Source organism: Limnovirga soli (assembly GCF_013106755.1).
Lineage (GTDB): Bacteria > Bacteroidota > Bacteroidia > Chitinophagales > Chitinophagaceae > Limnovirga > Limnovirga soli.
This window is the reverse complement of the sequence record NZ_WHPF01000015.1, coordinates 57,672-115,342: the sequence shown is the minus strand read 5'-3', so window position 1 is coordinate 115,342 and position 57,671 is coordinate 57,672. Positions and strand designations below refer to the sequence as shown.

General features: G+C 38.6%; 46 protein-coding genes (2 of these 46 cut by a window edge). 33 read left to right on the top strand and 13 right to left on the bottom strand.

Annotated elements, in window-relative coordinates:
- Window positions 1–229 carry the 5' portion of a L,D-transpeptidase family protein gene (locus GD597_RS18675; protein ID WP_171609430.1) on the bottom strand. 293 nt of this gene lie to the left of the window's left edge, so only the first 229 of its 522 coding nucleotides appear in the window; the start codon lies at window positions 227–229; the stop codon falls past the left edge of the window.
- 176 nt (window positions 230–405) lie between these two features.
- On the opposite strand from GD597_RS18675, the gene GD597_RS18670 reads away from it, so the two are divergent.
- Window positions 406–1,392: a DUF1028 domain-containing protein gene (locus GD597_RS18670; RefSeq protein ID WP_171609429.1), complete on the top strand. Its 987-nt coding sequence runs from the start codon at window positions 406–408 to the stop codon at window positions 1,390–1,392.
- Between the two features lie 259 nt (window positions 1,393–1,651).
- Here the strand turns inward: GD597_RS18670 and GD597_RS18665 are convergent, their stop codons facing one another.
- The 4 genes from GD597_RS18665 to GD597_RS18650 all read right to left on the bottom strand — a co-directional run bounded on the left by GD597_RS18665 (window position 1,652) and on the right by GD597_RS18650 (window position 6,721).
- Window positions 1,652–4,141, bottom strand: coding sequence for a DUF5686 and carboxypeptidase regulatory-like domain-containing protein (locus GD597_RS18665; RefSeq protein ID WP_171609428.1), 2,490 nt, complete (start codon window positions 4,139–4,141; stop codon window positions 1,652–1,654).
- Window positions 4,142–4,459: 318 nt separating this feature from the next.
- Window positions 4,460–4,852: a DUF423 domain-containing protein gene (locus GD597_RS18660; protein WP_171609427.1), complete on the bottom strand. Its 393-nt coding sequence runs from the start codon at window positions 4,850–4,852 to the stop codon at window positions 4,460–4,462.
- Between the two features lies 1 nt (window position 4,853).
- Entirely contained in the window at window positions 4,854–5,399 is a 546-nt protein-coding gene (locus GD597_RS18655; protein WP_171609426.1) for a shikimate kinase, read from the bottom strand.
- Between the two features lie 137 nt (window positions 5,400–5,536).
- Window positions 5,537–6,721 carry an acyl-CoA dehydrogenase family protein gene (locus GD597_RS18650; RefSeq protein WP_171609425.1) on the bottom strand — a complete coding sequence of 395 codons (1,185 nt, stop codon included), beginning with the start codon at window positions 6,719–6,721 and terminating at the stop codon, window positions 5,537–5,539.
- A 242-nt stretch (window positions 6,722–6,963) separates the two neighbouring features.
- On the opposite strand from GD597_RS18650, the gene GD597_RS18645 reads away from it, so the two are divergent.
- Both GD597_RS18645 and GD597_RS18640 read left to right on the top strand, forming a co-directional pair.
- Entirely contained in the window at window positions 6,964–7,356 is a 393-nt protein-coding gene (locus GD597_RS18645; protein WP_171609424.1) for a YciI family protein, read from the top strand.
- Between the two features lie 34 nt (window positions 7,357–7,390).
- Window positions 7,391–8,005: an SGNH/GDSL hydrolase family protein gene (locus tag GD597_RS18640; RefSeq protein ID WP_171609423.1), complete on the top strand. Its 615-nt coding sequence runs from the start codon at window positions 7,391–7,393 to the stop codon at window positions 8,003–8,005.
- A gap of 103 nt (window positions 8,006–8,108) precedes the next feature.
- Here the strand turns inward: GD597_RS18640 and pyrF are convergent, their stop codons facing one another.
- Window positions 8,109–8,915 (bottom strand): orotidine-5'-phosphate decarboxylase, encoded by an 807-nt coding sequence (gene pyrF / locus GD597_RS18635; protein WP_171609422.1) that lies wholly within the window; start codon window positions 8,913–8,915, stop codon window positions 8,109–8,111.
- A 139-nt stretch (window positions 8,916–9,054) separates the two neighbouring features.
- On the opposite strand from pyrF, the gene GD597_RS18630 reads away from it, so the two are divergent.
- Window positions 9,055–10,809 (top strand): hypothetical protein, encoded by a 1,755-nt coding sequence (locus GD597_RS18630; RefSeq protein ID WP_171609421.1) that lies wholly within the window; start codon window positions 9,055–9,057, stop codon window positions 10,807–10,809.
- Between the two features lie 213 nt (window positions 10,810–11,022).
- Here the strand turns inward: GD597_RS18630 and GD597_RS18625 are convergent, their stop codons facing one another.
- On the bottom strand, window positions 11,023–11,298 hold the full coding sequence (locus GD597_RS18625; protein ID WP_171609420.1) for a hypothetical protein: 276 nt from the start codon (window positions 11,296–11,298) through the stop codon (window positions 11,023–11,025).
- Between the two features lie 237 nt (window positions 11,299–11,535).
- On the opposite strand from GD597_RS18625, the gene GD597_RS18620 reads away from it, so the two are divergent.
- From GD597_RS18620 to GD597_RS18610, 3 genes are all read left to right on the top strand, one after another.
- Complete coding sequence (locus GD597_RS18620; RefSeq protein ID WP_171609419.1) at window positions 11,536–12,414, top strand: sugar phosphate isomerase/epimerase family protein; 879 nt, start codon at window positions 11,536–11,538, stop codon at window positions 12,412–12,414.
- A gap of 103 nt (window positions 12,415–12,517) precedes the next feature.
- Window positions 12,518–14,770 (top strand): glycosyl hydrolase family 95 catalytic domain-containing protein, encoded by a 2,253-nt coding sequence (locus GD597_RS18615; RefSeq protein ID WP_171609418.1) that lies wholly within the window; start codon window positions 12,518–12,520, stop codon window positions 14,768–14,770.
- Between the two features lie 87 nt (window positions 14,771–14,857).
- Window positions 14,858–15,367 (top strand): VanZ family protein, encoded by a 510-nt coding sequence (locus GD597_RS18610; RefSeq protein ID WP_171609417.1) that lies wholly within the window; start codon window positions 14,858–14,860, stop codon window positions 15,365–15,367.
- A gap of 215 nt (window positions 15,368–15,582) precedes the next feature.
- Here GD597_RS18610 and GD597_RS18605 read toward each other — a convergent pair whose 3' ends face one another.
- Complete coding sequence (locus GD597_RS18605; protein WP_171609416.1) at window positions 15,583–17,628, bottom strand: hypothetical protein; 2,046 nt, start codon at window positions 17,626–17,628, stop codon at window positions 15,583–15,585.
- A 487-nt stretch (window positions 17,629–18,115) separates the two neighbouring features.
- Between GD597_RS18605 and GD597_RS18600 the strand changes: the two genes are divergently transcribed.
- The 6 genes from GD597_RS18600 to GD597_RS18575 all read left to right on the top strand — a co-directional run bounded on the left by GD597_RS18600 (window position 18,116) and on the right by GD597_RS18575 (window position 24,500).
- A complete protein-coding gene (locus GD597_RS18600; protein ID WP_171609415.1) occupies window positions 18,116–19,537 on the top strand; it encodes an MBOAT family O-acyltransferase in 1,422 nt (473 codons plus the stop codon).
- 371 nt (window positions 19,538–19,908) lie between these two features.
- Window positions 19,909–21,330 (top strand): MBOAT family O-acyltransferase, encoded by a 1,422-nt coding sequence (locus GD597_RS18595; protein WP_171609414.1) that lies wholly within the window; start codon window positions 19,909–19,911, stop codon window positions 21,328–21,330.
- A gap of 9 nt (window positions 21,331–21,339) precedes the next feature.
- The gene (locus GD597_RS18590) at window positions 21,340–22,278 is read left to right on the top strand and encodes a hypothetical protein (protein WP_171609413.1); all 939 of its coding nucleotides are present in this window, start codon (window positions 21,340–21,342) and stop codon (window positions 22,276–22,278) included.
- Between the two features lie 257 nt (window positions 22,279–22,535).
- Window positions 22,536–22,916 carry an iron chaperone gene (locus GD597_RS18585; RefSeq protein ID WP_171609412.1) on the top strand — a complete coding sequence of 127 codons (381 nt, stop codon included), beginning with the start codon at window positions 22,536–22,538 and terminating at the stop codon, window positions 22,914–22,916.
- A gap of 203 nt (window positions 22,917–23,119) precedes the next feature.
- A complete protein-coding gene (locus GD597_RS18580; RefSeq protein ID WP_171609411.1) occupies window positions 23,120–23,734 on the top strand; it encodes an RNA polymerase sigma factor in 615 nt (204 codons plus the stop codon).
- Window positions 23,724–24,500: a hypothetical protein gene (locus tag GD597_RS18575; RefSeq protein ID WP_171609410.1), complete on the top strand. Its 777-nt coding sequence runs from the start codon at window positions 23,724–23,726 to the stop codon at window positions 24,498–24,500. Before GD597_RS18580 ends, GD597_RS18575 begins: the two co-directional genes overlap by 11 nt.
- Before the next feature lie 97 nt (window positions 24,501–24,597).
- Here GD597_RS18575 and GD597_RS18570 read toward each other — a convergent pair whose 3' ends face one another.
- Together GD597_RS18570 and GD597_RS18565 are read right to left on the bottom strand one after the other, a co-directional pair.
- Entirely contained in the window at window positions 24,598–27,363 is a 2,766-nt protein-coding gene (locus tag GD597_RS18570) for a CHAT domain-containing protein (protein ID WP_171609409.1), read from the bottom strand.
- 206 nt (window positions 27,364–27,569) lie between these two features.
- Window positions 27,570–28,559 carry an aldo/keto reductase gene (locus GD597_RS18565; protein WP_171609408.1) on the bottom strand — a complete coding sequence of 330 codons (990 nt, stop codon included), beginning with the start codon at window positions 28,557–28,559 and terminating at the stop codon, window positions 27,570–27,572.
- 99 nt (window positions 28,560–28,658) lie between these two features.
- Here GD597_RS18565 and GD597_RS18560 point away from each other — a divergent pair, with 99 nt between their 5' ends.
- From GD597_RS18560 to GD597_RS18470, 19 genes are all read left to right on the top strand, one after another.
- Window positions 28,659–29,843: a glycosyltransferase family 2 protein gene (locus GD597_RS18560; protein ID WP_171609407.1), complete on the top strand. Its 1,185-nt coding sequence runs from the start codon at window positions 28,659–28,661 to the stop codon at window positions 29,841–29,843.
- 150 nt (window positions 29,844–29,993) lie between these two features.
- Entirely contained in the window at window positions 29,994–31,520 is a 1,527-nt protein-coding gene (locus GD597_RS18555; protein WP_171609406.1) for a GH3 family domain-containing protein, read from the top strand.
- Between the two features lie 305 nt (window positions 31,521–31,825).
- Window positions 31,826–33,280 (top strand): Gfo/Idh/MocA family protein, encoded by a 1,455-nt coding sequence (locus GD597_RS18550; RefSeq protein WP_171609405.1) that lies wholly within the window; start codon window positions 31,826–31,828, stop codon window positions 33,278–33,280.
- A gap of 370 nt (window positions 33,281–33,650) precedes the next feature.
- Window positions 33,651–34,412 (top strand): isoprenyl transferase, encoded by a 762-nt coding sequence (locus tag GD597_RS18545; RefSeq protein ID WP_171609404.1) that lies wholly within the window; start codon window positions 33,651–33,653, stop codon window positions 34,410–34,412.
- Window positions 34,413–34,549: 137 nt separating this feature from the next.
- Window positions 34,550–37,324, top strand: a complete 2,775-nt coding sequence (locus GD597_RS18540) for a BamA/OMP85 family outer membrane protein (RefSeq protein WP_171609403.1) — start codon at window positions 34,550–34,552, stop codon at window positions 37,322–37,324.
- Window positions 37,325–37,359: 35 nt separating this feature from the next.
- Window positions 37,360–37,872 (top strand): OmpH family outer membrane protein, encoded by a 513-nt coding sequence (locus GD597_RS18535; RefSeq protein ID WP_171609402.1) that lies wholly within the window; start codon window positions 37,360–37,362, stop codon window positions 37,870–37,872.
- Window positions 37,873–37,913: 41 nt separating this feature from the next.
- Window positions 37,914–38,543 carry an OmpH family outer membrane protein gene (locus tag GD597_RS18530; RefSeq protein ID WP_171609401.1) on the top strand — a complete coding sequence of 210 codons (630 nt, stop codon included), beginning with the start codon at window positions 37,914–37,916 and terminating at the stop codon, window positions 38,541–38,543.
- 477 nt (window positions 38,544–39,020) lie between these two features.
- Window positions 39,021–39,410: a carboxypeptidase-like regulatory domain-containing protein gene (locus tag GD597_RS18525; RefSeq protein ID WP_171609400.1), complete on the top strand. Its 390-nt coding sequence runs from the start codon at window positions 39,021–39,023 to the stop codon at window positions 39,408–39,410.
- A gap of 297 nt (window positions 39,411–39,707) precedes the next feature.
- On the top strand, window positions 39,708–40,526 hold the full coding sequence (locus GD597_RS18520; protein ID WP_171609399.1) for a polysaccharide biosynthesis/export family protein: 819 nt from the start codon (window positions 39,708–39,710) through the stop codon (window positions 40,524–40,526).
- A gap of 65 nt (window positions 40,527–40,591) precedes the next feature.
- Window positions 40,592–42,997 (top strand): GumC family protein, encoded by a 2,406-nt coding sequence (locus GD597_RS18515; RefSeq protein ID WP_171609398.1) that lies wholly within the window; start codon window positions 40,592–40,594, stop codon window positions 42,995–42,997.
- Window positions 42,998–43,067: 70 nt separating this feature from the next.
- Window positions 43,068–43,964, top strand: a complete 897-nt coding sequence (locus GD597_RS18510; RefSeq protein WP_171609397.1) for a sulfotransferase family protein — start codon at window positions 43,068–43,070, stop codon at window positions 43,962–43,964.
- Window positions 43,965–44,210: 246 nt separating this feature from the next.
- Window positions 44,211–45,809: a lipopolysaccharide biosynthesis protein gene (locus GD597_RS18505; RefSeq protein ID WP_171609396.1), complete on the top strand. Its 1,599-nt coding sequence runs from the start codon at window positions 44,211–44,213 to the stop codon at window positions 45,807–45,809.
- A 10-nt stretch (window positions 45,810–45,819) separates the two neighbouring features.
- Entirely contained in the window at window positions 45,820–46,569 is a 750-nt protein-coding gene (locus GD597_RS18500) for a sulfotransferase family protein (protein WP_171609395.1), read from the top strand.
- Window positions 46,570–46,604: 35 nt separating this feature from the next.
- Window positions 46,605–47,525 (top strand): sulfotransferase family protein, encoded by a 921-nt coding sequence (locus GD597_RS18495; protein ID WP_171609394.1) that lies wholly within the window; start codon window positions 46,605–46,607, stop codon window positions 47,523–47,525.
- 83 nt (window positions 47,526–47,608) lie between these two features.
- A complete protein-coding gene (locus GD597_RS18490; RefSeq protein ID WP_171609393.1) occupies window positions 47,609–49,066 on the top strand; it encodes an O-antigen ligase family protein in 1,458 nt (485 codons plus the stop codon).
- 31 nt (window positions 49,067–49,097) lie between these two features.
- The gene (locus GD597_RS18485; protein WP_171609392.1) at window positions 49,098–50,012 is read left to right on the top strand and encodes a sulfotransferase; all 915 of its coding nucleotides are present in this window, start codon (window positions 49,098–49,100) and stop codon (window positions 50,010–50,012) included.
- Between the two features lie 121 nt (window positions 50,013–50,133).
- Window positions 50,134–51,081, top strand: a complete 948-nt coding sequence (locus GD597_RS18480) for a sulfotransferase (protein WP_171609391.1) — start codon at window positions 50,134–50,136, stop codon at window positions 51,079–51,081.
- 103 nt (window positions 51,082–51,184) lie between these two features.
- Window positions 51,185–52,315, top strand: a complete 1,131-nt coding sequence (locus GD597_RS18475; RefSeq protein ID WP_171609390.1) for a glycosyltransferase family 4 protein — start codon at window positions 51,185–51,187, stop codon at window positions 52,313–52,315.
- 386 nt (window positions 52,316–52,701) lie between these two features.
- Entirely contained in the window at window positions 52,702–53,946 is a 1,245-nt protein-coding gene (locus GD597_RS18470) for a metallophosphoesterase (protein WP_171609389.1), read from the top strand.
- A 107-nt stretch (window positions 53,947–54,053) separates the two neighbouring features.
- On the opposite strand, the gene GD597_RS18465 is transcribed toward GD597_RS18470, so the two are convergent.
- Together GD597_RS18465 and GD597_RS18460 are read right to left on the bottom strand one after the other, a co-directional pair.
- Complete coding sequence (locus GD597_RS18465) at window positions 54,054–54,950, bottom strand: 3-hydroxyacyl-CoA dehydrogenase family protein (RefSeq protein WP_171609388.1); 897 nt, start codon at window positions 54,948–54,950, stop codon at window positions 54,054–54,056.
- A gap of 207 nt (window positions 54,951–55,157) precedes the next feature.
- A complete protein-coding gene (locus GD597_RS18460) occupies window positions 55,158–55,799 on the bottom strand; it encodes a carboxypeptidase-like regulatory domain-containing protein (RefSeq protein ID WP_171609387.1) in 642 nt (213 codons plus the stop codon).
- A gap of 118 nt (window positions 55,800–55,917) precedes the next feature.
- On the opposite strand from GD597_RS18460, the gene GD597_RS18455 reads away from it, so the two are divergent.
- Window positions 55,918–57,015: an Mrp/NBP35 family ATP-binding protein gene (locus GD597_RS18455; protein WP_171609386.1), complete on the top strand. Its 1,098-nt coding sequence runs from the start codon at window positions 55,918–55,920 to the stop codon at window positions 57,013–57,015.
- A 199-nt stretch (window positions 57,016–57,214) separates the two neighbouring features.
- On the opposite strand, the gene GD597_RS18450 is transcribed toward GD597_RS18455, so the two are convergent.
- Window positions 57,215–57,671, bottom strand: the 3' portion of a protein-coding gene (locus tag GD597_RS18450; protein ID WP_171609385.1) for a hypothetical protein. Its footprint extends 98 nt past the window's final position; only the last 457 of its 555 coding nucleotides appear in the window; the start codon falls outside the window, past its right edge — the gene reads right to left on this strand; its stop codon occupies window positions 57,215–57,217.

Below are 57,671 nucleotides of genomic sequence, written 5' to 3'. Positions count from 1 at the left end.
TACCCTCGGGTGTTTTGCGGTCGCCTTCCATCATTTTATCACCCAAATCGTTATTGCCAAATACCACAGGATAAGTTACCAGCCAGCCTTCGGCATCGTATACCGATAATTCATAATCGCTTTTATCAATAATTACATAATAGGTAGGCAAGGAGTTATTTACGCTAATAAAAGAGGTACAAACAAACAAAATAATAGCACAGGTAAAAATGCCGCTACACCACTTCATAGTTAATAATTTAGCTTGAGTAATAACTAGTTGAAGTAAAATTTATAAATATGCGGCTACTGTTTTAAATGACATTCACAATAAATAATGAATAATCGAAAATTGAAACAATTTTTCAATTACCTGCTAAACTGTTAAGTTTATTAAACGTTCTATCTTCATAAAAATTATAGCACATGAAAAAAATCTTATTCCTGCTGTTTGGGGTATTGGCAATAATTACCACACAGGCTCAGGTGTTTAAGTCAAGTGAGCCGCTGGTACATACATTTTCTATTGTGGCCCGCGACTCTGCTACAGGCGATATGGCGGTGGGCGTACAAAGCCATTGGTTTAGTGTAGGCTCCGAAGTGCCCTGGGGCGAAGCAGGAGTTGGTGTGGTAGCTACCCAATCTTTTATTGATAAGTCGTACGGCCCCAAAGCATTGGCTTTATTAAAAATTGGATATACCGCCCGGCAGGCATTAGATAGTTTATTAAAAGCCGATGCTGGCCGTGAAGTAAGACAGGTTGGCATAATAGACAGTAAGGGAAATGTGGCAGGCCATACGGGTAAAAATTGTATTCAATATGCATCAGATATACAGGGCGATAATTTTAGTGTGCAAAGCAATATGATGTTAAACAATACAGTGTGTACCAGCATGGCTGCTGCCTTTAAAGCCAGTTATGGCAAGCCTTTGGCCGAGAGGGTACTGGCTGCTTTAGATGCTGCCCAAACTGCCGGCGGCGATATTCGTGGTATGCAGGCAGCGGCACTTATTGTGGTGCCCGGTAAGCCCAATAACCAGCCCTGGAACGATAAATCAGTAGATGTGCGGGTAGACGATAACCCGCAACCACTAAAAGAATTACGCCGCCTGTACAATTTGTATATTGCTTACCAGCATATGAATAAGGGTGATCTTGCCACCGAAACCAACGATATGGTAACAGCCATGAACGAGTACAGGGCTGCCATGAAAATGTTTCCGGCCAATGTAGAAATGCAATACTGGACAGCTATTACCCTTGCCAATAATAACCGTGTAGCTGAAGCATTACCCATGCTTAAAAAAATATTTGCATCTGATAAAAACTGGAAAGAACTTACCAAACGATTACCGTCAGTAGGTTTGCTTACCGTAAAGGATAGCGATCTTAAAAAAATTATGGCTTTATAAGTTAAATTACCGGTAGTGCATTTGCGCTGCCGGTAATTTATGTATCTATAACAAAATTTATTTTATTAGCCAGGCTTTAAATCAGATATGAGGCTTTACTTGCGTCGCACTCTTGTACGGATGCACCTTATTGAGCAATGATTTTATAAAAGCTTAACTATTTAGTATTGCTGCCATGAATGAGGAACCCTGAAGTGTGCGACGCAAGTAACGTTGCCACTGGCTTTTAGCAGGGTCAATTATTGCAGTTTATACATGTTTAATTAAAGCGGATAGCACTGCCCAATAATCCACCCAAACCAATGCGAATACCTACTTGTCCGTTTTTGCCATTTAAATAAGAAGAAACCACATCTACCCTGAAGACTTTTAAAATATTTTCAATGCCGCCAAAAACTTCTACATAATTATTACTGCTGTTTACATAAAATGCATTGGCACCAGCCACAAGATTCCAGTTTAAACGACGGAACAAGGGAATTTTATTGGTAAATAATCCATTAAAATGATGTTCAATGTTAGCAGTTGCATAAAATGAAGCGGTGGTACTATTGGCATAATAGGGCGCCAGCTGAAAGCTATTTAGGTACTCACTTGCCAGCAGTAACTGGTTGCCGTTGAAATGCTGGTAATCCTGTATAAATACCTGTTTGTTATTCAGAAATCCACCCATGCTAATGCGGTAACTAAGTTTGCCTTTCAGTTTAAAATTCATGTCATCCCAAAAGGAAAATTTCCATTTGTCAAAGTCGGCATCACTGCCCAGCAAACCGTTAATACCTTTCTGGTATTCTAATGCAAATGTTGGGTATTTAGAACCCAGTGGAATACGGTTTTTGGGGAATTGCATATACCGTTGCCCCGGCTGATATTGAAGTTGCATCGTAGCTATAACTGCCTGATGAGGTATAAAGGGCGCATTCAGTTTTTCAAAAGGGTAATTTGGAGTAAATACCTTGTTGTTTTTTGAAAATGAATAATCCGTAGTATTAGCAAGAGGAATGCGGTCTTCGTATAATAAACTGGCATTTAGCCGAATATCGTTATCGAAACGTTTTTTAAAGGTGAATGAGGCAAAATTATTTTCATAGGTTTTCATATAATTTTCCCTGCCAAATAAGGTGTAAACGCTGTTTAGTAAGGGGCTGATTGGATTGCTGTTATTGAATTGTGATACTCTTTTACCACCTTCAATTAAAAAGCTGTTTCTGCTATTGGAAGCTTCCTCATCTGTTTGCACACTTCGGCCATTAAACGCCAATGTGGCCCAGGCATTTAAATGCGAATTGCTTAACCCGTAACGTATATGTGGGGTAAAAGCAATTTGTTGCCTGGTTGCCAACACCCTTTGCTGAATGGTGCCTGCTACATTTATAACCAGTCCTTCTGCTGTATTATATTGCAGGTTTTTTAATAGGGGCTCCCAGGTAAAACTAACAGGTTTTTTGGGGTGGTAATTACTGCGGGTATAACCTGTCCATAAAATTTTGCCAACTTTAATGGTACCCTGTGCTTTGCGCATAGAGTCAATATAGGTTTTTGAAAAGGCGGAATCTTTTTTTAACTGGTAAATACTGTCTTTTGTGGCGTAATCTTTCGCTTCTTCAGGTTCCAATTGTACCGGCCTTATAGAATCCCAATACGCTTTTGTTTTTTTATTAACGGCTGTGTCATATTTTACCAGCACCTTATTAAAATACTTTTTGGTAAACTGTGGGGTAAGCTCATACTTATTATACACATTTAAAAAAGTACCTACCGCATCAACCCCCAATTGGTTAAATGTAAAATAGACTACCTGATCTTTTGTTCGCCAAATATCATTGCCTACGGGTACATGAATTTGTTTAATGTTTAAGGTGTCCAGTATTTCTAATTGGGCAGTTTTGGTTAACTGCAAATCCAGGCTATATATGCGCCAGTCGCCCTCAGTAATATTAATCGTTCCCGAAAAAAGTGGTTCAAATTTGCGGCGTGGAATAACTTCAATTTTATTGATGGCCAGGCCATCTTCATAAAAAGTACCCAGGTATTTAAACCTGTAATAATTCATGGCAGCATCGGCAATGGGTGATACATAGCCACGCGGACTAAATTGCGCCGTTAAAACGTTTACATTTTCTTTATAAAAATTAATAAACGATGGAAAATTAAAGCCAAAACCATTTGAACCACTTTCCCTGCCTGATACAACTTCCAGTTTAGTTTGGTCGGGTTTTTTATAAGCTATTTTGGTAATGGATTCAGACAAAAATAAGATGCCTTTCCCCGCAGAATCAAGACCACTTTCCTTTTTGTCTTTGTCTTCTATTTTTTGCCCCATAAAGCGTTTGGGCAGTTTGCGGGTTTTAATTAGGGTTTTTATATAAGCTTCGCAGGTAAAGGAATCCAGCGGATCTCTATAGGTTGGTTTCTTTTTAATGGCATTGCGAATAATTTCATATGCTGGGTCTTCGCCGCCACTTTTTACAATTACTTCTTTCATGGTAGTTTGTTGGGCAGATAGTACAAAGTTTAGCTGCAAATCTGCCTCGCTAACTACAATGGTTTTTTCCATTCTTGCAAAGCCAATATATTGGCAAACAATGGTATATTCTCCTTTTGATAATTGTAAAAAATAAGCACCTTCATTGTTGGCAGTGGTGCCTTTGCTGGTGCCCTTTATTAAGAGTGAAGCATAGGCCAGGCTATTGCCATTCTCATCAGTAATTTTACCAAATACCCTGCCCGCAAAAACGTTGACAGACAAGGCGCAAAAAAGTAAACAACAAGCAGTGCGTAAAAATAAAGCCATATGGTGTTTTATTAGATGAGTGCAACGAAAGTAACAGTGTAAAGGTTACAGAAATGCAAATATTGATGGGTGTAGTCTGGTGAATAGCACCTTAGGTATAACTAAAACATAGATTGGTTAAATAGAATAACCTTGTTGCAATAAATAGGTGCACACTATCTGCAAAAAAACAGTTGTGTTTTAGGGTAGGTAAATAAATGCCCGGAAAAAGTGAAGAAAAGAATGCATTGATTCAATACAATTACCTGGGCCTGAAAATAAGGCAAGCAGGCTTTAAGCCGGTGTTTTTATGATACCTATGGCCATACAGACCCAGCCTGCAATAAAGCAAAGGCCACCAATTGGGGTAATAGCCCCCAGCCATTTCATACTTTCATTGCCATTAATTAAAAAATAGGTAAGCAGGTATAGCGAGCCACAAAAAATCAGCATACCTATTATAAATAACCGGCCACTCCATAACATCCAGCTATTTGAAAAATACTGCATTAACATGCCGGTGGCCAATAAAGCAAATACATGATAAAACTGATATTTTACTGCAGTTTCGTAAATGCCTGTAGTATATTCTGTTAGTTTGTCTTTAAGGGCATGTGCTCCAAAAGCGCCTAAAGCCACTGTGCAGGCACCCAACAGGGCCGCAATTATTATAAAAGATCGGTTCATATTATGCTATTATGTTTGTAAAGCTACGTTCTGAAATATCAGGCCCTTTAAAATGATAGGTAGCCTGCGCATAGAAAGGTTTTCTTTCTTCCAGTTTTTTGGTAAGAAATGTCTCGAGTGCATCATCTGAAAGGCTGGCTATTAATGGGCGGTGTTCTTTTTCAGCCTGCAGGCGTTGTACCAAAATAGGGATAGGTTCATCAATCCAAATGGTAACACCATGTGCATTCATCCATTGCATATTATCATTAAAGCAGGGGGTGCCACCACCGGTGGCAAGTACAAAGCTTTTCTTTTGGATAAAGTTGTGTAACATTTTTGTTTCTGCTTTTCTAAAGTAGGCTTCACCATCTTCGGCAAAAATTTCTGCAATGGTTTTTTCTTCCATGGTTTCCACCAAAAAATCAAGATCGTAGGCACCACATTTTATCTTTTTGGCTAATTTCTTACACCAAAAACTTTTCCCTGTTCCCATCATGCCAATTAAGAAAATACGGGAATGTGTGGATGTGTTGTCTATAGAATTATTTGATGTGCCTTTGTTCAATTAGGGAAATTTTAAACAATTTATTTTAATGAATAATCACAATTTTTTTTTGCCTAATAATGTTATCAACAGTACAAGTGTGCGACGCAAGTAAAGCCGGTGATAGCTTTTTAGCCTGGCAAATAATAGCAAGTTCATTATTTAAACGCATTCAAACCGGTAATATCCATACCTGTAATCAACAGGTGAATATCGTGTGTGCCTTCGTAGGTAATTACACTTTCCAGGTTCATCATATGGCGCATAATGCTATATTCGCCGGTTATGCCCATGCCACCTAACATCTGTCGTGCATCGCGGGCAATATTGGTGGCAATTTCGCAACTATTTCTTTTTGCCATACTAACCTGTGCAGGGGTAGCCCTGCCTTCGCTCATTAATACACCCAGGCGCCATACCAATAACTGGCCTTTGGTAATTTCGGTAATCATTTCCGCCAGTTTTTTCTGCTGTAGCTGAAAACCGCCAATTGCCCTTCCAAATTGATAACGCTCCTGGCTATACCGCAATGCGGTATCGTAGCAATCCATAGCAGCACCCAGGGTACCCCAGGCAATGCCATAACGGGCTTTTGATAAACAACCCAATGGGCCTTTTAAGCCTTGTACATTGGGCAAAATATTTTCTTTTGGCACTTTTACATTGTCAAAAACCAGCTCACCTGTGGCGCTGGCACGCAAGCTCCATTTACCATGTGTGGTAGGGGTTGAAAATCCTTCCATGCCTCTTTCAACAATAACACCGCGTACAATACCAGCCTCGTCTTTGGCCCACACCACGGCTACCTGAGCAAATGGTGCGTTGCTAATCCACATTTTTGCACCATTTAATATAACATGGTCACCGGCATCTTTAATATTGGTAAGCATACTGCTGGGGTCGCTGCCGTGGTTTGGCTCGGTTAGTCCAAAACAGCCCAGCCATTCGCCGCTGGCCAGTTTGGGTAAATATTTATGACGTTGGGCTTCATTGCCATAGGCATAAATTGGGTACATTACCAATGAGCCTTGTACACTAGCGGTGGAGCGTACACCACTATCGCCACGTTCCAGCTCCTGCATCATTAATCCATAGCTAATATAATCTAGCCCGCCGCCGCCATATTCTGCAGGCACTGTTGGTCCAAAGCATCCCAATTCACCCATTTGGCGTACAATATGTTGCGGAAACTCGGCACGTTGTGCATAGTCTTCTATAATGGGCGAAATTTCTTTCTTCACATAATTACGTACTGCATCTCTAATCATTAAATGCTCTTCGGTAAGCAATTCATCCAGCAGGTAATAGTCTGGCGATTGAAATAAATCTGTTCTGGCAGCCATAGCAAAAGTGTATTAAAGTGTTAATTGCGTTTAAGAACGGTACAGGCAGCTCGTTATTTTTTTGAGCCGGGCAATATAGCCATTTGGGGGCTTTACTTGCGTCGCACTCTTGTGCTGCAACAATACTGGCAGCAATGCCAGCATGATGAAGTATACGTTCCTAACACATGTTCGCAAAATTATAAGTCTGCCGGCAACCACCAATGTTTTGTTGTATTTTTATTTGAACTAAAAGTCATCATATGCAAAAAACAATCCTGTTCATTTTATGGTGTATACCGGCCAGCCTGTTTGCCCAAACAAAAGATACTACTCAACAGGCAAAACCATTTGAGCCTATTCAGTTGTATTTTGTAATGTTGGTAAAGGGGAATAACCGTACGCAGGATTCAGTAACTGCTGCAAAAATTCAGGATGGACATATGGCCAATATTACCCGTTTGGTTAAAGAAGGCAAAATGCTGATAGCTGGTCCTTTTTTGGATGATACCGATTGGCGGGGCATTTTTATAATGAAATGCGCCTCCAAAGAAGAATGCGAAAAACTAATGCAAACTGACCCAGCCATTGAAGCCGGCCGGTTAGCTGCCGAAATTCACCCATGGATGACGGGAAAAAATTGCCTGTTTCAATAAATCATCAATTCATTAGCCCCATTAAATGTTGCATATGACCAAACACCATTTTAGCCTGCTTGCATTGGGCGATTCCTATACCATTGGCGAAGCAGTACCATTGCATCAAAGCTTTCCTTACCAGGCCATTCAGTTACTGCGGCAAAAGGGGCTGCATTTTTATGCACCTGAAATAATTGCCCAAACCGGTTTTACCACTTTTGAACTGGCCGAACAAATTTTGCATACAAAACTGAATGACCAATATGATTTTGTAACCCTGCTTATTGGTGTAAACAACCAATACCGGGGTTTGCCGGTTAAGGAATATAAACAGGATGTTGAGTTTTTGTTGCATAAGGCCATACATTTTGCAGCAGTAAAAACAGAACGGGTGCTGGTACTTTCTATACCAGACTGGGGGGTTACTCCATTTGCCCAACAACTTAAAAAACCAAATATTAGTAAAGAAATAGATGCGTTTAACGCCCATAATGCTGCTATTGCCAAACAATATGGGGTACATTATATTAACATAACCCAGCATAGCCGGGCCATAGAGGGCGATAGTAGTTTCCTGGCAGCAGATGGCCTGCATTATTCAGGTAAAACTTATGCCTACTGGGCAGCCGAAGTAGCGGATAGGATAGCAGCAATTATTAAACAGTGATAAGGATAGCAATTGTATGATTAGCACCATAAAGTGCAGAACGCACAAGAGTGCGACGCAAGCAAAGCCATATTGTTGTACCTAAGTTGGGTCAATCATATACTTACATAGGCAGGTATTGGCCCATTTCGGTTTGATATTGTTGCGCAATTTCTTTGGCTTCGGTGGCAAAATTTTCGCCAGAGCTGGCATAAATAATAGCCCTGCTGGCATTTACAAGCAGGCCGCATTGCTGGTTTAAACCATATTTGCTTACTTCTTCCAGGCTGCCGCCCTGAAAACCAACACCCGGTACCAGTAAAAAATGATCGGGGATAATTTGCCTGATAATGGCTAACTCGGTTGCTTGCGTAGCGCCCACCACAAACATAAGGTTGTTGGGGTTGCCCCATTGCGCAACAGTTTGTAACACTTTTTGATAAAGCAACTGATTGCCGGTGGATTGTAACTCAAAATCGGCAGCGCCTTTGTTGCTGGTTAGCCCTAAAACAATGGTCCATTTATGCTCATATTCCAAAAAAGGGCGTATGCTGTCCTCGCCCATATAGGGCGCTACAGTAATGGCATCAAATGGTAATGTTTCGAAAAAGGCTTTGGCGTATTGCGAAGAAGTGTTGCCAATGTCACCACGTTTGGCATCGGCAATTTTTAGATGGGTATCGGGAATATACTGTACAGTTTCTTCCATGGCTGCCCAGCCTTTAAGGCCCATGGCTTCGTAGAAGGCGGTATTTATTTTATAACTAACACAATGATCTTTGGTAGCATCTATAATGGCTTTGTTAAACGCAACTATAGCATTGGGATGATTTTTTAGGTGGTTGGGTATTTTGGTAAGATCTGTATCTAACCCTACACATAAAAAGGAACGCTTTTCCTGTATTTGTTTTACCAGCTGATTACGGTTCATGGTGCAAAGTTAACTGGTTTTAAAAAATGTTTGGGCATGGCTTGCCGCCGGTCATATTTTTTTGATAACAATTGTTTTATTTAATGGTAGATATTACCTTGGAGAACTAATTGGAATAGAATTAAAAAACAAGATTTATATGCCGAACCTGATAAAAAAAATTGTGTTGTTGTGTTTTGTATTTGCAGGGTCTCAACTATTTGCCCAAAATTATACAGCTACCTGGGGTGATGATACCAAAATGAGGAAAAGTACGGTAGATATGGATCTTATACATGCTGATAATAGCGGTGTATATTTTCTGGAAGGTGAAATGCGGGTGAAGAGTTATTTTGTAATTGGCGCAACGCTTAAAACGGCCTACAAGCTGGTAAAATTTGATAAGAACTTCACAAAATTATATGAGAAGGATTATGGGAAAGACCTGAAAGATGTTTCTTTTAACAGTATGCAGCCGTTAAAAAATACACTTTATGTTTTTGCCAGCCATTACGACAAAAGGGAAAATTATTTTCATTTATATGGATCTGCAATTGATGGAAGTACGGGAGAATTAACTGGCCAATTAAAAGAATTGGGTTCCTGGTACCTGGAATCGGATAGGGATGATGTTGATTTTATTGTAAAGCCTACACCCGACTCCACCAGATGGATGGTAATTACCAGCGTTAAGGCACATGATAATGCTACCAATTTACTGGATGTAACTGTATTTGATGATAAATTAAATAAGAAACTTGGCTGTAACATTAAAATAAAAGACGATCCTGCCACCTACTCGCTGGAAGATATTGTACCTACTGTTGATGGCAAGTTTTTAATACTGGCCAAAAAATTTGAAATGGTGCCCACTAAAAGAAAAAAGCAAATACCCGTATTTAAAAAATACCTGTTAGCCAAGTATAATACCAAAGGTGTTAAAGAAGCCGATTTTGATTTTGATACACAGGGTACCTTTACCATTGGAGGCAAAATAATAAGCCTGCCCAACGGGCAGATTTTACTGGCCGGATTTTATAGTAATGCCAGTGATAAAAAATTATTGAATGGCATTTACATTAATAAGATAGATGTAGCAAGTGGCAAAATGGTGCAGAGTTCGATGAAAGAAATTTCGAAAGATATGATTAGTAATATACCTGATGAGCCACTGGAGGATGACGATGATGATGATAAGGCAAAAAATAAGAAAAGCAAAAAGGATGATGATGAGGATGACCCTGTATTTAATAATAGTTATAAAATACGATCGGTAGATTATTCACCTGCTACCAACGATATTTGGATTACGGCAGAATCGTATCAATTTAAACATACCTATTATACAACTTTTGACTATGATCCGGTAACACATATGTCAAGATCCAGAAGTGTTTCTACCTATACATTTACCAATAGCGATTTAATGGTGATCAGCACCTCTACTGATGGGCAAATACATAATGTATTTAATATACCTAAAAAACAGGTGGAGCAAATAAGAACCAGTTCTAGTGGCCCGGGTATGGGTATTTCTTTCAGCTATGATTATGGGGGCATGTTTGCCTCCGGAGGCAGTTACCCTTATTATTCATCTGTAGTTACGGCTATGAATAATAATAAGCTGATTGTATTTTTTAATGATAAAACGGATAATGCCAATGTAAAGGATTATACGAGTATAAAACAGGTAAAAGCTATTAATAACAGTTTTAAAAATACAGCTTTATATGCAGTGTCTTTAGATCTTGCCAATGGAGCTATTACACGCAAACAGGTTATTACAAACGATGATAAAGTTATTTGTATGCCGCGTTTTGCCTTTGTGGCAGGCAATAATGTATACCTGCCCGCAAGTCATATTAAGGCCCTGGCCAGAACAGATATGCGTATGGGTAAAATTGCCATACAATAACATAATTACAAACATGGTTACCAGGAACAAACTAAAAACAGCCATTATAAGTAATGGCTGTTTTTATTAATTGAATGCAAAGAGTTTTTTTCAAAGGTGTAATCTATTATTAAATTATCTGCTGCATTCAATTGTTGCCGTACAAGTGTGCGACGCAAGTAAAGCTTAATTGATAGCTTTAGCCTGGCTCAAAACCTGTTGGCAAAAAATAAACTATGCAGGGTATTTAACTTTCATACGTGTACCGTTCAAAACAAATGATGCCTGATAAACAACTGCACCATGTTCTCTTTCTACCTGCCATTGTACGTTAGTAGCAGTTGGGTAATCTGCATTAAACTGGGCGATGATATCAGCCGGTACCTGAGAAGCCGGGATATGCTTTCCTTTTGGTGCAAACATAGCTGGTTTAACTGCCAATAAACTCTGAGTACCTGCGAATGTGGCGCCTGCAACTAATAATGAAGCGGCTAACAAAATTTTTTTCATGCTTTTTATTTTTTTGAAATTTTACAAAATGGGTTTCGTTGGCGTTGTTTTTATGCTTTCTCAACCCTTACATATATCTGTTGCCGCTGATAATCTTAATGTAACCATTTTTTTAAAATATTTTTTTAGCGGGTTCAAATACACCATCCGTGCCATTATTTTATCAATTTGAAGCAATACTGAAATTTATGAACGCTATTTATTTAACTTACCTGTTTAAACCATAAAACTTGCAATATGAAAAGAATTGTTTTTGCCAGTATTTGCTGTATAATGGCAGCCTGTTTAACCCAATGTAACAGCGGCCAACCTGCAAACAACACTACTGATACTACTGCTGCAGATACCCTGGGTAGCACGGCCAATTTTAAAATAGGCATTCAAATGTGGACCTTTAACAAATTCACATTTACCCAGGCTTTAGATAAGGTAGATAGTGCCGGCATTAAAAATATAGAAGCCTTCTGGGGCCAAACCCTTGGTGGCGATATGAAAGGCGAATTTGGTATTGGCATGTCGCCCGATACCCGCAACCAGTTAAAACAATTACTCCAATCTAAAGGCATAAGCATTACTGCCATGGGTGTTATTGCACCAGATAATAATGCCGATTGGCTAAAGGCTTTTGAACTGGCCAAAGAATTTGGTTTAAGCTATATTACAGCAGAGCCCACAAAAGCACAATGGGACTATATAGATAGCCTGGCCGGAGCTTTTAGTATTAAAGTAGCCATACACGATCATCCAATCCCCAGCCACTACTGGAGCCCCGACTCGGTGCTGGAAGCCAGTAACGGGCACCCAAATATTGGTTCATGTGCCGATATTGGCCACTGGGCACGTAATGGCCTGGATCCTGTGGAGTGTTTAAAAAAATTAGAAGGCCATGTATATGGTGTACACTTTAAAGATGTGGTTACTTTTAATAAGGTAGATGCTGCCGATACAGTAGTTGGCAAAGGCGTTATAAATATTGCGGCAGTTTTACAAGAGCTAAAACGTCAGCAATTTAGCGGAATGTTATCCATAGAACACGAATCAAATTGGGATCATAACCTGCCTGATGTAATTGAGATCATACAATTTTATAACGACCAGTTAGGGAAATTAAAATAAATATTTTGTTACCGGCAGTAGCACAAGCAGCAGCTTTACTTGCCACGCTCGGTTCATCGTTCCGGTACTTTGGGCAGCAAAATAAACTGTATATAGAACAGGTATGAAAAAAGCAGTATTGTTTATCTGTATCGTGTTTACAATCATCGTGCATGCACAGGTACAAAAAGCGCACAATTTATCGTTTAATACACTTGCCACCCGTTGGGATGAAGCCATTCCAACGGGCAATGGCATGCTGGGTGCATTGGTATGGCAAAAAGAGGGTAAGCTGCGCATTAGCTTAGACAGGGCCGATTTGTGGGATGAAAGAAAAGCCTTTAACATAGCTAGCCTAAACTTTAAATGGGTACAACAACAGGTACATAATAATACTTACGATACTGTACAAAAACTGGGCGATGAACCCTACGAAGCATCACCTTATCCTACCAAAATACCTGCAGGTGCAATAGAATTTAATATTGCGGCACTGGGTAAAATATCCAATGTTGAATTAAACATTACCAATGCTTTGTGTACCGTAACCTTTGCCAATGGGGTAGTTTTTAACCAATATATACATGCTACTAAAAATACCGGCTATTTTAGTTTTGAACATTTACCGGGCAATGTAATACTGCCACAATTAATTATACCAGCTTATAATAATGGTGAAACAGGCATACAGGGTAATAGTGTAGAAGGCCAGGGTTTACAGCAATTAGGCTATGCCAAAGGCACGGTTACCCAAAAAGGCAATAGTATTTTGTACCATCAGCCAACCACAAAAAATCGCTATTATGAAATATTGGTACAATGGCAACAATTAAGTGGTAACCGCTATATTGGTCAATGGACTATTACAGACAATACACCAGCCTATTTACCCACATTAAATAGCACTGCAAAAGAGCCTACAGGCTGGGATCAACATGCCGGTTGGTGGAAAAAATTCTGGCAACAATCATCTGTGCAACTGCCTGATACAATGCTGGAAAAACAGTATTACCTGGAAATGTATAAACTGGGTTGTGTAAGCCGCAAAGGTGCACCAGCCATTACCCTGCAAGCTATTTGGACTGCCGATAACGGTAACCTGCCACCCTGGAAAGGCGATTTTCATAACGACTTAAATACACAGTTGAGCTATTGGCCCTGCTACACAGGCAATCATTTAACCGAGGCGGCCGTATATACCGATTGGTTATGGCGTATTAAGGCTGAAAATAAAAAGTTCACTCAACAATATTTTGGAGTACCTGGCCTGGCTGTACCTGGTGTAACTACTTTAAATGGGGTGGCTATGGGGGGATGGATACAATATTCATTATCACCATCTACCGCTTCATGGCTGGCACAGCATTTTTACTGGCAATGGAAATATTCAATGGATAATGATTTTCTCGTGCAGAAAGCCTACCCCTATTTGCATGAAGCGGCTGTTTTTATTGAACATATTACTTATCTGGAAAACGGCCAAAGGCAAATTGCTTTAAGCTCCAGCCCGGAATACCACGATAATAGCATAAATGCCTGGTTTACCCATTATACCAACTACGATCTTAGCCTGTACAAATTTGCCCTTAGCGCAGCTGCCGAAGTAGCAACTGCATTACATAAAAATACTGAAGCACAACATTGGCAAGTACTGCTAGACCAGCTGCCCCAATTTGATGTAAATGAAACAGGGCTTACCATTGCCCCCGGGCAAAATCTGGACGAATCGCACCGCCACCATGCACAGCTGATGGCTATTTACCCATTGGCACAACTAAATGCCGATGATAATGCGCAAAAAAAGATCATCGATGCTTCCTTACAACAACTGCAGGCAAAGGGTACCCGCAACTGGTGTGGTTACTCATTTAGCTGGGCTGCATGTATTTATGCCCGAGCAAAACAGGCCGATAGCGCCGTAAAGCAATTGCAAATTTTTGCCAGCAATTTTTGTTCGCCAAATAGTTTTCATTTAAATGGAGACCAAAAGGGGGGCGAACATTCCAGCTTTACCTACAGGCCATTTACGCTGGAAGGTAATTTTGCATTTGCACAGGGAGTGCACGAATTATTATTACAAAGTAAACAGCAATATATTGATGTTTTCCCCGCAATTCCTGCCAGCTGGAAAGATGTTTCCTTCACAAACCTGCGTGTCGAAGGTGCATTTATTATTAGTGCCGCAAAAGAAAACGGGGTAGCTGCTAATGTAAAAATATTTGCTGAAAAGGGAGGCGTTTTACATATAAAACTGCCGTTTGCTACATGGGTAATTGATAAGCCAAACCGCCTGCAGCATGTTACAGTAAAGAACGGAATTGTTACCCTAACCATGCAAAAAGGCCAAACCATAATTTTTACAAACGGATACGAATAAATGGAATAGTTGTACTTTTAAACTGTTACTTAGCTTAAGTTAACTGAATAACCTGTACAAATTAGCGCCTGTGCGCATGCATATTTCATGGAAAACAACTATAAGGCGGCCAAAAGAATTTTATTCCTTGTGCTTATTGGGTGGATGCTGATATTAACCAAATTCATCCTCTTTAAGGAGTCTGTTAATTACTACAAACATTATTTTTCTGCACAAAGTTTTAGAGATCATGCAACCAAAGAAGCTTTGAAATACGCCAACACAGTGCCGTTTAAAACTATTACAGAAACATTTACTTCGCACAATAAATCAATGACATATAAGGTATTAAACCTTGGTGGTAATATATTGGGTTTTATACCACTCGGATTGGTTTTCCCCATTCTGTTTATGGCATTGCGCTCATTTGTTAAAACAATTATCGCGGTACTTTTTGTTAGCCTTATTTTCGAGCTGATACAGCGGTACACCGGCCTCGGTATTTTTGATGTGGACGACCTTTTACTAAACCTTACCGGCGGCATTGCAGGTTATATATTGTATAAGGTAATAAGGCCTGTTTTAAAATCCCAATCAAAAATTGGCAAATTTGAATAACCTAACTGAACCCATTTTAAATTCTTTTTTTAGCCAGTCCAATAGCATATATATGGCTTTACTTGCGTCGCACTTTTGTGCTGTAGGCTATGTAGCAGCAGTAAAGCAATTAAATCGTATATCATTTTCAGGCCAGCTTTTTGCCGCCATAAAACCAGAACCCCGAAGTGTGCGACGCAAGTAAAGCTGCTGCTTGTATACAGCCAGGCCAATAACTATTGCCTTATTATTTCTATTGAATTAAAAATGGTATTATCGCCATTAATATAACTTATGCTAACATCGCAACTATGCGGTAGTTGGTGAGTAAAAATTGCATCTTTAAGTATAATTGTTTTAATAATCCATTTGCCGCTGTTATTGCATTGTACCTGGTAAGCTTGCTTTTTTGTACCCGCAAAATAGTTTAATGCCCAGCTTCCTTTTCCCTTATCTAAATAAATCACTTTTATAAGCACAGGTTGCGCAAGGGTGTTGCCACTAAAGAAATTTTTGTCTAAGGCAAATAACATCTCTGTCATGCCATTACTGGCATCAAAACCACGAGCAAACCTGCCGTATGGGGCATCTGCAGGGCCTACCCGCCAATAACCACGGCTGGTTGTATTGGGTGAGTATTGCACCAGAAACCTGTAATAATTATCGGGCAGCAGGTTTACCCCAATATCGTTTATAACCATATTGGCTTCCCGGTTTTTTTGATAATTGGTTAATTGGCCAGGTTCTTTTTCTTTACGGCTTTTCTTCTTCTCCTTATCTGGGTTTTGTTTACCGGTGTTGCGGCCCTGGCGGTTGGGGCTTTTGCCTTTCTTTTTGGGCTTTTGTATCTCCGGTTTTTGCATATTGGTGGTATCGCTGTCTTCAGCAATATTACCGCGTTGTGCACCATAGGGGGCATACTCAGCCAGTATTTTTTCTATCCTTTGCGGGGACAGATAATTATTTCTTATATCTGATAAGCGAATGCCCTGATCTGCTTCTTCTATGGATACATCCTGTTCTTTTTTACTCTTTCTATCCATTTCCTTATTATACTGTTCTTTTTTGTCGGGGTCTATCAACGGGCCATATTTTGATTCGGGAAATCTGTTAAGGTCTGCTGCATCCAGCGCATCTTTTAACACACAAAATGCACCCGGCGAAGTGGCTGCCACTTTATGCCCCGCATAGAAATTAAAGAAATTAAAACTTACTGTATCTGCTGGGTTTTTAATGTATTTGGGCGATGTATTAAATATATCCAGCCCAAAATGCAAACATGAGCTGATTAGGGCATACATATTCCAGCTTTCGTTGGTGTTAAACCATTTACCGCTAACGGTAATTTCTCCACGGGTGCGGTTGGCGCTGCTATCTTGTTGTATGTTGGCATCCAGTTTTTGTAGCCTATTGTAATATTCCTGCTCGCCATTAAACTGGTAGGTATGTGAAATATTGCCGGCTTTCATCCAAACATTGGGCATATTGGCCATAAGCCAATTAAAATAGCGCCCATCGTTGCCCTGGTTTACCAGCAGGTTAATGCGTGGAGTGGCTGTTTGGCAAACCTGGTACATGTATGTCCAAACTTCTTTTTTAAAATGGGTCCAATCTTCTTCGGAAATATTGTATTTGTCGTTAATTGGCCGGCCTTTGTAGGGGGTAATATCGCCGGTGCTGCCTTCGGCACTCATCCACATTACAATATTATTTCTTTGGGCCGCAGGTAGGCCATGAATATGTTCTGCGGTTTTTTTAAGCATATTAAAGTAACGCTCTTTATAAACCGGGCTTAGGTAATAGGGAAAATCGGCTTCTTTTTTACGGGTATCTGTACTTACTTTAGGAACGCCGTAAGCATATAGCCAATCAGGTGCATGTGGCCCAGCCCAAATCATAAACCCTATGGCGAGGTGATATGTGGTGGCATATTGTACCTGCTCGTCGAAAGCGGCCCAGGCAAAACTATCTTTTGCGGGTTCTATTTCTTTCCATTGTCTTATAATATACCATCCTTTAAAAAAGGGGTATTCGGCTGCATTCACATGGCTAAGTTCTCCACCGCCCCAAACCCCGTACAAATTTTTTGGAGGCAAAATGGAATCATCTTTTGTGGTGGTTTGCCGGGAATAGGCAGGCAGTGGTTGGGTGATAGCTATTTTTTCCGTATCGGCTATTGGGGTGTTGTTGTTGGGCCCTGAACAAAATGTTAGGCTACAAGAGAGTAACGTTAGCAGGGTGAATAATGTAAAAGGTGACCCTGTTTTATATTTTGTTTGCATAGCTGTTTTTGTTTGGTGTTTATAAACATGCCTATTTCGGCATCTTAAAGGTAAACCGCTAACCGGTTTATTTCGTTAATAAGCAGGGTTAAGTAATGTAGGTATTTTTTTGTTGCATTTACATACAGCCGTACAAGTGAGTGACACAACCGGGCTACATACTTGTACCAATGCTGGCTACAAAATAGATACTTGGTAATAGCAAAATGCCTTATAAGTACTATAACCATTTTACCAAATCAGGATAATGGCTTATTAATGAACTGTTTGTTGAACTGTATATAATATTTACAGCAGTTTTATGTTATTATAATTAATCGCAATAAAAATAAATTATAATGCCTATTTTTATTTCCATTATTCCTAACATCCATTATTGTATTTTTCTATGAAAACAGAAAATAGCTATAGAACTTATTGTAAAACTACCTCTATACAAGCGGTAATTTATAGCTTATTAATGATGGCACCTTAAACCCCTTACTGAATGGTATTTAATTCATTGGCTTTTGTTGCCTTTTTTATAGTTGTAACTTTGCTTTTTTTTGTATTGCCACATAAATACAGATGGGGTTTGCTATTGGCTGCCAGCTGCTATTTTTATATGTATTTTTTGCCCGTTTATATTTTAATACTGGGTTTTACAGTAGTGGTAGATTATTTTGCAGGCATTTATATTGCTAAATCAACCGGTTACCAAAGAAGGCTTTTTTTAACCATGAGTCTTATTGCCAATATTGGCGTACTGGCTTTTTTTAAATACTACAATTTTTTAAACCATAATATTAGTTTGCTATTGGATGGTTTTGGGTATAAAGACCCTATTCCTCATTTAGAAATTCTGCTGCCGGTTGGATTAACTTTTCACACATTTCAGGCCATGAGTTATACTATTGAAGTGTATCGCGGCCATCAAAAACCGGAAAAGCATTTTGGTATTTATGCCTTGTATGTAATGTTTTATCCGCAATTGGTGGCGGGCCCTATAGAAAGGCCACAAAACATTATCCACCAGTTTTATGAAGAAAAGCACTTTGAATATAACCGTGTGGTTTGTGGCTTACGATTAATGTTATGGGGTTTTGTAAAAAAGCTGGTGGTGGCAGACAGGGTGGCTATTTATGTAGATGCTGTGTATAATAATTCCCATTACCACAGTGGTATAAGTATGATTGTGGCCACCTGTTTATTTGGGTTTCAGATATATTGCGATTTCTCAGGATATTCTGATATTGCCATAGGGGCCGCCAGGGTAATGGGTTACGATCTTATGACTAATTTCAGGCGCCCCATGCTTATTTCAAAAAGCTTTCAGGAAGTATGGCAACGCTGGCATATATCCTTAACCACCTGGTTTAGAGATTATCTTTATTTCTCCATGGGTGGCAGCAGAAAAGGGTTGGTTATCAGCATGTTTAACCTGGTATTTGTATTTGCCATAAGTGGTTTATGGCATGGGGCCAATTATACTTTTATTGTTTGGGGCTTACTAAATGGCCTTTTTCTGGTGTTTGAAAGAATCTTAAACCCACTGCTTAAAAAAATACACGCCTTACTGGGCAAAACGGCCAATTTTTTTAGAATATTAGGTGTTTACTTTTTTGTAAGTACCACTATTACCTTTTTTAGGGCACAAACTTTAGACGATGCATGGTATATAACCAAATCTATGTTTACCCTAAAAACAGGTGGTTTTTACAGGGGCGAACCGCCAACAGCATTTAGTTATTCCATTTTTGCTGTGCTGCTTTTGGTAATTGTAGAACATGTACAGGAGTTTTACCCCAACGTAAAAATTATCAATAATTCCAATATAGTCATTAGGTATGCGGCTTATGTATTTTTACTAACGCTTTTAATTTCAATTGGCGTTTTTAATGGAGGGCAGTTTATTTATTTTCAGTTTTAAAAACTAATAATAGGGTGGGCGTTTCCCCGCTTTGGGCGGGGCCGGGCTTTCCGCTGCAAGTCCTCATACCGCCGAAGGCGGTATTCCGGGCTTTTCACTGCAATCCCTAACGCAATAACAAATGCATGTTTATCAATTAAATACTAATAAAAATATTTTCATATTGCAAATATCTAAATATATAATCCTTTTATCTGTTAATAATTGATAATCAGCTATTTAAAAAATAAAATACGTAATTAAAGGCATTCAAACAGCATAAAATCATTCCAAAAATCATCGATAACAAATCATTAAGATGGCCTTATCTCTAAATTTTTGTTGATTTTTTGTCTATTATTGTAATCTTATATAAGAAAAACTCCTACTCAATGGTATTCAACTCGCTAATTTTTGTTGCTTTCTTTATCATTGTTACATCGCTGTTTTTTATTTTACCGCATAAATACAGGTGGGGCTTATTACTGGCAGCCAGTTGTTATTTCTATATGTATTTTCTGCCGGTATACATCCTTATCCTGGGCTTTACTATTGTAGTGGATTATTTTGCCGGTATTTACATTGCCCAAAGTGAGGGTAAAAAGCGAAAGCTTTTTCTTGTTTTAAGCCTTATTGCCAATATAGGCGTACTGGCGTTTTTTAAATATTATAATTTCTTAAACCATAATATTACGCTGGTATTGGGCGAGTTTAGCTACCAAAACCCCATCCCCCATTTGGATATTTTATTACCTGTAGGGTTATCTTTCCATACTTTTCAGGCCATGAGTTATACCATTGAGGTTTACCGCGGCCATCAAAAACCCGAAAAGCATTTTGGTATCTATGCCTTATATGTAATGTTTTACCCACAGTTGGTGGCGGGCCCCATCGAGCGGCCACAAAATATTCTGCACCAATTTTATGAAGAAAAACAATTTAACTACGATAGGGTTGTTCAGGGCCTTCGTATCATGTTATGGGGGTTTGTAAAAAAATTAATTGTTGCAGACAGGGTGGGTATATATGTAGATGCAGTATACAATAATGCTCATTATCATAGTGGTATAAGCATGATGATGGCCACTTTCTTCTTTGCCTTTCAGGTATATTGCGATTTCTCAGGCTATTCAGATATTGCCATAGGTGCAGCCAAAGTAATGGGCTACGATTTAATGACCAACTTCAGGCGCCCTCTGTTTAACTCAAAAAGCATACAGGAACTTTGGCAACGCTGGCATATTTCTTTAACCACCTGGTTTAGAGATTATCTTTATTTCTCACTTGGTGGTAGTAGAAAAGGGGTAATTGTGAGTCTTTTAAATCTCGTAATTGTATTTGCCGTAAGCGGTTTATGGCATGGTGCCAACTATACTTTTATTATCTGGGGTTTATTAAATGGTTTGTATATAGCAATAGAGCGTTTATTAAATCCTGCTTTGCGTAAACTGCATAAACTATTAGGTGTTACATCTAATTTCTTTCGTAAAATAAGCGTATTCTTTATTGTATTGGTAACTGCTATCTTTTTTAGAGCTGCCAATGTAGATGATGCTTTTTACATAGTAAAATCAATATTCACCATTAAACCAGGTGGTTTTTATAAAGGAGAGCCCCCAACTGCCTTTAACTATTCCTTATTCGCAGTAGCCTTACTGATAATTGTAGAACATATTCAGGAAAACTATCCCGATTTCAGGGTTATCAACAATAATAATGTAGTAATACGCTATACAGCCTATGTATTGCTAATGACATTGTTATTATCCATAGGTGTATTTAATGGCGGTCAGTTCATTTACTTCCAGTTTTAAAATTAGCATATGAAGGCACAGTATTTAAAATTTGCAAAAAAACTCATTATCCTCCTGGCCATTATGTTTGTGGTAGACAGGGGTTTGGGTTCCATCATTCAATACTATTTTGAAAACGAACCCCTTGGCGATGCTGCAGCATTTGCACATGCCATCAATAACCCAACCGAAGATGTATTAATCTATGGCAGCTCACGTGCCGTGCATACATACGATACCAAAATTATTACAGATTCTTTGGGTCTTAGTGCCTATAATTGCGGTCGTAATGGCTCTAATGTAGTGTATGGCTCTGCTATTTTACCCGGTGCACTCGAAGGCAGCCATAAGCCAAAGTTGATCATTATTGATATTGTATCAAAAGAAATTGCCTGGCGCTCTAATAAAGATGGCGGCGATGTATTGGCCAGTATGATATTACCCTATGTACTTACCAACGAGCATTTTGAAGAACTGGCAATGGATCTGTTCCCTAAGGAATTATACAAAGCCAAAGTATCAAAACTGTACGCCTACAATTCACAGGTTTTATCTATTATAAGAAACTATTCCAGAAAAGACAATGATAATATCAATGGCTATCAACCTTTGCCTGGTAGTAAAATCATTAATCCGCCACAGGAGTATACTGCCGATAGAGATGGTATAGACGAATTTTCTAAAGAAAGGTTAGAATATTTTATAAAAACCGTTCAGGATAATCATATTCCATTGGTTGCCGTCCTGTCTCCCATGTATACAAAACCATTCGAAGACAACGAATCAATACGCGTATGCAAACAGGTTTTTGCCGAGCATAATATTGAATTGTGGGATTATGCTTCAGACCCCAAATATGTACAAAAAGACTTATTCTACGATGTAAACCACCTTAATACCAAAGGGGCCGAAATGTTTACACGGGAAATAATGTCAAGAATTAAACAGGAAGGTATTCTTAAACAATAGCTTCATTCTCAAACTTAAGAGAGGGCCGGGTGTAATACCCGGCTTTTTTATTGTATTACATTTATTGTACCTGGCAGTGGTACTTTATTAAGCTTTACTTGCGTCGCACACTTGTACGCCATCCATATGGCATCAAAAAATACAATTGCTTTTGTTCATTTATGCAAGTTTTGTACATTTAATCTGCAACAAAACAGGTATTTGTCTGCCACTCATTGCCACAAAGTTACCTGCCATTAAAATTTAAATTCAAATGTATGCTTGCCATTAAGCCAACCAATGTAGATGAATATATTGCCGCATTTCCTAATGAAACCCAGATAGTTTTACAACAAGTAAGGGCGGCAATACAAAAAGCAGCACCGCAGGCTACCGAAGTAATCAGTTATCAAATGCCTGCCTATAAGGGTAATGGCATACTGGTTTATTTTGCAGGCTATAAAAATCATATAGGTTTTTACCCCACAGCACTGGGTATTGCCGCATTTAAAGATGAATTATCCGTGTATAAAGGCGCAAAAGGCTCGGTACAATTTCCACTAAACCAACCCATGCCATTAAAACTTATTACAAAAATTGTTCAATTCAGGGTAAAAGATGATGCAGCCAAAACCAAAAAGAAAGCCCCAACCAAATAGCAGGCGTTGTTTTTGCAATATTACCGGTAGCATTTTACAGGCTACCTGCTGCCATAAAAGAGGAACCCTGAACTGTGCGACGCAAGCGGCGATGCTATACCTATCTTTGCCGGGCTAATAAAAGAAATAAATATCATTCTTAAGTTTTTTATAATTTTCGGTTACATAGGCCAATTTTACTTCGACATATAAATGTTAACAATATGCAGGTTGTACGGGATTACACAGACCAGGATTTAGTAGCTGCACTAAAAGATGAGCGGAAAACAGACGATGCTATCAGGTTTATTTACAGACAATACTATGGGTTGCTTGAAAATTACGTGATAAATAACAGTGGATCGGCAGATGATGCAGCTGACATGATACAGGAAACCATTTTGGCTTTTATTGAAATTATTCATAAAGATGCCTACCGCGGCGAGGCCAGCGTAAAATCTTTCTTGTACACTATAACCCGCAACCTGTGGCTATCTGAACTTAGAAAAAGAAGCAGTGCAGATACCAGGAACAAGAACTTTGAAACAGCTAAAGATCAGGTAGAAGATGGTATGGTACAACACCTTATAACAAGGGAATACTACCAGCAAATACAAGATCTTTTTGAAAAACTGGGAGATAAATGCAAACAATTGCTAATGCTGGTGTACTACGAAGATCTGCCCATGAAAGATATAGTGGCCCAAATGCCCGATTATCAAAACGAGCAGGTACTGCGTAACAAAAAGTACAAATGCATGAAACAACTGGAACAACTGATAAATGAAAACAAGGATTTAAAAACTCAATTTAAAAACGCCCTGAAGAATGCAAGATAATTTTACAAACGAGACCAATATTGAACAACTGAATATGTTTATGGACGGCGATATGCCGGCCGCAGAACTTACACAGCTGGAACAATTGATAGCCGCCAATGTTAATTTGCAAGACAGGTTAGAAAACCTGCAATTGGCAAAATCTGCTATAAAGTCGCTGGGCATGCAACAAAGAATAAAAGCCCTGCATACAGAATATATGGCCACTACCAAAGCAACCGCTACTGTAATTAAGCCAAATTTTGGTAGTACAGTTAGTAAGGTATTTCGTATTGCTGCGGTGTTTGTAGTGGTATTGCTAACCTATGGCATATACCAGTTTAGCACTACCAATACCAATAATGTATTCAACGATAATTACATGGCTTACCAACTTCCTGTAAATCGCGGTGCCGAAACCATAGCTACAATTGATGGCTTATACCAATCAAATAATTATACTGCAGTAATTGCCAACTTTACTGCCAATAATAACAAACAGCAAAAAGATTATTTTCTGGCAGCATTGTCCTATTTGCAAACAGATAATGCGGCAAAAGCCATAGAAAACTTTAGCACACTGCAACAGCTAAACAGCAAAAGCAACGATAAATATTTTGCAGATGAAACAGATTATTACCTGGCAATGGCCTATATAAAAGCAGGTAATATAACAGCAGCAAAAAAGCAACTGGATATTATAAAGGGTAACAAACAACACCTGTTTTATCAAAAAGCCAGCGAAATAAGCCCACTAACTTTAACCATGCTTACCTGGAAACAATAAAAGATGAATGGCAGATACAGGCTGTATCTTTTCATGGTATCGCCGCTTGCGTCGCAATCACTTCAGGGTTCCTCTTTTATGGCATCTTAAAAAAGGTTTATTTCCGGTGTTTACGTACAAAATATAAAATACCTATGGCGGCTGCAAAAATTGCTGCTGCCATTACCCACCAAATCAATGCATTGGAAGCAGGCTGTACATCGCCAATAAATACCAAATGGCTCCAATAAGCAGCCGGGTGAAACTGGCTCATAGCAGCATCATTTAATAAATCTATTTTAGCCTGTTGTAAAGCCCTGGCATATGTATACCCTTTATTGGTATAATGATAAAAACGGGTACTTAAATAGGCGGTAGATTTATCTTCAGCTTTCCATAACGAAGTAATAATATTCTGGCAACCCGCATAGGCAAAAGCCCTGGTTAAACTTAATGCACCTTCGCTTTGAGATATTTTACCACTGCCCGTTTCGCAGGCACTTAAAAAAACAAGATGCGTATTGGGTAATTGCAGGTTATACAGTTCATGTGCAAATAGTTTGAACGCAGTATCATTATTATTGGATGGGTAAAAAGCTATATAAGAATCGGCCGGATTGCTAAAATTAACAACGGCATGTGTAGCCAAATGCAAAACAGAGGCATTATTTACCCGATTTAAAAAGTTAGCACGTGTTGCATTGCTGTTTGTTAATCTGTCATTTACACTAAAAACAGCAATCTCCTCAGCCGAAGAAGGCAGGGCTGCATAGCCATGCAGGTTATTTTTAGCATTAGCAAACGGCGCTAATGCCAAACTATTGGTGGTGTTAGCTATTTGTTTATCCAAATGCAAAAAAGGCAGTGCAAACTGGTAGGTTACGGCATAATGCGATACCAGATATTCATGGTCCGGACCAATAAATGCCTCAAAGGGAATATTAATCAACTGCTGGTCCGGAATAATTATCAGGTTTTCAATACCTGACATAATTGGAACTAGGGGTTCTATTAAAGCATTATACAAATGCGTGCCCGATATTTTTGAGGCATCATTTTTACCCGCCACATGTTCCGTTAAACTTTCAGAGAATAATGCTAATTGTGTTTGCAGGGCACCAGCCTGTGGCAGCTTAATACAGTTAATGGTAGTTTGTTTAATAACAAAAGCCAGCAGAGTATCATTTGTTCTAAAATAGCAAATGGCCGCAGTATTTTTATCAAGAATATTTTGTTGTATAGCTGTAATGTTAAGGCTATCTGCAGCAAATTTCTGTTCGTAGTACGCAGGATAATCCTTGTACTTATTCATTATACGGTTAAGCAATAATTCTGCGCTATTAACTTGCGATGCAATAGTTTGTTGTGTGGCAGAATCTGTTTCTTGTGCCATCTGCCTTTTTAACCTTGATAGGGAAAGCCGGGTATTTTTTTCCTCTTGTAATAAGGTATCAGGCAAACCTGCATATTGCCTTATATTATTTTCATTTAAACTAATGGCCAGTGCTGCAGCCCGGCTTTTGCTTATCCATTGCAGTGCAAGTTCAGTTAACACAATATCATTGCCCGATTGCATAATAAATGCCACAGCGTTTTTATAGGCATTAAAAACCTTATCGGCCATAAACAAACGGGCTTCATCGTTATCTATGGATTTTTTTATGTAATCAGCCAGATTAAAAGCAGATTGAAATGTTTGTATAGCTGCCTCAGCATATTTACCGGAATGATGAAGCTGGTAGAGTTGCGCAAAGCAATTGGCTTTGGCAATTAATGCTTCAAATAAATCATAACTCGCAAAATCGCCAATATAGCTGGCAGGATTGGCATACACGCTGGTATCAGAAAAATTTGAGTGCAGCTGTATCATTGCTTTTTGAAAATAGGCCAATGCGGCTTCTGGTTGCTGCAATTGCAGTAAAAGTTTGCCGTTTAATAAACAGGTAGTACCAAAATAAATACTCCTGGCGCCTTTGCTGTTATCTGTAAATATTTGTTCAGCCAATAACAAATATTGTTTGGCTGCATCGGTATTATGCAGTTGTAAATAGGCTTCTGCCAAAGAGTTATTATAAGCTATTGCATATTGGCCATTTACATCCTTGATTTGTTTAAGAAAAAATAATGCACTATCAGGTTGTTGTTTTGCTATATAAATTCTGGCAAGGTTGTTTAATAAAGGTGTTTTATTGCCGGTATTGTTTAATAAAGAATTATACACCCCAATGGCAGCATCGTAATTGCCTGTAAGCCGCAAAGCCGAAGCGATATTCATCGTCATGGCAAAAATGGCTTCCCTTAATTCGGGCCGGGTTTGTTTGGTAATTTCCAATGCCTTACTAAAATAATTGCTGCTTTGTTTATAATTGCCAGCTTCGCTATAGAGTGCCCCAAGAGAATTGTATAAATCGCCGGCAAGGCCTGCATTGGGATATTGGTCAATTACATTTTCGGCCCTGGTATAATAAAAAACTGAAGAATCGAATAAGCCAACAGAATAGTGCACATTACCGATAGAAAGGTATAAACGGAATGTAATAGAATCAGAAAGCTGATAAGATTTTTGTATTTGAATGGCTTTATAAAAATGCTGCAATATTTCTGCAGTACTGTTACCCAAACCCTGTTGCAGTATGCCAATTCGTTCCTGGCAGTTAAAGAGCATTATAGCATGTGTTGCATTTTCTTTGAGGCCTTTCGCAACAGCTGTAAAATAGCTTAAGGCAAGCGAATCATTATACTCGCCATTAATGCCCGAAAATAGACTATCAGCTTTATTAAATTTATTGATAAAGCCTTTATCTATATCAGCAGTTTGGCTGTGCGGTTGTATTAACAACGTACAACTTATCAGCACAAATAGTATATACCTCTTTTTACTCATTTGTTATGCACTATAAAAATAATAAGAAACAAACGCTATGCGCTATAAATTACACGAGTGTTTATTTTATTGATAATAGTACCCACTATAATTAATTACAGCGCAGTTTTATTTGCCGGGCAATATTCTTGTGTACAAGTGTGCGACGCAAGTAAAGCTGAACCATGTTTTACTGCCTGGTACAAAAACTACTATCCTTATTTACGCTACTGATTTATGGAACCCATCATTGCTTCGGGGTAGCGTAACCCACTGGCTATATTTTTTGGTGCAATGGCATTGATGGCCGCCATTTCTGCGGCAGTAAAATGTATGTCCAGTGCGCCAATATTTTCTTCCAGGTATTTTATTCTTTTGGTGCCGGGAATAGGAAATACGTGGGGATAGGTAGCCATTACCCAAGCCAATGCCAGCTGAGAGGCGGTGCAGTTTTTGGCTGCTGCCAGCTGCTGAATCTTATTTACAAGATCCAGGTTTTTTTGAAAATTTTCTCCCTGGAAACGCGGTGATAATCTACGATAATCATCTGGTGCAAAATCGTTAACGGTTTTAATTTCTCCGGTTAAAAAGCCACGGCCTAAGGGGCTGTAGGCAACAAAGGCAATACCCAGTTCTTCGGAGGTGTTAATGATATCATCTTCTGGTTCGCGGCTCCATAAAGAGTATTCGGTTTGTAAGGCGGTAATTGGATGAACGGCATGTGCTTTACGTAATGTAGCTGATGATACTTCTGATAAACCAATGCCTTTTATTTTACCTTGTTGCACCAGTTGTGCCATAGCGCCAACTGTTTCTTCAATTGGTGTTGCAGGATCTTTGCGGTGCAGATAGTATAAGTCTATTACATCTGTACCTAATCTTTTAAGACTAGCTTCGCAGGAGGCGAATACATATTCCGGCTTGCCATTCAAACCCCTGAGTTGTGCATTGGCAGGGTCTCTTACAATGCCAAATTTGGTGGCCAGAGTAATTTTATTTCTGTGGCTTTTAATGGCTTTGCCCACCAATACTTCGTTCTTATGTGGTCCGTAGGCATCGGCAGTGTCAAAAAAAGTAATGCCTAGGTCAATTGCCCGGTGGATGGTATTGATAGAAGTTGTTTCATCGGTAGCGCCGTAAAATTCACTCATACCCATACAGCCCAGTCCGAGTGCAGAAGCGGTTAATCCTTGTTTACCCAATGGTTTTGTTTGCATGGTATTTTTTTATGTAATGTAATGCAGAAAGTGTGGTTTTACTAACTAATGGATGGGTTTACTATATTTACCCTTATTTCACAAAACTGAAATTTTTGCTTGAGATTATCCATCATCATAGTAAATTATAATGTTAAATATTTTTTAGAGCAATGTCTGTGTGCAGTTGTAAAAGGCATTGCAACTATTGATGCAGAAGTATGGGTGGTTGATAATAACTCAACTGATGGCAGCATAGCCTACCTGCAACCAAAATACCCGCAGGTTCATTTTATAGCTAACACCATTAATATGGGTTTTGGAAAAGCCAATAATTTGGCATTAGCACAGTGTACAGGAGAAATGGTTTTGTTTTTAAACCCCGATACCATTATTGCGGAAGATACTTTACAGTTATGTTTTGATTTTTTTATGGCAAAACCCACTGTTGGTGCGTTAGGCGTAAAGATGCTGGATGGTAGCGGGCATTTCTTACCCGAGAGTAAAAGGGCTTTTCCTGCACCCGGGGTTGCTTTTTTTAAAATGTGCGGATTAGCACAAATTTTCCCAAAGTCTTCCATTTTTAACAGGTATGCTTTGGGCCATCTTATGGAAGATGGCATTCATAAAGTAGATGTTTTGTGCGGCGCTTTTATGATGGTGCGCAAAACGGTACTGGATAAAGTTGGTGCATTTGACGAGGCTTTTTTTATGTATGGGGAAGATATAGACCTGAGTTATAGAATACAGCAAAGCGGAGCAGAGGTATTTTATTTGGGTAATACCAGTATCATTCATTTTAAAGGGGAAAGTGCACGCAAAGGTAAATTGAATTATGTGCGCATTTTTTATCAGGCCATGGTTGTATTTGTAAATAAACATTATACCGGGGCTTTCGCCTTTATAATGCAATTCCTATTAAAGGCCGGTATTTACAGCAGGGCTTTGCTAAGTTTAATCATGGCCCCGGTAAGGCTTTTCACCAATACCCTTCGAAGCAGCAGAAATGAAATGCAAACCAATTATATGCTGGTAGGAGATAAAACCTGCACGGCTAATGCCGCCAATATTTTAAGGCAATACCATTCAAATGCAAGTTTTCAGTCTATTGAAACCCTAGATAAACTGCCAACTAACAATGAAATAATCGTTTTATGTACAGGGGGTTTAACTTATTCAGCAGCCATTGAATGCCTTGCAAAGCAAAAGAAAGCTGGTTTGTTTTTGTGGCATGGTGCCGCAACCAGCAGTATTGTTGGCAGTCAGCACGGTAAAAGCACAGGTATAGTGTATAACGCCACCTAATTTATTATATCCGTAAATAGAATAACAATAAATTAGGGTAGCAATGCAGGTAATAAGGCTAAAAACTAATGACTGTTCTATAATTTTATTAAGCGGTATACAAACTAATTGCTTTTAACGTAGTTTCGTTTTTTATTAAACGCTTATAAAATGCCATTATTTGACATACAGTTACCAAATAGTGTTGCAAAAGCGCTACGATTGCCTACAAACGATCTTCGCTGGCAACAGTTGCGTGTTTTAAAAAAATTGCTACGCAAAGCCAGATTTACCGAGTTTGGTCAGCATTTTAAATTCGACGAAATTTTAATGAGCAAACATCCCGGAAAAAAATTCCAGGATATGGTGCCTATATATAATTATAACCGCATTTATACTGAATGGTGGCATAAAACCCTGGAAGGCAAACCAGATATTTGTTGGCCGGGTAAAATAAAATACTATGCACTAAGCAGTGGCACCAGCGAATCTTCAAGTAAATACATTCCCATTACCAGCGATTTATTAAAAGGCAACCGCTATGTTATGATAAAGCAGTTGCTTAGTTTGCGTAATTACCACGATATTCCCATCCGTTCAATAGGCAAAGGTTGGCTAATGATTGGAGGCAGTACGGCATTACAAAAAGGCGCCGGATACTATTCCGGGGATTTAAGTGGCATTACTGCAAAAAAAGCCCCTTTTTGGTTTCAACCGTTTTATAAGCCAGGCAAAAAAATTGCTAAAGAAAAAGATTGGGAGAAAAAGCTGGAAGAAATTGTTGAACATGCTCCTCATTGGGATATTGGTTTTGTAGTAGGCGTGCCAGCCTGGATACAAATGTGTATGGAAAAGATTATTGAGCGCTATCAACTCAACACTATACACGATATTTGGCCAGACCTCGATTTTTTTGTGCATGGCGGCGTAAGCTTCGAACCTTATAAAAAAGGCTTTGAAAAATTGCTGGGTAAACCCATTACTTATATAGAAACCTATCTGGCCAGCGAAGGTTTTATTGCTTATCAGGATAGGCAGCATGCCACCGGTATGCGGCTGGTTACCAACGAGCATATATTTCACGAGTTTGTACCCTTCGATTATAAAAATTTCGACGATAATGGAGATTTGGTAGCCAACCCCGAAACTTTAATGATACATGAAGTAGAGGAGGGTAAAGATTATGCACTGTTAATCAGCACCAGCGCCGGCACCTGGCGCTATCTTATTGGCGATACCATTAAGTTTACCGATAAAGAGCGTTGCGAAATAGTCATCACCGGCCGTACCAAACATTTTCTAAGTCTGGTTGGCGAGCACCTGAGTGTGGATAATATGAACAAAGCCATACAAATAGTAAGCAACGAAATGAATGTGTGTATACCCGAGTATACCGTAGTAGGCAAACCGCATGGCACATTCTTTGCCCACCATTGGTATGTAGCCAGCGATGATGCCATTAATGCAGAGACCCTGCGCGTTAAAATAGACGAAAAGCTAAAAGAAATAAACGATGATTACGCTGTAGAAAGAAACAGTGCATTACAACAGGTATTTCTGGATGTTTTACCAGAAGAACGTTTCATGGAGTTTATGCGGTTAAAAGGCAAAATTGGCGGCCAGCACAAATTTCCCCGTGTATTAAAAGGCCGCATGTTAGAAGACTGGAATAAATTTTTAAAAGGAGAACTTATTTAAATTCCCCTAATTAAAAGGCAGCGCCTGGGCAAATACAATGGGCGTTGCCCTTAAGGGCCGGGCTTTCCGTTGCAAGTCCTCACTCACTGCGTTCGCTGCGGGCTTTTCACTGCAATCCCTAACGCAACAGCCAAAAGCAGCTAAACATTTTACAACATTGTTATAGCAAAGTGAATTTTGATTTTTTATTTACCCGCTTCTGTTCAAAAATTACCCATCCATACTTTTATTTTTTTCACAACATGTAATTGCCTTAAATTCATGCCACTAATTTATTCTTTCATTTCTAACGAGCATTTTATTCCATGAACAACAACAAAAAATCAGGAAGCAATTCACGCAGAAATTTTATTAAAAATGCCGGAGCAGCCATGGCAGGTTTTTATATTGTACCACGCCATGTATTGGGTCGTGGTTTTGTTGCACCCAGCGATAAACTGGTTATTGCAGGTATTGGCGCAGGAGGTAAAGGTGAAAGTGATTTGTGGAATTTTTATAAAAGTGGAAAGGCCGAAATTGGTTTTCTATGCGATGTAGACGACAGGCAATCTGTAGCCAGCCGTAAAAATTATCCCAAAGCAAAATATTATACCGATTTCAGGGAAATGCTGGCCAAAGAAGGTAAATCAATTGATGCAGTTTCTGTATCTACACCAGATCATACACACGCAGTTGCCGCCATGGCAGCCATGCAGCTAAACAAGCATGTATACGTGCAAAAGCCACTAACACACGATATTTACGAAGCCCGTATGCTTACACAGGCAGCACACCGGTATAAAGTAGTAACCCAAATGGGTAACCAGGGTAGTAGTGGTGATGGCGTAAGGCAATTACAGGATTGGTATAATGCCGGCATTATAGGTGATGTACATACTATTTATTGTTATACCGATAGACCAATTTGGCCGCAAGGCGTAGCAAGGCCTACCACGTCATCGCCTATACCTAAAGAACTTAATTTTGATTTATGGCTGGGTACAGCACCGCAAAGAGATTATTTTGATGCCATGCTACCATTTAATTGGCGCGGCTGGTGGGATTATGGTACCGGCGCATTGGGCGATATGGCTTGCCATATTATGGCACCCGCATTTGCCGTTTTGGGCTTAGGTTACCCGGTGGCAGCAGAATGCAGCGTGGCTACAAAATATATTCAAAACTGGCAAAAGGGCTATTTCCCTGAGAGTGGGCCTATTGCTTCTCATATTATTCTCACATTCCAGCGTCCTAATGGCAAAGAGCTAAAATTGCATTGGATGGATGGTGGTATACAACCAGAAAGGCCAGCCGAACTTGGTCCAAACGAAGAAATGGGTGATGGTGGTAATGGGGCTATTTTCCTTGGTAGCAAGGGCAATATGATGTGTGGTACATATGGTATTAACCCTCAATTATTACCTACATCGCGTACCAAAGAAACAGTAGTGCCACAAACTATAGCCCGTGTACCGGGAGGTGATGAAGGCCACTATGCTGCCTGGGTAGAAGCTGCAATGGCAGGCTATGGCAGTGATAAAGCTAAAAACCTGAGTTCACATTTTGATATTGCTGGTCCATTAACAGAGAGCGTATTAATGGGTAACCTGGCTATTCGCAGTTATGATATTAAGAAGAAGGCAAAAAATGGTGAATTTGATTATCCGGGCCGTAATATTAAATTGCTGTGGGATGGTCCGAATATGAAGATTACCAATTTTGAAGATGCCAACCAGTTTGTAAAACGTACTTACCGTGAAGGCTGGAGCCTTGGTGTTTAAATATATATATTAGTGATAGAAGCCATACCAGCATTATGTTGGTATGGCTTTTTTATTTGATTTTATCGTCAATTACAGCATTCTTAACTAATAGCATTTTTAATTATTTAGTTTTATTGATACGCACTTACCTGCCTTTTTTGCGTTAGGGATTGCAGTGAAAAGCCCGCAGCGAACGCAGTGAGCGAGGACTTGCAACGGAAAGCCCGGCCCTCAAGGGCAACGCCCATTGAGAGTTAATTTGGGTAAATTATTTTGTAAATTTTAAGCAAATCAATTGCAGTAAACTTGTTTAAATTGATGCCAAATACTTTAAATGGGCAAAAGCCGGGTATTTTGTTAATTTTGCCCACTTTAATATACCGGGTATATGCAGGAGTTAATAGAAAAAATTGATAAAAGCCGTTTACCAAAGCATGTGGCCATTATTATGGATGGCAACGGGCGTTGGGCCAAAGAAAAGGGCCAGGATAGGTTATATGGCCATTTTCATGGGGTTGAAAGTGTAAGAAACATAGTTGAGGGCGCTGTAGAATTAGGGTTGGAATACCTTACGCTTTATGCATTTAGTACCGAAAACTGGGATAGGCCTGCACATGAGGTAAGTGGATTAATGGAGCTTTTGGTAGAAAATATGAAAAAAGAAGCGCCTGTTTTGAAGAAAAACAATATCAGGTTACGTGTAATTGGAGATACTGAAATGCTTCCAGAACATGCCCGTAATGGATTGGCCGAGGTATTAGCAGAAACCAAGGATAATAATGGCATGAACCTGATAATGGCCTTAAGCTATAGCAGCCGCTGGGAATTGGTAAATGCCGTTAAAAAAATTGGTATAGATGTGGCAGCCGGAAAAATTAACCCGGAAACTATTAACAATGAAACGCTGGAAGCTTATTTGTCTACCAGTGATTTTCCTGATCCTGAGTTGATGATACGTACCAGCGGTGAGTTTAGGATTAGCAATTTCTTGTTGTATCAACTGGCGTATGCTGAACTTTATTTTACTGATGTTCGCTGGCCGGACTTTAGAAAAAAGAATTTATATGAGGCCATTATTGACTTTCAGGGCAGGGAAAGAAGATTTGGTAAAACCAGCGACCAGCTGTTACATACAGGTGTTAGCCATTAAATGTAGATGTAAACAGTTCGTTTTAACAAACAGTTCTGATACAATTCTGAATAATACTTTTAATTTGCCCCACTTAAACATAAATGTTGCTTCAAAAGCTTTGTAGCTTAAGAAATAACAATCAAATTATCACCCGGATGCAGCGATTTTACAGATACTTAGCGTTTATTTCGTTTACGTTTATAGGTTTTGGTGTTAAAGCGCAGGTGCTTATTAGAAATAATAACACTGCTGATACTACTGTACAACCTGTTACTTCCCTGGATGCAGACCTGCTGAATATTTTTAACCAGAAAACACCTCAGAAATATAAGGTAGGCGGTGTAAAGATTACCGGTAATAAATATTTTGACGAAGCTTTGCTATTGTCAGTATCCGGCATTACAATAGGGGATGAAATTACCATACCCGGTGCTGATAATTTTTCGAAAGCCATTGGTAAACTATGGTCTCAAAATTATTTTAGTGATGTAGCTATTTATATTACCAAACTGGAAGGGAACAATATTTATCTGGAAATAAGTGTAACTGAACGTCCAAGGTTATCAAAATATGTATTTAAAGGGGTAAACAAATCCGAAGCGGATGATTTGGGGCCAAAAACAAGTTTGATAATTGGGAGGGTGGTGACTGAGAATATGAAGAGAACCGCTATTGATGCGGTAAACCGTTTTTATTTTGACAAAGGGTTTAGAAATGTAAAAACACGAATTGATATTAAAAAAGATACCTCTTTTGAGAATTCGGTTATTCTTGATTTATATGTAACAAAGGGTAATAAGGTAAAAATTGATGAGATTAGTTTTATTGATAATACGGTAAATGACCTTAAGCTAAAAAAACAGATGAAGGGTACCAAAGAGAAAACCCGTCTTACCCTTTTCCCAACAAGGGATTCTTTAGGTTTTGCAAGGCCGGAAGCATACAGTTTTAGTGAATATTTACAGGATAAGGGCTATTTGTCATACACAAAATCAAAAAAGCTGGTTGACCCTTATATACGCCTTAAACTGCTAACTTCAGCTAAATTCAATGATAAGAAGTACGAAGAAGACAAAGAGAAAATAATTAATTATTACAACTCACTTGGTTACCGTGATGCCAATATTGTAAAAGATACATTGTACAATACTGCCAAGGGTAATATGAACATCAATATTAAACTGGAAGAAGGGCATAAATACTATTTTGGCAATATAGTATGGCGCGGTGCCACAAAATATCCTGATTCTTTACTTACAGCAGTTTTAGGTATTCATAAAGGAGATACTTATAACCTTGATTTATTAAATAAAAAATTAGGTAAAAATGTAGCTCCCGAGGGAGGTGATATTAGTGGCCTTTATATGGATGATGGGTATTTATTTTTTCAGGTAGACCCTATTGAAACAGCTGTTTACGAAGATACCATTGATTTTGAAATACATATAAGAGAGGGCTCACAGGCAACCTTTAAGAATATCAGAATTACCGGTAACGATCGTACCAAAGAATATGTTATACGCAGGGAATTGAGAACATTGCCGGGTGAAAAGTTCAGCCGTACAGATGTTATCCGTTCTCAAAGAGAGATTGCCAACCTAAGTTTTTTCGATCAGGAAAAAATTACCCCCACTATTGTACCCAATCCAGATGATGGAACTGTTGACGTTACCTGGGGTGTAGTTGAGAAATCTAGTGACCAGCTGGAACTAAGTGCTGGTTTTGGTGGAGGTATTGGTTTAACAGGAACCCTGGGCGTATCGTTTAATAATTTCTCAATTAGAAATATTCTGCACAAAGAGGCATGGGATCCTTTGCCGGTAGGCGATGGACAAAAATTAAGTATTCGTATGCAAAGTAATGGACGTGCCTACCGCTCCTACAATGTATCGTTCACCGAACCATGGTTAGGTGGCAAAAAGCGTAATACACTTACTGTAAGTTTATACGATACAAAATTTGCCAATGCCTATAATCCTTATACTGGCCAATATGAGCGTCAGGCGGCAGATACATCCTTTTTTAAAACAACGGGTTTTTCGCTTGGTTTTCAAAAGCAGTTAAAATGGCCGGATGATTATTTTTCAATGGGTGTAAGTGCCAACTATGCCAGATATACGTTAAAGAACTATGCCATTGACCGTAGTTTGGCACTAAAAGATGGTTCTTTGTTTAGAAACGGGTATTCTAATAATATCAACCTGAAATTTACGATGAGCAGGTACTCTTTGGATCAGCAGATATTTCCAAGAAGTGGTTCTAACCTTTCATTAAGTGTAGCGGTTACCCCTCCATTCTCGCTAATAGATAAAAACCTGGTAAATGCAGAAAACCCTTATAAATTAATTGAATACCATAAGTGGCGCTTTACAGGTGAATGGTATTTACCTATTGGTAAGCCCAAAGGTGAGGAGCACAATAAACAATTTGTGCTAAAACTGGCAGCTAAGTTTGGTTATCTTGGTAAATACAATAACGATTTAAATACATCTCCGTTTGAACGTTTTCAGGTGGGTGATGCAGGTTTAAGTAATAACTATGCTTTATTAGGATATGATATTGTGGCACATCGTGGATATCCTGTATATCAAACGTCTGATCCACGGGTAAATCCAGATCAGCAGGGCGCTTCGCAGTATTTTACCATGTTTAATAAATATACTATGGAATTGCGTTATCCGTTTAGTACCAGTGCAAGCAGTACTATTTATGGATTAACCTTTTTTGAAGCAGCCAATGGATGGTATTCTTTTAAAGATTATAATCCATTCCAGTTAAGAAGATCAGTTGGGGTAGGTATGCGTTTCTTCCTGCCTATGTTTGGTTTACTTGGCTTTGATTATGGTGTTGGTCTTGACCGTTATGGTGCTGGTTCTTCACTTAAAGATGCATCAAGGTTTACCTTTATGCTGGGCTTTGAACCGGATTGATGAATTTTAAATTGCCATACTTTAAATTTTAACATATGAAAAAGATTTTGTTTTCATTGCTGGCTTTTATGCTGTTTGCCGCTGGTTTACAGGCACAACGTTATGCTGTAATTGATACAAAATATATTTTAAGCAAAATACCCGATTACCAGGACGCTGATAAAAAACTGCAACTGGTAAGCGAACAATGGCAAAAAGAAATTGACGATAAACAGGCTATATTAGATAAAATGTATAAAGACTATGATGCAGAGCAATTTATGTTAAGCGATGAGCTGAAGAAGAAAAGAGAGGATGAATTGTTTAATAAAGAAAAGGAAATACGCGATTTACAAAAAAAGCGATTTGGCTATCAGGGAGATTTGTTTAAAGAAAGAGAAAAGCTGGTAAAGCCTTTACAGGATAAAGTTTACAACGCAGTACAAAAAATTGCAGTAGCAAGAAGTTACGATTTTATACTTGATAAAAGTGAAGGAATTACCGTTATATTTGCCGACCCCAAATTAGATAAAAGCGACGATGTGCTGCGTGAATTGGGGGTTAAATAAACAGTCATCAAAAAATCAATTAATAATTCAACAGAAAAAACATGAAAAAAGTTTTCTTTTCTCTGCTGGCACTTATCGCTGTTTTGTTTTCGGGCGAAACTGCACAGGCGCAGCAATTCAAAGTGGGCGTATTTGACCTTGATCTAATGGTACAGGCAATGCCCGGTTACCGCGAAGTAGACAGTCTTTTAAATATTTATAATACAGATTCTTTAGGTGCTGAATACGAAATCTATCAATCAGAATACAAACGTTTGGATAGCACCTATAAAGTAGACTCTGCCCTGGTAGCTGCAGGTAAAAAATCTAAAGCTTTGTTGGATTATACTGATGGCGAACGCCGTAAAATGGCCATGAACCTGGTATACTGGCAGCAAATTGCACAGCAAAAATCTGATAACAAAAAAGGCCAGCTGGCACAACCACTATACGAAATAGTGGCCGCTGCCTATAAAAAAGTATTGGATGCCCGTAAATACACGCTTATTCTAAAACCACAAACCTACGAACTGGGTTTTGCGATTGATAACATCTTTATATCTGTAGCAAAAGAGCTTAAATTAACCGATTTGCCACAGCAATTAATTTATATGGGAGATGATCCTGATGCAGCAAAAGCGCCCCCTGCCAAAGCGCCAGCTGCCGGTGCAGCCAAGCCCAAAACAAATTAATTTGTAACAACAAACTAATTAAAAGCCACGTAAAACTTTGCGTGGCTTTTTTATTTTATAGCCCGGCAACAGGGCATAATGGCAACGCTGCTTGCGTCGCACACTTCAGGGTTCTTCCTTTGTGGCAACAAAAAATAGGTTATGGCAAAAAGGCAGGTGCCTTGTTTAACAGCATGCGAATTATGCCAGAATATTATATAAAGTAAAAATAATATAACAATAATAAATAATGTAGCCGGCCGCTGCCTTGCTGAGAATTGTACAGAAAGTACAAGAGTGCGACGCAAGTAAAGCTGCCATACCAAATGGGCCAGGTATATAACAGTTTTATAGCTGTAAAGGCTTAAATATTATATTTATGTCTTAACTGGATATGGTTTTTTTTAATAAATACTAAATAGGTACAGTAATCATTTACTTTTAACTTTACACCGTTGGCGATATTTCAACTTTATTAATATAACCAGAATACCTAATATGAAAACACTATATCTTCTGGCTGTATGTATATGTATAAGTAGCACTGTGTTTTGTGCCAATACAGATACAGGTAATGATAATAACCTTATTGGTGTAGTAAGAGATGCTATTACAAAAAAGCCCCTTCAGGACGTAACAATTTTTGCTAAAAGCAATGCTTTTAGTACCGAACAGAAACTTACTACCGATGAAAATGGGCAGTTTATTATACCATTGGCAACAGTTGGTATGTATACCTTACGTTTTGAAAAGGATAATTATATAATTGTAGAAAAAAAGAATTTCGGCTTTAAGAAAAACGCCGGAAAGTTAATAATAGAGCTAACCGAAGAAGAAGAAACAAATGAAGATCACCATACCTGGTTGTTTAAATTTGATTTTATTTAACCATTAAATTGTAATTATATTATTTACATCTGAAGATTAATAATTGCTATTCAAAGCAGCTAAGTTTTAATAAGCCACTATAAATTATTGATTTTTTTTAAGTCTCTTTTAAGTTATAGTCGCTTTAAAATTAGGGTAAGTGGTTATTTACAGAGACTGCTTTAATGAATTAATTATCACACACTTAAATTTGCTTAAATAGATGTATTATGATATAGTTTAGTTTGAATTTCTTTTTTGGACTGAACAAAATCGACTTTACATTTGCATACATTAATAAAAACCAACATTAACTCAATGAAAATTCTGAAATCCCTGAGAAGCTCAATACTGTTATCAGTAGCAGCCATGCTGTTTATAGCCGGTTTCATGTCTTCTTGCACCACCCCAAGAATTGCCATCCTGAAAGATATACCAGAAGGTAGTAATGTAAATTACGTTCCATTATCATCCTTTTCTTCTCCTGTAGTAAGAACAGATGATATCCTTAATATTATTGTTCAAACACTTGATGTACAAGCCAACAGTATTTTAAATCAAGGTAATTTGCCTGTAAACTCTGGAGCGGTTACAGGAAGTACCACCCAACAGGCAACTGTTTCGGGCTATTTGGTAAGTAAAGATGGTACCATTAGAATGCCCTATATAGGTGCTGTACATGTAAAAGGCTTAACTACAGAGCAGGTAAGAGATACCATTACATCAAAAATATCTTTCTACTTTAAAGAGCCGGTTGTAAATGTGCGTTTTGCAAACTTTAAAGTTACTGTATTAGGTGAGGTTAAAAATCCTTCCACCTTTTTGGTGCCTAACGAAAAACCTAGCATTATTGATGCCTTAGGTTTGGCTGGCGACTTAACCATTTTTGGCAAAAGAGAAAATGTAATGCTTATCAGGGATAATGAGGGTCAAAAAGAAATTACCCGCTTAAACCTGGATAGTTCAAAAACCATCAGCTCTCCGTATTTCTATCTTCGCCCTAATGATGTGGTATATGTAGAAGCATCAGAATCTAAAGTACTTAGCACAGATGCATATAGAAATAGAAATTTCGCTCTTATTGCAGCTGGTTTATCATTCCTTACTGTGTTAACTGCAAGGTTACTGTTTAAATAAATTTATATAATTGATTACGGTGATAATGCCGTTACTAAACACGTTCAAAAAAAATTATTAGCAGAATGGAAAGCAATAATAAAAAGGTGATTGATAATGCTGGAATCAGCAGTTATACTAATCAAACTGATGGATTTGATTTTAAATATGTAGTAGCAAAAGTAGTGGGTAACTGGAAAGGTTTTGCGCTGTCTCTGGTACTTTGCCTTGCATTTGGTATTTTATATATTCTGTTTGGTATACCCACTTTTACTATTACTGCACGGGTAATGGTAAATGGTGACAACGCCAATAAAATACAAAGTGGTGTTTCTGAGTCTGATATCTTAAGCAAACTAGGTGTTTTTTCTCAGCAGAACGATGTAAATAATGAATTGGTAGCAATTCACTCCCGTACTTTAATTGAGCAGGCCATTCATGATTTACAAATGAATGTTTCTTACTGGGCGCAGGGTGAAATAAGGTTTGCAGAAGTGTATAAGCGCTCACCCTTCTTTATTGATTTATTGGAGTTAAAGGGTGGCTTGGAAAATCCTCTTGCATGGGATGTACGTATAGATAAGGATAAAGTAAAATTTATTGATGATTATACTGACACATCTTTTGTACAAACCTGGGGCGATACAGTAAAATTGAGGTATTGTACATTTGTATTAAAGCAAAATCCAGAGGTTACAGTACGCAATCCCAATTTGCCATTAGGTCTTAGGATAGCCCCTTTTGATGCAACTTTTTTTACCTATAATGAAAGTTTACTTGCCTTTCTATCGGCATTGTCAACTACCTCAATGGATATTACATTTGATGCATCAGTACCAAAGAAGGGGGAAGATTTTGTAAATTATTTGATAAGCCTATATGTAAAGTCCAAAATTGATGCCAGCAATATGGTAGCTGATAGCACCGTATCGTTTATTGATGAAAGAATACAAATGGTGGCACGTGAGTTAAGCAATGTGGAAGGCAGCATACAAAAATTCCAGCAGTCTAATAGCATTACAGATATCAATGCATTGTCATCTGCATTAATAGGTCAAAAAAGTGATGCAGGTAAAGAGCTATCTGCACAGGAAGTACAAATTCAATGGGTACAGGATTTGGAAGCTGTTTTGCAGGATGACAAACGCCCTATGCCTACAGTTTCTCCAATTACCGATCAGGCTTATATTCAGTTAGTGGAAAAATACAATAACCTGCAACAGCAAAGACAATTATTGTTAACCAATAACACTGAGCAGAATCCACAGGTTAAAGCAGTAGATGGTCAGCTTGCACAAATAAGAAATAACCTGGTTAAAACTCTGGTTACCTACAGACAGGGTCTGGTGGTTAAACGCGATGACCTGGCTAAACAAAACTCAAGCGTACAGGCCGCAATTCAAAAAATGCCGGTACAACAAAGGCAGTATCTTGAATCTTCAAGAAGACAGGATGTATTACAGCAATTATATGTGTATTTACTTACTGTACGTGAACAAACTGCAGTAACAAAATCAAACAATATTGCCCCTGTAAGAATATTAGATGTTGCCAAAGCTGGAGTTTACCCTTGGTGGCCAAATAAATTGATTGTAATTATTGGTAGCATATTCCTTGGATTATTAATACCTTCTCTTGTTATATTAATTAACGAGTTAACCAATAATAAAGTAACTACCCCTGCTGATATTGTTGAATCAACAAGCGCACCTTTAATTGCTGAAATAAGTGAAACAAAATCAAGTAATAAAGTAGTAGTTACCAAAGAATCCCGTACCGCAGTAGCTGAGCAGTTTAGAACGTTGCGTACCAACCTATTGTTTAGGTTATCAGGTACTGATCAGAAAGTGATAATGATAACTTCAACCGTAAGTGGCGAAGGCAAATCTTTTATAACACTTAATCTGGCTGCAGCTATGGCTTTATCAGGTAAAAAAGTGTTACTGGTAGATATGGAATTAAGAAAAGCACAACTTACAAAAGATCTGGGTTTACAGGATCATACCGGTATTGCAGATTACCTGGAAAGAAGTGCCTTCCTGAATGATGTTATTCAACCTTCAGGTATTAATGAAAACCTTTGGGTGCTTTCATCAGGCGAATTGGAATCTAACCCTTCTGAAACATTGTTGAATGATAAAATGGGTGCATTCTTTGATGAGATGAAACGTAAGTTTGATTACATTATTCTTGATACCCCTCCTGCAGCTATAGTTACTGATGCACAGGTAATTGGACGTTATGCTGATGTTACCTTATATATTGTAAGACAAAAAGTAACGTACAAAAAACATATAGATGTTATTGAAGATCTTAAACAAAATAACAAACTAAAAAACATCAGTGTTATACTAAACGATGTTAAACTGGTACCGGGTTATAATCAGGGTTATGGTTTCGGGTACAGATTTGATGAAGACTTCGGTTATTATACACAAGAAGATGTAACGGAAAAGAAATCCTTTTTCAAAAGGCTTTTCCCTGAAGGATAATTCTAAAAAGTTAACATAATAAAGGGCTGGGAAACCAGCCCTTTCCTGTAAAAAACCACCGAAACTTAACATGGAAAACATTTCTAAACCACTGATTATTTTTGGCTCAGGGAGGTCTGGAACAACCATCATTTCCGAAATTGTATTCAGGCACGAAAGTCTGGCCTGGCCATCTAATTACCAGCAGGGTTTCCCTTCCATACCCCAGGTAAACCTGTTAAGAAGCCTGTTTGAAAATAAATTATGGCGCCTGCATGGCCAAAAGCCACAACTCAATAAGGTTTCTGCCTTAAATAAAATATTGTTTAAACCGGCCGAAGCCTATGCATTTTGGGAGTATTTAACTGGTCCATCCATAGATTTCTCCAGAGGCTTTTTGGTAAACGAAAGGCCTACCGATAGTGATATTAAAAAAATCCGAAAGGCATTTAATAAGCTGGTTAGCTACCAGTTTAAAAAGCGGCTGGCTTTTAAAATTACCGGCCCCTCAAGGGTGGGTTATTTAACCAGCATTTTCCCCGATGCCGTATTTGTAAATATTGTTAGAGATCCTTTACCCACTATCAACTCCTGGTTAAATGTAGAGTTTTGGCAGGATAAGGGCAAAAGCCAATTATGGTGGACAGGCGCCTACACCCCCAAAGAAATGGAGTGGGCAACAGCAAATAGTAATGAGCCAGAATTGCTGGCTGCATTGCAATACAAAAAATTAATGGATGTTACCGCTGCAGAAATGAAAGGTAAAGAAGCTCAATTCCTAACCATCCGGTACGAGGATTTTGTGGCAAATCCATCAGCTACCATTAATAATATACTGTCATTTGCGGGCCTCGAAAGCTCTCCCATGATAGATGAATACATGGCAGGTATAAAAATTTATAACCAAAATAAACAGGGTGCTGATAACAGTGGTGTTAATACATCTACTGCATTAACAGACATATTAAATGGAGAGTTTGCTTTTTAATTGTCTGTACCAGGGTCCTGTGCAATTATTTAGCTTTACTTGCGTCGCACTCTTGTACGGTTATAACTTTATTAGGCAAATAGTTTACTGCATGTAAATGATGCATTACTTGTTGCAGCACAAGAGTGCGACGCAAGTAAAGCCTGACATTGAACTATTGATTGGCTAAAAAATATAAACCCATAAATAGCAATTTAAATAAGCAAAACCATACTAATTTTTATATACAAAAAGACATTGAATTAAATGGTAAATAAGCAAAAACTGGTAAAATCGGGTATGTGGCAATTTGCCAACACATTTGTAATTATTGTTTCGCAAATTGTTTGTAATGCCATTATTGCCAGGTATGTTACTAAAAAGGAATTTGGTATAATGGCCATTACCAATGCCTTTGTAAATTTTGCCAGCTTTTTCTCAGAAGCAGGTATGGGTGATGCTTTAATGCAACGCAAGGATGTAGAACCACAGCATAAAAATGCTGCATTATTTTTTAGTTTACTGGTTAGTGTTGTAATGTATTTAATAATGTATGCTACTGCTCCATTTATTGCTAACTGGTACAATCAACCTGAATTAACCGATGTATTAAAAGTGCTTGGGTTAAGTTTCATCTTTTTATCGCTTGGCTCATCTTCACTAAATCTTTTACAAAAAGAATTTAAATTTAAGCAGGTATTTTTTAGCGATAGTTTAAGCCTGTTATTATCTAATATATTGGGTGTGATACTGGCAATGAAAGGCTATGGCGTGTGGTCGCTGGTGTACTCTATATTGTTTTATAATATAGCCCGCCTTATAATGGTTTGGATAATGGAACCAATTCCTGTTTTTCTGGGGGCCACTCTGCGCCACTGGAAAGACCTGTTTAATTATGGTGTTGGTTTAACCCTGATAAGAATTTACAATTTTGTAAGTGGTTTTGGTATAATGCTGGAAATTGGTAAACTGGTGCCTATTGCAGCACTCGGTACATTTGAACGTTCGTACCGTATATCTAATATACCAGTAAGATATTTAGGGGATATGATACAAAAGGTAATGATGCCTTTTATGGTAAAAATTAACGACGAAGAAGAAAAGCTATATGCATTCTTTTCCCGTGGTTTATCTTTTTCCAATGCCTTATTATTGCCTATTAGCTTTTTTTGTATTGTATTTTGCAAACCAATAGTACTGCTTTTATTAGGTACAAAATGGCTAAGTGCTGTTTTACCTATGCAGATTTTATTTTTCTCACTTCCATTTAGAATTACCACAAAAGTTTCAGATGCATTAATGCGTGCAAAAAACCTTGTGTTTAAAAATGCCAACCGAAAATTGCAGTATGTAATTGTGCTTTGTATTGCAGTTTATATTGGTAGTTTCTGGGATTTGAAAGGTATTTCTATAGGCGTAACCTTATCGGCTGTGTTTAGCTATATTACTATGTTAATTACTATACGTAGTAAAGTGTTTAAAAAAGGCTGGGCTACGTTAATAATACAGCCATTTAAAAATGGGGCGCTTTTAACGGTAGTATCGGTAGCACCTTCTTACTTAATATACTGGTTGTTATTGCAGGTTATTGATAATGAAATTATTGCATTTGGTGTATTATGTACTTTATTGGGAGCTTTCTTTTCTTTGGTATTTTTTAAAATGCCTTCATTATTAGGAAGTGATTTTGTAGCTCTACGTAAAGAGTTGATGAAAATGAAGAATAAGAAGGGAAAAAATGGAAAGGGAAAAGGGGGTGGAGGCCGCAAAAGGCGGATGCAAATGGAAGAAGGAGAAATATTACCGGAAGTTGATGAAACCCTTACTGCTTCTGCTTCCAATGCAAATGAAGAATTAAACGGATAAAACATAGTGCATGACCAAGTTTATCATTTTTACTACGCCCCGTACAGGATCTACTTTATTGATTAAATCATTGGATACGCATCCGGAAATTTTGTGTGCCGGTGAAGTTTTTTTCTTTAAAGGCGACATATACCATACAGAGTATAAATATAAATTTTGGCGTTTACCAGTAATTGGTAACAAACTAAATTATGTTATCAACTACCCTAAAATCTATTTAACCCTGTCTGGTTTTTTGAATAAATTTTTTGCTTCCAGAAATGATGGTATTACTGCCCGGGGATTTAAGTTAATGCATTTTCAAACCTATTATACACCAGGTATTTTTAGTTATTTGAAAAAGAATGATGTAAAAGTGATAGTACTGATACGCAAGAATAGTTTGCGTAATACATTATCTGATTTAAGAGCCCGCTCTACGAAAGTATATCACAACGAATCTGGTGTAAAAACTGATGCTATACCTAAGTTTAAAATAGATTTGAACGAATTGGGTAATAAAATGCAGCAAATTGAAGGTTTTAACAAACAACTGGAAAATGCATCAGCTGGCTTAAATAGAAAAATTGTGTATTACGAGGATTTTGAAAATTGGGATAACACCATTGCAGACTTGCAGGATTATCTTAATGTTACCCAAATGAAAATTGAACCGGTATCTAAAAAATTGAACCCTGGCAAATTGGAAGATATGGTAGAGAATTACAAGGAAATGAAAGACTGGTTGCTGGCCAGGGGCTATGAAAAATATCTAGATTAAAACATATATTTTACCGAATAGTAAACTTAAAGAGCATGTATCCGAATTTTATCATTATAGGTCCGCCAAAATGTGCATCAACATCTTTACACTTTTATTTGGGCCAACATCCGCAGGTGTTTACGGCAAAAGTTAAAGAAACAAGGTTTTTTAGTTTGCATTATAGCAAAGGAATGGAATATTATGCCAAAAATTTTGAAGATGCCGGCAATGCAAAAGCCATTGGCGAAGCTACACCCAGCTATAGTTTTTTGCCATTTGTAGCAGACAGAATTAAAACCCATTTCCCGGACATCAAACTGGTTTTGTGTTTTAGAAACCCATTAGACAGGGCATTTTCCAGCTGGTTAATGCAAAAAGGTATGGGTAAAGAATTATTACCATTTAGAGAAGCTATAGATGTAAACCTTGCGCAAATGAAATATGTTACGCTGGAAGGTGAGGAAGGGGAGAAAACATGGACAAATGCAACAGGCAATTTTAGTACTGATGAAAAAAGATTACGTACTTATGTGCAGGGTGGCATGTTTGCAGAAATATTGAACTCTTATTATAAACGATTTGCACCCTCACAGATAAAAGTGGTTTTATTGGATGACCTGAAAAACGATTTTGATGGTACCATGAGCAGTTTATTTTCTTTTCTTGGCGTAGATGATAGCTTTATAGTACCCAATAAAGAAATAGTAAACTTTCATTTTGATAGAAAGGCAAATAAAATTACCAATAAGTTATTTGGAATTAAAGGCACCCGTTACCTGATTGATATTACTCCAAAATTTATCAAAGACAGGTTAAAAAAATCGTGGAAAACCAAAGAACCGCCAAGACTTGGTATGGAAGACAGGCTTTATCTTTGGGATATTTATAAAGAAGATATAGCAGAATTGGAAAAAATCATGGGTAGAAGTTTTGCCAGTTGGAATCCCACTATTGCTAAGGAGAAAAAGGGTTAACTGCGCATACAAACAACAGTCTCTTTTTATAATATGTACTTTGTTGATGAACATATTTAACAAGGCACTTTTAATAAATTGTTATGAATACGGATATTAAAATAAAAGACCTCTGGTACTGGACAGCAAACTTTGCATTATTGGGTTCTGCTTTTCTTTCCATGTACCTGAATAACGCATATCCTATGCTGGCAGTAGCATTGCCACTAATCATGCTCGATAGGGCTTATATAGTGCCAGTATTGTTGTTTATTGCTTGTATAGAAGGGTCTTTTAAAACTGAAGATTCTTCCTCGCAGGCAGAATCTACAGCCATTATGCTGGCAGCACCCTTCTTTGCCTATGATTATCTTCAACGGAATGGTAAAATGGTGCCCTTTAAATTTGTGATGATTTTTCTGGGTTTTGGTGTTTTTATTATTGTTGGTATAATGACATTTAATATGCACCATGAAATCATAGAATTTCTGTTACCGTTAATGGGTAAAAAGGGATTGTCTGGTATGTACCTTAAAATGATCATGAAGGCAATAAAGCTCTGTTTCTTTTTTCTATACCTGAAAGTGCTAATCAATCATCGTAAAGATGTATTATACAGAGCACTTACCTTGATTAAAGATATGGCCCCCTATTTAACAATTTTGGTGCTAATGAATATGCTATTATTTGGCTCTGTTTCTTCAAAATATGAAACGCTTCACTTTGGAGAATCGCACCACGGAGACTTTTCAGCCAACATGAATGCGCTGGGTGTATTTTTATATATATCCATTTTTGATGTTAAAACAGGATGGTACAAAAGAATTATAAATCTGGCTGCACTAGGGTGCCTGTTATATATCATTATGAACCTGGCTTCCAGAAACGGGTTATTAAATTTTATCGTATTAGGCATGCTTGGTGGTATGCTTGGTCTTTGGAACCGAAATTGGGGTTTTAAATTAACGATAGTGGTTACGGCAATGTTTGCTGTTGGTGTTGCGGCTTATTTATTTAAAGATTCGCCTACCGTTGAACGTTTTATTGATATGACAGAAGCGGGTGGTGGTGACAGGTTAAACTACTGGGCCGCAGGTATTGCTGCATTGCATGAAGATCCTATTTTTGGATTAGGTGGTGATGAATCAGCCTCCATTTTTGCGGTTAGTAAATATGCACCGGGTATTGATGACCACGTTATGCACAACACTTTTGTGGAGTATGCGGTAGAGTATGGGTATGTAGGCTTTTTATTTTTTATGACTGTCGTCTGTACTATTCTGTACCATGCCTATAAGAATTTTATGTTTGCCATCAAGTATAATGATATTCTATTGGCTGCACCAAGTATCAGTTATTTTATTTCCATATTTGCGGGCTTGTTTATTAGTCGTGTTTGGGAGTCAACACTTTGGTATAATATGATTTTGGTTTTTGGCATTTATATATTGTATCGTATGCCTGTAGAGCAGGCCATGAAAAACCGGAAAATATCTTATATACATGGTTTGCCCGATCCAATGGAGGATCCAAGCCTGGCCTATATACCTACAAATATGTAAGCATCTCAATTATTAATATGGCATAATAACTATGAGTAATTTTTTGTTGAAACATAAACACCTGATTGAAAAACCAATTATCATTTTCGGTACAGGCCGTTCGGGCACTACCGTAATATCTGATATTATTTTTCGTCACGAAGACCTGGCCTGGCATTCAAATTATCAGGAGCTGTTGCCCAAATCTGCAGCTATTAATTACCTGCGTCGTGTGTTTGATAATAGCATGTGGCATATTATTGGGATGAACACTCAAAACAACAAATCACTTATTAATCAGCTATATTTCAGGCCTATAGAACGTTATGATTTTTGGGAAGCCATTACCGGCCCCAGAATAGATTTTTCCAGAGGCTTTTTATTAAATGAACGAGCTACCGAAGAAGAAGCCAACCGCATGCGCATTCACTTTGCAAAAATGGTAAAATACCAAAACCGCAAAAGGCTGGCTTTTAAACTTACCGGCCCGGCCCGTATGGAATATTTGTCCAGCATTTTTCCTGATGCCGTGTTTGTGCAAATTAACAGGGAACCAGTTTCTACCGTTCGCTCCTGGCTGGAAATTCATTGGAGCAATCAAATCACCGATCAGCTTTGGTGGACGGGCGCCTACAGCGATGCCGAATTGGCCGAAGCTAAATCTCTGTCACACGATCAGGCTTTATTTGCAGCCTACCAGTATAAAAAAATAATGGAAGCTACGGCCTACGAAACCAAAAAACTGCATGCCAATGTTTATGCAGCCAATTACGAGGATTTTGTAAAACAGCCCAGGCAGTTTATTGCAGATATGATGCAGGCTGTTGGCCTTGCATCATCAAAATTTGTGGATGATTTTATGGATAAAATTTCTGTTCAAAACAGAAATAACCGTGCAGCTGCATCTGCCAAAACAGAGATGAGCGAAGAAACAAAAAAGCGTATTCTGGAAATTGTAAACGGCTAGCCAAACACACCTGCTGCTGTACTTGCTGGCGTACAAGAGTGCGACGCAAGTAAAGCCCGGTAAAATGGTACAGCCTGGCTAACTTAATTATAAACTGCTTATATAAACAACCTTATAGCATATGAGTGACTCGCCAATTAAATATGAAGAATTGCTGCAAAAGCCGATCATTATTTTTGGCAGTGGCCGCTCCGGCACCACTATTATTTCTGAAATTATTTTTCAGCACGAGCAATTAGCCTGGCATAATAATTACCAGGAATTATTTACCCATTCGGCCGCCATTAATTACCTGCGCCGCTTTTTTGATAACAAATGGTGGCGCCTGATTAAGTTTTGGACCTTTGTGGGTAACAGCAAAAACACCCGCCAAAAATGGGGTAATTTTTTAAATCTCCTTATTTTTAATCCTATTGAGCGTTATGCTTTTTGGGAATATATTACCGGTAAAAGAATAGATTTTTCGCGTGGATTTTTGTTGGGCGAAAAAGCAACTGCCGAAGAGAAAAAAACCATACGTACCCACCTTGCCAAACAGGTAAAATACCAGGGCAGGCAAAGGTTGATTATTAAGTTTACCGGCCCTGCAAGGCTGGAATATTTAACCAGTATATTTCCCGATGCTATTTTTATAAGTATTGCCCGTGAACCCATTGCCACTGTGCGTTCCTGGTTACAGGTTGGTTTTTGGCAAACCAAGGGTATTAACCGTTTATGGTGGGTAGGTGCCTATACAAAAGAAGAAGAAACCGAGGCAGAAAAGCTGTATCACGACCCCGCTTTAATTACTGCCTTTCAATACCGCAAACTAATGGAAACCACCGAAATGGAAATTAAAAAAACCGGTGTACCCATTTTAGAAACCCGCTACGAGGAATTTGTAAAAGACCCCAAAGCACTGGTGAAAAAAATACTCGATTTTGCAGGTTTGCCAGCATCGCAAAATGTAGATAAATACATAGAAGAAATGGTAGTAAGTAACCGCAATGTGGTTAGCTCAAAAAAATTGGTGTTTAGCAACGAAACAAAGCAACGCATTCTTGAAATTGTAGCGCCATATACCAATTAAACAAAAGTAAAACGTATTAGCCCGGCCGCATATGCAATGGCAGCTTTACTTGCGTCGCACTCTTGTACGGCAACAAGTAAATGCGGCAAAATAGCACAGCACAATGGAAACAACAAACACAGCAACAAACGGTAAAATAAAAGTAGCACATGTAATACGCGTATTTAGCTATGGCGGCGCCGAAGTATTATTACGTGAATTTTTTGCGCAACGGGAGTTTAAAGAGCAAATTATTTCTGATGTGTTTGTGCTCGATCATAAAAAGCTGGGTTTAAAGGATGAAGTAGCACCCAATATCCGCAACTTCTTTTATTACCGTATTACTACCCCTGCTTTTCTGTTTCAATACATTCAGTTTTTACGTGATATTGCCAAAGGCCAATACGATGTAGTGCATATGCACTTACCAGTTGCCGGCTGGATGGGCATTGTAGCAAAATTGTTTTGCCGCAAAACCAAATTTATTTACAGCGAACATAACCTGGTAAACTTTTACGATAAATACAATTATTACCTGAGTGGTTTAACCTATGGTTTTTTTGATTGCCTGATTTATGTATCAGAAGAAGTAGGCGAAGTAGTGCGTAAATACCGCAAGGGCTGGTTTTTTAAAACCCAAAAGGAAATCACTATTTTAAACGGCATAGATACCAATAAATTTTACTGTAACCACCGTATGCAATTGCAGCCGGCACAAACTTTAACGGTAGGTTTAGTGGCCAGGTTTCGTCCGCAAAAACGGGTAGACAGGTGGGTGGAAGTTGCAGCAGCAATACATAAAAAAAATCCGGCCATACAATTTATCATGGTAGGCGATGGCCCTGATGATGATATGCTGCGCCAAAAAATTACTGAATACAAACTGGATGGTATTATACAATTACCCGGCAAACTAAACGATACATTAAGCGTTTACAAGCAAATTGATATTTTTTTGCTTACCAGCGATTTTGAAGGTTTACCACTCGCATTATTAGAAGCCATGAGTTGCGGCTGTATACCTGTTGTAAGCAATGTGGGCGGTATTAAGCAATTAGATTTTGGTGGGGTAGGTTACAAGTTTGATGGCTTTAACCCCGAAGCAATTGCAGATGAAGTAGTAGCATACACCCAAAACCCGGAAAGCTATTTTACCCAAAGCAGCAAAGCCCGTGAATTTGTAATTAAGTATTACTCTTTAACCAAACAGGTAAACGAGATTATTGATTTGTATAGAGGAATGATGGGTAAATAAGATCTCAACATTCTTGTTGAAGTTTAATAGTCAGGGCTGATTGATTTGAAAGAAGAGGAGGAAGATGGATAATTTTTTGTACAGCATTGTCTAATTGTATTTATAGAAACGTGCAGATACAAAAGTAATCATCAACCAATTTTATCTGATAACCTTAAAAAGCTATTGGTTAATCAGCCTCTTCAAGCATTTGCTTAGTCTTTCCCAGATAATCTTAGCTCAGCCGCCATGCACCCCGAACCCTGCAGTGTGCGACGCAAGTACAGCCCAATAAAGCTGTACAGTCGGGCTCAAAATAAATAGCAGATAATTTACGGGTAACCATTTATAGAATAGTTGCGAACAATCTCTGTGTATTTATTGTACTTTGTAAAAAATTATTTGGTATGCGCAATACATCCAGCTGGTGGATTATTTTAATTGTAATGCTATTGATAGATTGCTATGTGTTTATGGCTCTGCGCACAGTATCGCAAAACAGTTCTGAGAAAATGAAATGGACCATCTATTCCATTTACTGGTCCATATCTGCCATTGGCATTATTACCATTGCATTGTTCCCGTTTGTACAATTTTTTCAAACCAATATTGCGTTTAGAAATTATGTGTTTGCCATTTTGGTGGGGTTGTTTTTTGCCAAAATCATTGGTAGTGTTTTTTTCCTGGTAGATGATATTCGCCGCGGCAGCATGTGGCTTATGGCAAAGTTGTTCCCCGGCACCGGTGCCAATTTTGCACAGGAAGGAGCCATTACCCGTAGTGTGTTTTTAAGCTGGCTGGGTATTGCCTTAGGTGGTGGACTTTTTTCTACTTTGCTATATGGTTTTTCTAATAAATATAATTACCAGGTTAAAAAAGTTAAGCTGGCATTTAACAACCTGCCGGCAGCTTTTAAAGGGTTTAAAATTGTACATATTAGTGATATACATAGCGGTAGCTTTAACGATAAGGCCGCCGTTCAAAAAGGGGTTGATTTGGTGCTGGCACAAAACCCCGATATTATTTTATTTACCGGAGACCTGGTAAACGACCGTTCCACCGAGATGCAGCAATATATGGATGTATTTAGCCGGCTTAAAGCACCTATGGGTGTATTTAGTACCCTGGGTAATCACGATTATGGCGATTATGTTGCATGGCCTACCCCGGCTGAAAAAGCAAAAAATCTGGAAGACCTTAAAACCGTGCATGCCAATTTGGGCTGGCGTTTGCTAATGAACGAACATGTGGCGCTGGAAAAAGACAATGCACAAATTGCGTTATTAGGAATAGAAAACTGGAGTGCATTTGGCAATTTTCCCAAATATGGTAAAATGAAGGAAGCCTATGCCGGCACCGAAAAATACCCTTTTAAAATATTAATGAGCCACGATCCCAGCCATTGGGATGCAGAAGTTCGCCCACATTACAGCGATATTGATATTATGCTAAGCGGCCATACCCATGGCATGCAGTTTGGCCTGGAAAACCCCTATTTTAAATGGAGCCCCGTACAATGGTTTTATAAAGAATGGGCCGGACTATACCAAAGCGGCAATCAAAAATTATATGTAAACCGGGGCTATGGCTTTATAGGTTACCCCGGCCGCGTTGGTATTATGCCCGAAATAACGGTGATAGAACTGGCTTAATTTTTAGGGCATGCAATTGTTTGTAGCCCGGCATAAGTAACACTTTTGGGCTTTACTTGCGTCGCACACTTTTGCGGCTGATAATGCTATGCAGCTAATCCTTATTTCTATTCTTTTGTAAACTGTTTGCTTACCACCAATTCTTTACTCCCCGGTGTGTAGGTATAAAAGCCTTCGCCATTTTTTGCGCCCAGTTTACCGGCAGTAACCATATTTACCAAAAGGGGGCATGGCGCATATTTGGTATTGCCAAAGCCATTGTATAAAACGTTTAAAATGCTCAGGCATACATCCAGCCCAATAAAATCTGCTAATTGTAAAGGTCCCATGGGGTGGGCCATACCCAGTTTCATGATGGTATCTATTTCTGTAACGCCTGCAATGCCTTCGTATAAGCTGTAAATCGCTTCATTAATCATGGGCATTAGAATTTTATTGGCAATAAAACCGGGGTAATCGTTTACCACGCAGGGTACTTTGTTTAATTGTGTACTTAGGGCAAAAATGGTATCGGTTACAGTTTTGCTGGTAGCATAGCCGTTAATAATTTCTACCAGTTTCATTACTGGTACGGGGTTCATAAAATGCATACCAATCACCTGTTCCGGTCTTTTAGTTGCCGCTGCTATTTTTGTTATGGAAATAGACGATGTATTAGAAGCCAAAATGCAATCTGCCGGGGCAGCTTCATCCAGCTGTTTAAATATTTGCAGTTTAAGGTCTATATTTTCTGTAGCCGCTTCTACCACCAGCTGGGCTTCTTTTACACCGCTGGTAATATGGGTATTGGTATTTATTAAAGCCAATGCCTGTTGTTGTTGTTCTGCAGTTAAAGTGCCTTTTGCCACCTGCCTGTCAAAATTTTTGGTAATGGTGGCTACAGCCTTTTCCAGTTGAGCTGCATTTACATCAATTAATGTAACACTAAAACCATATTGGGCAAATACATGGGCAATACCATTACCCATGGTGCCGGCACCTATAACTGCAATGTTTTTAAGCATATCAGTACTATTTTTATTTGTGGCTACAAATGTAAACCAAGCTAACGGTTGTTAAGTTTGACGCGGAGATTATTTTACCGGATTTCTAAACTGCCTGTTATGCAGTTATTGTGTACAATTATGATGGCTGTTTGCCCATATTTATCCTGCAGCACAAGTGTGCGACGCAAGTAAAGCCGCATTTAGCAAATCAGCCAGGTACAACCACTAATTCTTTTTCTTAAAATCGCCGCGTTTCCATGCCTGTATAAACTCGGCCCAGGCCATGGGGTTAAAAATGTTTTGTGGCGGCACCTGCCCTTGGTAGGTATATTTTTGTGCAGTGGCCCGCATTTGTGCGCTAACGGCTTCTCTGCCATCGGCGGGCAAGGCTGCAATTAAGGCACGGCGTGTAGCTTCGCTGGTATTTTGACGGGCAATTTCAAACGCATCTGCAGGCACATACGTATTCACAAAATCGCGTTCAAACTGAGACCGGGAAGGCCTTGGTCTTAATATGGTGGCTGGCAAATAGGCCGTATCAGTAACCATTAACTGTATAATACTGTACTGGTTACTATTTAAATTACGCGGAATAGTAATGAGTTTGTCTTTAAAACCAACACAGGAAAAGCGGATAACATCACCCTTCAGCACCACAATTGAAAATACACCTTGCCCATTGGTAAATGTGCCCCTAAGTTTATCTTCTACAATTACACTGGCTGATGGGATGGCATCCAGACTATCGGCCGTCATTACCACACCATATAATTGAATTACAGAATCCTGCTGCGTATTTTGTGCATGGGCCGTTGCCGCGAAGAAGAGTATAAAGAAAAAAACGCTGTATTGTAACAATTGCTTCATGCAGTAAAGGCTTTTTAAAAGTAACTTGCTGCACTAACAGCAATATTATTCAAACAAAATAACCCCATTGGGGATTAATTTTGCAACAAAATAATTCTTTTTAACAAAATAATGTGTGATGACAGAAGCAGATATTTTAAAGGCGCTTAGTAATGTACAGGAGCCAGACCTGGGTAAAGACCTGGTAACCTTGAACATGGTAAAAGATATTGTAATAGATGGTGATGATGTTGCTTTTACAGTAATTCTTACCACCCCGGCCTGCCCAATGAAGGATATGATGCAAACGGCCTGCATTAATGCGGTGCGTATACTGGTTAATAAAAATGCGAATGTTACCGTACATTTTACCTCAAATACCAGCAGCAACCGTAAAGATGCCCAAAGTGTTTTACCCGGGGTAAAAAATATTATTGCAGTGGTAAGCGGCAAGGGTGGTGTAGGTAAAAGTACCATAGCCGCTAACCTGGCACTGGCTTTTGCAAAGGGCGGCGCCAGCGTAGGTTTAATGGATGCTGATATTTATGGCCCCAGTGTACCCATTATGTTTGGCGTTCGTGGAGAGCGACCCATGATGAAAGACGTTAATGGCAAAGGCATGATTATGCCGTTGGAACGTTATGGCATTAAACTAATGAGTATTGGCTTATTGGTGGATGAAAAAAATGCCGTTGTTTGGCGTGGACCCATGGCCAGCAGCGCCATTCGCCAGTTTGTAACTGATGTGGATTGGGGCAACCTTGATTACCTGGTAATAGACATGCCTCCCGGCACCGGCGATATTCATTTAACGCTAATGCAAACCGTACCCGTTACAGGTGTGGTAATTGTAACCACCCCGCAAAACGTAGCACTTGCTGATGCCAAAAAAGGTATTGCCATGTTTGGCCAGGCGCAAATAAATGTGCCCATTATAGGATTGGTTGAAAATATGGCATACTTCACTCCGGCCGAGCTGCCCAATAATAAATATTACCTGTTTGGTAAAGATGGCGGTAAACGCCTTGCCGATGAATACGATCTGCCATTTCTGGGCCAGATACCATTGGTACAAAGCATACGAGAAGGCGGCGACGCCGGTGTGCCAGCCATGGTAGGCGATGACCCCATTAGCAAAAAAGCACTGGAAGATTTTGCTGGGCTGGCTGCACGTAATATTGCCGTACGTAATGCCAATATGGCCAGTACTAAAGTGATAGAAATGGAAACCAATTAATACCAAGTTTTGGCCCCGGCTTTTGATAAATAATGGGGCTACTCTTGCGTCGCACTCTTGTACGGTTAGCACTATGGGCAGCACAAGGCAATTAGTATTTGCTTTGTATTTTACCAGTTGCCATTTAATCTGCAGTACAAGAGTGCGACGCAAGTAAAACTGCAGCAGGTGCTGCAGCCGGGCTAATACAATAATGCGTTTATTGGGAAAGCTTATTTTTAAAAATGGTAAAAATGGCCTTTATCATTTTCCTAATTATAAAAGCCATCAATAAACCGCCAATGCCCCCGCCGGCTGCTCCTGTTAACAAAGCATTGACAGGGGTAATACTAAAGTTAAATATATCTTTTGCCAGCAACAGTGCGCCACTACCCAATACTGCACCACCCAGCACACATATAATTATCAGCAAAGTTGTAAATCCGGCACTAATAGATTTTTTATATAAACCCACCAATACAGCACTTGAAATAATACCGGCGCCAATAAAAACTGCTATCATAAGCAATACCAATGCCGCTGCAAAAGCCCCAATAATAGCTGCCCCAACCATTGCGCACATAAAAGCAGTACCGATGAACAACAAAAAAATATTAAACTCATCATCCGGTTCAGGTATCGCATCCACTGGCTTTTGTACAAGCGTTGTATCTGCA

What these genes read in the sequence shown, in the direction of transcription:
- GD597_RS18670 (WP_171609429.1), top strand. Translation starts at nt 406, where the DNA reads ATGAAAAAAATCTTATTCCTGCTGTTTGGGGTATTGGCAATAATTACC.
- GD597_RS18660 (WP_171609427.1), bottom strand. Translation starts at nt 4,852, where the DNA reads ATGAACCGATCTTTTATAATAATTGCGGCCCTGTTGGGTGCCTGCACA.
- GD597_RS18650 (WP_171609425.1), bottom strand. Translation starts at nt 6,721, where the DNA reads ATGGCTGCCAGAACAGATTTATTTCAATCGCCAGACTATTACCTGCTG.
- GD597_RS18645 (WP_171609424.1), top strand. Translation starts at nt 6,964, where the DNA reads ATGCAAAAAACAATCCTGTTCATTTTATGGTGTATACCGGCCAGCCTG.
- GD597_RS18640 (WP_171609423.1), top strand. Translation starts at nt 7,391, where the DNA reads ATGACCAAACACCATTTTAGCCTGCTTGCATTGGGCGATTCCTATACC.
- pyrF (WP_171609422.1), bottom strand. Translation starts at nt 8,915, where the DNA reads ATGAACCGTAATCAGCTGGTAAAACAAATACAGGAAAAGCGTTCCTTT.
- GD597_RS18630 (WP_171609421.1), top strand. Translation starts at nt 9,055, where the DNA reads ATGCCGAACCTGATAAAAAAAATTGTGTTGTTGTGTTTTGTATTTGCA.
- GD597_RS18625 (WP_171609420.1), bottom strand. Translation starts at nt 11,298, where the DNA reads ATGAAAAAAATTTTGTTAGCCGCTTCATTATTAGTTGCAGGCGCCACA.
- GD597_RS18620 (WP_171609419.1), top strand. Translation starts at nt 11,536, where the DNA reads ATGAAAAGAATTGTTTTTGCCAGTATTTGCTGTATAATGGCAGCCTGT.
- GD597_RS18615 (WP_171609418.1), top strand. Translation starts at nt 12,518, where the DNA reads ATGAAAAAAGCAGTATTGTTTATCTGTATCGTGTTTACAATCATCGTG.
- GD597_RS18610 (WP_171609417.1), top strand. Translation starts at nt 14,858, where the DNA reads ATGGAAAACAACTATAAGGCGGCCAAAAGAATTTTATTCCTTGTGCTT.
- GD597_RS18605 (WP_171609416.1), bottom strand. Translation starts at nt 17,628, where the DNA reads ATGCAAACAAAATATAAAACAGGGTCACCTTTTACATTATTCACCCTG.
- GD597_RS18600 (WP_171609415.1), top strand. Translation starts at nt 18,116, where the DNA reads ATGGTATTTAATTCATTGGCTTTTGTTGCCTTTTTTATAGTTGTAACT.
- GD597_RS18595 (WP_171609414.1), top strand. Translation starts at nt 19,909, where the DNA reads ATGGTATTCAACTCGCTAATTTTTGTTGCTTTCTTTATCATTGTTACA.
- GD597_RS18590 (WP_171609413.1), top strand. Translation starts at nt 21,340, where the DNA reads ATGAAGGCACAGTATTTAAAATTTGCAAAAAAACTCATTATCCTCCTG.
- GD597_RS18585 (WP_171609412.1), top strand. Translation starts at nt 22,536, where the DNA reads ATGCTTGCCATTAAGCCAACCAATGTAGATGAATATATTGCCGCATTT.
- GD597_RS18580 (WP_171609411.1), top strand. Translation starts at nt 23,120, where the DNA reads ATGCAGGTTGTACGGGATTACACAGACCAGGATTTAGTAGCTGCACTA.
- GD597_RS18575 (WP_171609410.1), top strand. Translation starts at nt 23,724, where the DNA reads ATGCAAGATAATTTTACAAACGAGACCAATATTGAACAACTGAATATG.
- GD597_RS18570 (WP_171609409.1), bottom strand. Translation starts at nt 27,363, where the DNA reads ATGAGTAAAAAGAGGTATATACTATTTGTGCTGATAAGTTGTACGTTG.
- GD597_RS18565 (WP_171609408.1), bottom strand. Translation starts at nt 28,559, where the DNA reads ATGCAAACAAAACCATTGGGTAAACAAGGATTAACCGCTTCTGCACTC.
- GD597_RS18555 (WP_171609406.1), top strand. Translation starts at nt 29,994, where the DNA reads ATGCCATTATTTGACATACAGTTACCAAATAGTGTTGCAAAAGCGCTA.
- GD597_RS18550 (WP_171609405.1), top strand. Translation starts at nt 31,826, where the DNA reads ATGAACAACAACAAAAAATCAGGAAGCAATTCACGCAGAAATTTTATT.
- GD597_RS18545 (WP_171609404.1), top strand. Translation starts at nt 33,651, where the DNA reads ATGCAGGAGTTAATAGAAAAAATTGATAAAAGCCGTTTACCAAAGCAT.
- GD597_RS18540 (WP_171609403.1), top strand. Translation starts at nt 34,550, where the DNA reads ATGCAGCGATTTTACAGATACTTAGCGTTTATTTCGTTTACGTTTATA.
- GD597_RS18535 (WP_171609402.1), top strand. Translation starts at nt 37,360, where the DNA reads ATGAAAAAGATTTTGTTTTCATTGCTGGCTTTTATGCTGTTTGCCGCT.
- GD597_RS18530 (WP_171609401.1), top strand. Translation starts at nt 37,914, where the DNA reads ATGAAAAAAGTTTTCTTTTCTCTGCTGGCACTTATCGCTGTTTTGTTT.
- GD597_RS18525 (WP_171609400.1), top strand. Translation starts at nt 39,021, where the DNA reads ATGAAAACACTATATCTTCTGGCTGTATGTATATGTATAAGTAGCACT.
- GD597_RS18520 (WP_171609399.1), top strand. Translation starts at nt 39,708, where the DNA reads ATGAAAATTCTGAAATCCCTGAGAAGCTCAATACTGTTATCAGTAGCA.
- GD597_RS18515 (WP_171609398.1), top strand. Translation starts at nt 40,592, where the DNA reads ATGGAAAGCAATAATAAAAAGGTGATTGATAATGCTGGAATCAGCAGT.
- GD597_RS18510 (WP_171609397.1), top strand. Translation starts at nt 43,068, where the DNA reads ATGGAAAACATTTCTAAACCACTGATTATTTTTGGCTCAGGGAGGTCT.
- GD597_RS18505 (WP_171609396.1), top strand. Translation starts at nt 44,211, where the DNA reads ATGGTAAATAAGCAAAAACTGGTAAAATCGGGTATGTGGCAATTTGCC.
- GD597_RS18500 (WP_171609395.1), top strand. Translation starts at nt 45,820, where the DNA reads ATGACCAAGTTTATCATTTTTACTACGCCCCGTACAGGATCTACTTTA.
- GD597_RS18495 (WP_171609394.1), top strand. Translation starts at nt 46,605, where the DNA reads ATGTATCCGAATTTTATCATTATAGGTCCGCCAAAATGTGCATCAACA.
- GD597_RS18490 (WP_171609393.1), top strand. Translation starts at nt 47,609, where the DNA reads ATGAATACGGATATTAAAATAAAAGACCTCTGGTACTGGACAGCAAAC.
- GD597_RS18485 (WP_171609392.1), top strand. Translation starts at nt 49,098, where the DNA reads ATGAGTAATTTTTTGTTGAAACATAAACACCTGATTGAAAAACCAATT.
- GD597_RS18480 (WP_171609391.1), top strand. Translation starts at nt 50,134, where the DNA reads ATGAGTGACTCGCCAATTAAATATGAAGAATTGCTGCAAAAGCCGATC.
- GD597_RS18475 (WP_171609390.1), top strand. Translation starts at nt 51,185, where the DNA reads ATGGAAACAACAAACACAGCAACAAACGGTAAAATAAAAGTAGCACAT.
- GD597_RS18470 (WP_171609389.1), top strand. Translation starts at nt 52,702, where the DNA reads ATGCGCAATACATCCAGCTGGTGGATTATTTTAATTGTAATGCTATTG.
- GD597_RS18465 (WP_171609388.1), bottom strand. Translation starts at nt 54,950, where the DNA reads ATGCTTAAAAACATTGCAGTTATAGGTGCCGGCACCATGGGTAATGGT.
- GD597_RS18460 (WP_171609387.1), bottom strand. Translation starts at nt 55,799, where the DNA reads ATGAAGCAATTGTTACAATACAGCGTTTTTTTCTTTATACTCTTCTTC.
- GD597_RS18455 (WP_171609386.1), top strand. Translation starts at nt 55,918, where the DNA reads ATGACAGAAGCAGATATTTTAAAGGCGCTTAGTAATGTACAGGAGCCA.